The organism is Microcoleus sp. (assembly GCF_041354475.1).
Taxonomy (GTDB): Bacteria; Cyanobacteriota; Cyanobacteriia; order Cyanobacteriales; family Microcoleaceae; genus Microcoleus.
Genome location: NZ_JBGJZU010000012.1, coordinates 57672 through 107625, shown reverse-complemented (window position 1 = coordinate 107625; position 49954 = coordinate 57672). Strand labels below are relative to the sequence as shown.

Sequence of the window (49954 nt, the reverse complement as noted above, 5' to 3'; positions counted from 1 at the left end):
CGGTTGTTAAACGCTGCGGTGGCGAAGATATTTGGCGGGTCACTGCCTGAGAAAATAGCTCGATGCCTGGGATTTATTTACCACACATAATGCCTCTTTCTCTCTTCTAGAAAGGGGCTTTGTTGTTAGACATCTCCTAAAAAGACAGTTAAGAACAGGCACGATGCCTGTTCCAGAGAAATTATGGGAGAGGTATATTACAAAGGTGGGATCAATTTCGCCTTTTTGAATGCGATCGAGCAAAGGCCGCAAATAGCGTTGAACGTGAGTCTGTCCCATTTTCATGGTCAAACCTTTGTTGAAAGCTGCACCTAATGGCACTTTGTCTACGAAGCCGCCGTAAACGCCGGGAATCGAGACTGTGCCACCTTTACGACAAGCCAGGATCAGTTGTCGCAATGCGGTGGGTCGATCGCTCTCCAAGCGCACAGCTTGCTTTGCTTTGTCATAAAAAGCGTCCAGACCCGTGCCGTGGGCTTCCATCCCCACAGCGTCGATGCAGGCGTCAGGCCCGCGCCCCCCGGTCATTTCGGTGACGGCTTCCCCCGCATCAATTTCTTCGTAGTTGATGATTTCGGCTTTGGCCGCAGCAGCCATCTGCAAGCGTTCCGGGAAGCGGTCGATCGCAATTACTCTATCGGCACCCAGCATAAACGCGCTTCTGATTGCAAATTGCCCCACCGGCCCGCAGCCCCAAGAGGTGCAAATCTGAGCCACAAATTGCTGTAGATGTGATTTTGAAGATCGCATCTCGCGGATTAATAATTGTTGGGTCAGGTACATTATCAACTCGCACGTCATTTGCTCCGTGCCAACAAACTGCTTTCATTTTTTGGTTCTCCTCTAGTTAGCTACGAACATTTTTTGGTGTTCTCTTTGAAATTTTCGATTAGCTCAGTATCTAAATTAGGGCATTGATTTTCTCAATCTTAAATGTATAAAACTTTACTTATCTCTATCCAAGGTATGATTAAAAAATATATCTTTTGGCTATTATCAAGACTAAAATTAGTAAAAAATCAAGCTACTAAAATATCGGTTAATTGCTTTAAAGTATGACCATAAATGCTTCATTCACTGGATACCGAGCTTTGATAGTCTTAGCAATTACTTTTTTTGAGAGTCAGGACTTATACTATGCAAGAAGTTAAAATTTACAGTAAAAATCCTCCTCTCTAAATTATATTTGCGCCGTTCAACCTCAAATCTCGAACCATCCAGGAAGTAAATAAACACTTCGTGCTGGCTTCGCCCACGAGTAGGTCAAAATGGCTAGGAGTGATGCCGCCACAAAAATTTCATCAAACTTGAGTATAAAATCTACATATACCTCAGCTTATCTATAGTAGTAAGGTGGGATGTGTACCGCATCTTACGACTACAGACCAGCTCATTAAGTGTACTGAGTAAGTTGCAGCCTCAAACTTCTCAAGTCAGGGCTCGTCGATATAGATTCGAGGCGGGGCGGGTTTTGGATCACAAGTGCTGCTTAAATGCCGAGCTTGCGCTAAAGTTGTGAAAGATTAAAGTTTATCGATCGCCTTTTATGCCTTACACTGCATCTACCCCAACAGACCCCAATCAAGCAAATATTCGTAATGCCGACTACCGCTTACTAGAGTTTAATAAGCTGACACCGATGATGCAGCGGTATGTGGAAGTCAAAGAACAATATCCCCACGCACTTTTATTATTTCGAGTCGGAGATTTTTTTGAGTGCTTTTTCCAAGATGCAGTGACGATTTCGCGGGAATTAGAGCTGGTTTGTACTAGCAAAGAAAGCGGCAAGGAAATTGGACGAGTGCCGATGACAGGAGTGCCACACCATGCACTCGATCGCTACACTTCAATGTTAGTAGAAAAAGGCTATGCTGTAGTAGTTTGTGACCAAGTAGAAGATGCAGCGATCGCAGCTAGAGAAGGCCGTCAAGTCAAGCGCGAAATTACCAGAATTCTGACTCCCGGAACTTTGACTGATGACGGAATGCTTAAACCCAAACAAAATAACTTTTTAGCAGCAATCGTTATAGCTGGAACCCATTGGGGATTGTCTTATACAGATATTTCTACCGGAGAATTTGTCACTACACAAGCAGATAGTTTAGAACAATTAAATCTAGAATTGTTGCGTTTGCAACCGTCGGAAGTGCTAGTACCAACGAATGCTCCCGATTTGGTGACTATGTTGAGACCAGGCGAAAAATCCGATCATTTACCAGAGTGTTTACCAAGTTCGTTTTGTTATTCTTTGCGATCGCAAATTCCCTTTACTTTGGGAGAGGCAAAACAGAGAATCCTGCAAAAGTTCAAAGTGCGATCGCTCGAAGGTATGGGGTGTGGACAGCTTCCCTTAGCAGTACGCGCAGCCGGGGGTTTGCTGCAATATCTCGAAGAAACTCAAAAAGGAAATGCCGTTCCTTTGCAAGTATTACACACTTATACCATCACGGATTTTCTCACACTAGACTATCAAACCCGTCGCAATCTCGAAATTACTCAAACTGTGAGAGATGGGGTTTTTCATGGTTCTTTGCTGTGGGCGATAGACAAAACTAGCACTGCAATGGGAGGTCGGGCTTTACGGCGGTGGGTGCTGCAACCTTTACTGAATATTAAAGGCATTTGCGCGCGACATGACACGATTCAAGAATTAGTAGAAGATAACTACCTGCGCCAAGATTTGCAGCAGTTATTACGCCAAATTTACGACATAGAAAGACTGACTGGGCGCACTGGTTCTGGAACAGCTAGCCCGCGAGATTTAGTCGCTTTAGCTGATTCTTTAAAAAAACTGCCTGAGTTAGCTGCGATTGCAGCCCAAGGTCGATCGCCCTATCTGAAATCACTGCAAAATGCCCCGCCAATTTTAGCAGAATTAGCAACTAAAATTCACGCTCATTTAGTTGACGAACCGCCGATTCATTTAAAAGAAGGAGGGTTGATTCGTTCGGGAATTAATTCCCTACTAGATGAAATGCGGCAAACAGCATCAGCCGATCAGGAGTGGATTGCTCATTTAGAGGCAAATGAAAGAAAACGCACCGGAATTTCTAATTTAAAAGTAGGTTACAATAAAGCTTTCGGGTATTATATCAGCATTACAAAATCGAAAGTAGACCAAGTACCAAATGACTACACGCGCAAGCAAACTCTCACTAATGAAGAACGCTACAGCACAGAAGAATTAAAACAAAGAGAAGTACGAATTCTGACAGCGCGGGAAGATTTAAATCAACTAGAATATGATATTTTTGCTCAAGTACGCGCCGAGGTAGGAGAACACGCCGAAATTATTCGCAATGTTTCCCGCGCCGTGGCCGCAGCCGATGTTTTGTGCGGTTTGGCAGAAGTAGCTGTTTATCAGAATTACTGTCGTCCAAATATGGTTGAAAGTCGGGAAATTAAAATTATTGAAGGTTGTCATCCGGTGGTCGAAAAGTCTTTACCTCCGGGCTTTTTCGTACCTAATTCGGCTTTTTTGGGTCGGGAAGAAGCGCTAAATCGACCGGATTTAATTATTTTAACTGGGCCGAATGCTAGTGGCAAAAGTTGTTATTTGCGGCAGGTGGGTTTGATTCAGTTGATGGCGCAGATGGGGAGTTTTGTGCCGGCGAAAGCTGCTACTTTGGGAATTTGCGATCGCATTTTTACCCGCGTTGGCGCGGTGGATGATTTGGCAACAGGTCAGTCTACGTTTATGGTAGAAATGAATGAAACTGCAAATATTCTCAACCACGCAACACCAAAATCCTTGGTTTTGTTAGATGAAATTGGCAGGGGAACGGCGACGTTTGACGGACTTTCGATTGCTTGGTCTGTGGCAGAATACTTGGCGAATGAGATTCGGGCGCGGACAATCTTTGCTACCCATTATCACGAATTGAATGAGTTAGCTTCTATTTTAAATAATGTAGCAAATTACCAAGTTACGGTCAAGGAATTGCCCGATCAAATAGTATTTTTGCACCAAGTTCAGCCTGGAGGTGCTGATAAGTCTTATGGGATTGAAGCGGGGAGATTAGCTGGTTTACCAACCTCGGTAATTGAGAGAGCAAGACAGGTGATGAAGCAGATTGAGAAACACAGTAAAATTGCGATCGGACTACGGAAGGGTGTGAAGAAAGAGGGGAAACAAGAGTCGGAAGGCGAACAGTTGGATATTTTTGAGGATTGAAATGATTAAATTGCGAGCCGAATCCAGGACTTAGCTATCAATTCTATTTTCAGGTCAGTAATCTGGGCATTACTGACCTGAAAATGACGAAACTGTGATACTATTCTTGAAGATATCAAAAGCTTTAAATAGGAGGATGAGATGCAAGGCAAAAGATTTATCCGAACTCTTCGCTTAAAAAACTTTCTATCCTACGGAAGTGAAGGAGAGGAAATAGAACTTCAACCCCTGAATGTGTTAATTGGCCCCAACGCATCTGGGAAGTCGAACCTAATTGATGCGGTGGGGATTTTACAGTCAACACCCAATGATATAAATACTCCATTTCGGCAAGGAGGCGGTATTGGCGAGTGGCTTTGGAAAGGTGATGAAAAAAATTCCAACAATATTCCAACAGCTACAATCGAGGCAATCGTAGATTATCCTGAAGAAACTACCCCTCTGCTCTATAAAATCTCTTTCACGATGTTAGGTCAAAAACTAGAAATTGTAGATGAAGCTGTAGAAAAGGAAGAAAAATTTGCCCCAAGTTATAAAGATGTATATTTTTTCTACCGCTATCGAAATGGCAATCCAGTCTTAAATACTAGAAAGGTCTCAGAAGAGGGAACAAGTAAAGACACTAATAGCGGAAAACGCCATCTTAGCCGTGACGAGATAAATTTTTCTCAATCAGTTTTGTCCCAAAAACAAGACAAATATTTTTACCCTGAATTAGCCTACTTAAACAATCAGTTTTCCAAGATCCGTATTTATCGGGAATGGAATTTAGGCAGGTATACGCCACCAAGAAGGCCCCAACCATCTGATTTACCAAATGACTTTCTTGAAGAAGATGTAAGTAACCTTGCTCATGTTTTGCACGAGTTAAATTTCCAAGGTTTTACACCTTTGCTGCTAGAGCAGTTGCAAAAGTTTTACGAGGCAGTAGGTGACATCACAACTAGAATTGATGGCGGTACGATACAAACATTTATCAGGGATAAAAGATTCAATAGACCAATTCCTGCTACCCGTTTATCAGATGGTACGCTTCGTTATTTGTGCTTGCTGACTTTGCTGTGCCACCCAAGTCCACCGCCCCTGATTTGTATTGAAGAACCAGAATTAGGGTTGCATCCAGATATCTTATCTACTGTTGCTGAATTGCTAATTGCGGCATCTAAAAGAACTCAAATAATTGTTACTACTCATTCTGATGCTTTAGTTTCTGGTTTGAGTGAAGTTCCAGAATCAGTCTTAGTTTGCGAACAGAATAACACAGGTACTCACTTGCGCCGTCTAGAGCCTGAGCAACTTAAACAGTGGCTGAAAAAGTACACTCTAGGAGATTTGTGGCGGATGGGACACATCGGAGGAAACCGATGGTAAGAGAGATTCGTATTTATATTGAAGGCAGTGGAGATGAAAGTGAAGATGAAAGTACAACAGAAAATATACCTCCAACACGTCCGGGATTTAGGAGTAGAATTCCGGCAGGAAAAGAGACCACAGCGGGGCTGCGAGCGGGTTTTGTTCATCTCTTCAAAGAACTCTACGATTTCGCAGAGAGCAAAGGCATAAAAATCCTGTCAATCATGTCTGGATCTCGCCGCGATGCTTGCGACGATTTCCTAATGAGTGTGGAATCTTATCCAGAGGCTTTTAATGTTTTGCTTGTTGATTCAGAATCTCCTGTTTCTGAAAGTCACACACCTTGGGAGCATTTAAGAAGCAGAAAAGAAGATCAACCTTGGATTTTGGATTCGCTGGGGATTGATGATGCCTGTTGCCACTTAATGGTACAAACTATGGAGGCTTGGTTTATTGCTGATATTGATGCTTTAAACAAGTTTTATAATGGGGGATTTAAAGCAGATTATCTTTACAAAAGGCTGGAAAATCAAAGTTTGGAGAAAGTTTCAAAATACAACTTGAGTAAGTGGCTGACATCAGCCACTAATAAAACATCTAAAGGTAAATATCACAAAACACGACACGCTCCTAAACTGTTAGAAATTTTAGATGTTGACAAAGTACGCAGGGCTTCTCCTAGTTGCGATCGCCTTTTTATAACCCTTACCAAAATCATAGAAATGACATAAATACATTGCGTGTATATAAGCCCTATTTACTTGCCATTTTGTAACTTTTTTACCTCTTTGTGTACGCTCATGCCAATCTCCAAAGCCTCATTCAACAATCTCCCATATTCAGTTGCTCGATCGCTCACATCCATCGCCATCAAGGCAGCCAAATTACTTTCAATATTAGCAAATAATTCGTAACGACGACCAATAAACTCCTGATTTTCCCGGAGAATTCTTTCGGTTTTTAAAGCACAAACTAAACTTTCCCTAGTAACGTTTAATGCTTCAATTGCATCCTCTCGATTCATCAAATTGGCTTGGAGATTGCCAACGGCTATTAAGCGATCGATAATATCGAGAGCCTTAATCACCTCATGATACTTGTCAACTTCATCTAGCAAACCAGCCAAGGTTGCTAGAGGCCTTGCCTTTACCCATCTATACAAATTCCAAGCTACAGCAATGGCTACGGACAAGCCCAAGGTTAGTTGTAAAACCCAAACAAATATCTGAGAATCGCTAAAGGAACCAACTTTATGTTGAGTAGCCAGTAAAGCAACAGGGAGGGAAACCACTAAGGTTACGCAAAATATCAGCAACTCATTTAACAGCATAGAAAATAGCTTTCTGCTGTCTCCGAAAGCGCCATGTCTGTAAAAATTACCGGCAAAACCGTCACCCAAAGCTATGCCGCTCAATTCCTCTAACTCCGTTTCAGGAATTAGTAATTCATCTAAGTCCGATTGTATCACTATTTCAAATCTCCTTAATTTAGCATTAATTAAAACCCTCCTATAGACCTAATTGAATCCCAGAGACTCATATAAAAATTGCTTTCTCGGCTTCGGAATAGTTGAAATACCATTCCCGGCGACCCAAAAAAAGGTCTGAGAGTCCATCCCAACTGACTCCCAACAAAGGCATAAAGTCCCAACCAGAAGCGCAAAATATTTAGCCGGATATCCTTGCCTTCAGCATCTTGTTCGGAGAGGAAGTGCATTCCTTGATAAAAAAAACTAATTCCTAAAAATCCTGTAATTGCCATAATGGCAACATTCAACAACAGGAAAAAATTGTAATTGTTACTACTCAGTAAAAAAAATAGACTTACAGGTGCAAATCCAAACATCAAGATGCTAATCATCGCCATTGCTGTCATTAACAATGCCAAATACTGTTCAAAAGTTTGTTTTGAACCAAACATGACATTGAAAAAGTAGAGTGTAGGAAAACAAATAATCAGTGTCAGCAAGTAAAGTGCTGGTAGCTTAATTGCTGACACTAGACATTGCATCCACGTACTAGATGCACCTAAAATTGCTCCATAAATGGAAAAAAATACTGTACTAGAAATCAACAGCCCGAAAATTTTAGATTTGAGCTTAACACCTTCGCGGATTTCTTCTAGAAACTGTTGCCGTTCCCGCAGCAAATACATTACTACTGAAAAATATTTCACGGGTTCTCCTTGTGACTGATGCTACTCCGAATCGGTTATAACTCAAGTTGATTTAGATGTGCAAGAGCTTGTCAGATTTATCTAGTCTCAAGGGAGAAGGGTGAAGGGAGAGCTAAAATTCTCCCCCTCTGGAAATATCTAGCGACAGGTGCGATATTTGATGTGATAAACCAAACCACGGTGAGCCAGATCGAAGGAGTCAACGGTGGCCGTACCAGCACCACTGGCAGTCATCGCAGCATTGACTCTCATGTTGATGCTGTCACCACAACGAGACCAAACATCTGCTACAGTGGCTAAGCTATCTCGAACGTTATAGTTCGTTTCCCCGTTAAAATTCCGGGAAAAAATTGGGCCTCGGCTGCCTGCAAAAAAGTATTCTGCTCTTAAGTTGGCGCTAGTTTTTGGTGCGATATAACCACGATAATCAGCATCGTAGAGAGAAATTTGGAAACCTTGAGGTACTTTGATGGGAATGCTGAGATTACAGCTTTTGCGTTTTTCTGCGGAGATATTTCCCTGGGCTACAAACTTATCAAATAGAATGGTTAGTTCTTGACCATCGGGGCTGACGCTGACACTGGCGGATCTGTCGGGACAACCACTACCACCATAGCTTGCACCTAAGATTTCCACTTTTTCCTGGGCCAAGGCGGAGCTAATGGAAGCAGACATTAATGTGGTGGCCAGTAAGAGTTTTAAAAATTTCATGGAATTTCTCCTAGATCAATTTTGATCTATTAATTAGGGTGTAAAAAACACTCCGTTTGATTGATGAATCAAAATTTAGGCAAACCCTGTCTCATGAGGAGATTACAAGTTTTTTCTTGTTAGCTCAAAAGCTTAGAACTACTATCTACTGAGCTATATGATATTACCTTGCTCAGTGGTTTTTGGATGAGTACGCTCGCTCAATAAATATTTATTCTTTGCTGATACTTTCTAAGATTCATTTCTTCTAAATAAAGTTCCGGAAGATTCCAGATAACAAGTTTGGTTTTCCTGGAAAATAAGAACCTAGAAAGCAGAGAAATTGCTGAGTGTTTAGTCTATCTTTGGGCGTAGGAAAATTTCTGACAATTTTTGAGAGGAATTAGGGCTTGATTCTACTGCGAATGGCAGATGCAGGCGATCGCCTTGGAAGCACGGAATTCTCTTGTTGTGGAGTCTGGGGTGGGCGGTAATATTTATTTTTCAATTAAAATCACAGGCGATCTCAATAAAAAATGTTGCTAAATATTAATAATCAAAAATCCTCTAGTATTAAGACCAGAGCCATTAATTGACGAGCTTGTTTTTTTTTGCTTCTGCATATTTTATGACAGGTCAAAAAATGATTATCTGCTGTATACACAAATACATTCATTTAACTATCAGTAGATTAACATAAGTCTTGGTTTGATAATATTTGAGAACCTAAATTGTCATAATCAAACATCAGCTAAAACTTATGGCACGCACAGATTGCAGGAAGTTTTAAAATTAGATTCGTAAATTGCATCCTCTAGATGTATTTACTGCATCTATCGATAAAATTATATGTATTTAATAGAAGTAATTCCTGCAATTAGTTAATAGAATAGAGGTATGCTCCTGACCGTTGACGATCGACTACTATTTTTTTGGACGAGGAAAAAATCATGGATACTACCGTAGAAAAAAAAGCCCCACCTCAGCCTGTTGAGCAAGTTAAAATTAAAACCACGAACAGTTTAGAGTTTGAGCTTTGGGCTAAAGCCGTCAAACGCCAGATGATTGCAGCACTCTCTAAAAAGAGCGAAAGCTAAGAGTTCAGGGGCTTTTGTGTGCGAGTTTTGTAAATTGAGTTAAGAAAATAGTTGTTTGTGTTGTTGTCCCAGAAGGGAAGGGGAGAGTGGAAGAGTGGGAGAGGGGGAGAATTGATACTTCTGGCTTCTGGCTTCTGCCTTCTACCTTCTACCTTCTGTCTGCTATTTTTCATTAGCTTAAGAACCCTTCTCAACTGCTGCAAGCAAGCGTAGATTTCCGTCTTGAAGCTGCACAGCTTTCACTGTTCCCAAAGCGACTCTTTGTAGACCGTTATTCATCGCCACCTCAATTTTAATTTTCGGGTCGGCGAGTAAGCCAAGCCTGCCCCATAACCACTTGACTTGAGTAGCAGGAAAAGATTTGAGTTCCATATCTAAAAAGGGCGAACTAACCCAGCGGTTTCCGTCGTAGAAACTGGCGACCTGCACCTGATACCAAACTTGTTTTTCTGTCAATTTTAACTGATTTTTAGGTTCTGGTTCCATCCATTCATTGGGATTAATAGTGCTAAGTAAAGTAGCCGAACCCATAATTTGGCTTTTGTGCTGTTCTAAACTTTCAGCTAGGGAAACTGATTCGTCAAGTTTATTGACTAAATTCCGAATACGGTTCCTAGTTTCGCTGTCGGTATCTGATTGTTGATCGAGCCAATTCATCGCCTCGCGAGTTCCATCTTGAGCGGCGATGATGAGTGCGCCCCAAGCTTTGACATCCCCATCACTAGAATTCACTCTCAAAGCTGCGTCTACGCGATTCAAGAGTTTGCCATTGTCATTTTTGAGGGTTTTGGCAATTTCGTGACTGTTGCTAGGATCGGCTTCAAATACCTGCAAAGCCTCTCTCCAGCGACCGTCTATCAACTCTGCGAGAACTTGTTGACCGGGACTGGCCCAAGAGGCGATCGCCTGAGCCTTAGTAATTTTAGCATGAAATTCGATAGTATCTAGCTGAGCTTGGGCCAGAGTCGGCCAATTAGCACCGGCTTTTCCCTTAGCAATACGCATCACATTTAAAGCTGGAGACCACAGACCACTTTTGGCAAGTCGCAAACCATTTTTGTAGGTTTCGTCATTTAAAGCAAATTCTTCCAAAGAAATCGGGTTTAACTGAACAGGATTCGGGACAAATTTGCGCGGGCCAATTTGATAAAGAGTAAATTGGGGTTCCAAACCAACTGTTTGATCGATCGCCAATTGTGGAGACGAACCCTTAACAATTTGTTGCCAATTGGGCGGTTGTCCGGCGGCACTCACCCATTCCAAGAGCGAGATTAAATGATTTTGGCTGGGGTTGTAGCGAACCACCTGTCCGTAGGGAAGTTTTTTATCGCCCCGTACTAATTGACCGCTGACATTAAACCAAATTCCCGAAGTCGGTGCTTTGCCATTAAATCGGCGCAGTTCGGTTAAAGGTAGAGACTGATTCGAGCCAAGATTATCTGACTTGGAGTCAGCTAAAGAAGCGAGTACAAAAGATTCTGCTGGACCTTCTACATTCACGGAACTGGTTAGTTGAAAATACTCGACTTTATCTGAATCTCGATCGGGAAGTTGCACGCGCTTGTATACGCGAAGTTCGACAATTTGACGACAAGGATTTTTGCAGGATGTTGTGGCGTTAACAGTCCTTTCCACCATCACAGGTAAGAGTAAATCAGAAATCGAAGAATCAGTGGAGTTATTGATAGGAAGTGGCAGAGGTTCTCCGGTGACAAATCCCAATTTACGGATGCTAGCTTGAATTTGATCGAGAGTTTGAATAGAATCTCTGGTGGCGAGGGGAAGCCGAGACCATTCCGGCACAAATTTAGCGATCAACTTGTTACCGTTGGGATCGACAATCAGTTGATAACTCAGCCATGCGCCGCCGCCCATCAAAGCAGCGAAGCCACACAACACGCTGAGGGCTGTGAAATTAGCGATCAGTCTTTTCCAGGGATATCTGGCGACGGATGTTGGGGTAGGAGTTTTTGATTTGGGGGTTTTAGATGGAGATTCTGGAGAATTTTGGGTGCGTCGGGCTTGGCGGCGGCGTCTGGTGGGGGGAACTTTGGCATTTTCTGGGGGTTTGGCTCGATTTTTGGAGGGGTTAATTTTGTGTTCCATCGTGAAATTTTAGGATTTAGATTTTAGAATTTATGTTTAAAATTGCCATAGACATGGCCCATAATTATTGTGGAACAGGTCTTACAGTCTTTTAAGAACAGGCTTTTGGCGAGATGTCTAATAGTCGATCGTATTGCCGACCTATGGTATCCCAGGTGTATTGGGTTTCGATGTGCGATCGGGCATTTTGAGACAATTCGTGTCTTAGGTGTGGATTTTCAAACAAAGTGCTAATCGCTTCAACATACTCCTGAACTTCATTAGCGCGCAAGGCCAAGATCGGTTGTGACTCACCGCCGATGGCTAAACCTTCCAAACCTCGATCGCTTGCAACAATGGGTGTTCCAGCAGCCATCGCCTCCAAAGTTTTATTTTTTATCCCCAAACCAATTCGCATCGGGACTACACAAACAGTAGCCTGATGCAAATATTCTGCCACCTTTTGGACTCTGCCTAGAACTTGAATTCCTGGTAGTTTCCCCAAAGCCAAGACGGAGGGTACTGGGGAAGTTCCGACTAAGGTGAGGGTAGTATCGGGATAGCGTTGCTGTAGGATTGGTAAGATCTCCAAGCTCAAAAATCTGGCTGCGTCTATGTTGGGCAAATTGTTCATCGCCCCTGCAAAGATTAAGGTGTGTCCTCCCGGATCGATCGCCCGATGGGGAAATTCGACTAAATCAACTCCGTTGGGAATTACCTCAATGGTTGGCATTGAGAAATAGTCTATTCTTTTTTCCATGTTTCTAGGCGACAACAATTGGAGAAGTAGTTGCTTGTCTGTGGATGTGGTCGCCACAATGCGAGAGAATTTGGCACAGTAGCGTTTTTCATAGCGGGCTAGGAGGGGTAAATTGAGTCGATCGCGCAGGGGGTTTTCTGATGTGCCTGTTTCTAAAATTTGCTTACAAGTTCCCCAAACTGAACTGTGAATATTTACGACTGTCAGGAGTTTTTGTCGCCACTGTGGACGGACGTAAATCTCGTTAACGCTGTGTTCGCAAGTAATAGCATCGCACTTCCCTGCTGTGACTAACTCATCTACCCAATTCTGCATTGCTGGCGAGTAGCTTGAGAGTACATTGGGAGGTATCCCGGATTGCAAAAATCCAGCAAATCTGCCTAGTTTTCCGACGATTGCATAGAATCCCCCCTCAGTCCCCCCCCAACTTCGGGGGGGTAGTCTTAGCCCCCCCTTGGTAAGGGGGGGTTGGGGGGGTATTTGGGAGTTGGGAAAAACGGCTAATTCTGCAACTTGCTGGCGCAATTCGTGAATTTGTGCATCGGTGACATCGGGCGATCGCAGTGTTCCGAGAATTACATGATGCCGCCGACTCAAATATTTTAATAAATGAAATGTCCTTACCTGAGTTCCTCCGCGGCTTGGGGGATAGGGAAAAGTGGAGGAAAGCATTAAAATCTGCATGGGATGTTCTACAAACAGGACTTAGGCAAAAATCCGTTTTCTGAGCCTAACTATGTCATTTTAGGTGGATGACGATGGCTAGGAACCTTGTATTTAGGTTGATAGTGCATCCACTACTCATAAATAAAGTTACCGCCAAGCGATAAGATTGATTAATAAAACCTGTTTAACAATTTTCGCACCTATGGACGAATTATCTGTTAAGGCGCTGCTGGAAGACTTGAAAAACTCCGACGAAAGGGTACGCGATCGCGCGACTACAGAACTCTGGCGCTGTTGGTTTCACCAGAAGGGAGAGTACGGGATGCAAATTCTCAGGCGATCGCAAGTTTCCCTGGATGCGGGTGATGTTCGCCACGCTTTAGATTTGTTAACCAAACTGATTTCTCAAGAACCTGATTTTGCGGAAGCTTGGAATCGGCGCGCCGTACTTCACTATACCCAAGGAAATTATAAAAAGTCGCTCCAGGACTGCTCCATGGTCCTCAAACTCAACCCAATTCATTTTGGAGCTTTGCACGGGCGGGGTTTGTGCTACGCTGCTTTGGGAGAATACATAAATGCAATTCAAGCTTTTCGTCGCGCTTTAGAAATTCAACCTTTTGCGTTGGTCAATCAAAAGTTAATTTTGGAATGTACGGCTCGTTTGAGTTAAAATACCTTAACCTAAAATGTGATAGCAACCTTCTCGGCGGTTAGGATATTCTGAATCAATGAAACTATGACAGTGGCTGCGTTTTCCTTCTTCCTTCTTCCTTCTTCCTTCTTCCTTCTTCCTTCTGCTATATAAGTTTGTGCCCAAAATTAGCGTTTGTATTCCTACTTACAATCGAGTGCATTTGCTGGCTGGTGCGATCGCCAGCGTGCTAGCTCAAACTTATACAGATTTTGAATTAATTGTCTGCGATGACGGTTCTACTGACAGCACAGCGCTGTTAATGTCGGAATTTGTAGATGAAGGGATTAGCTACATTCGTCACCCGCATCATATCGGTAAAAGCAATAATATGCGATCGGGCTTTGCGGCGCATCGGGGTGAATATTTTATTAAATTTGACGATGACGATCGCCTGAGTCCACAATTTTTGGAACGGACATCTGCTATTTTAGATAAAGACCCCAGCATTGATTTTGTGAGTACGGATCACTGGGTGATTGACATTAATAATCACATTGATGAAATCCAGACTAAACTGAATTCGCAAAGATGGGGCCGCAGTTCGTTGTTGGCGGGAATTATTGAAGATTTGTTGACCACGGTTTTTGTGAAACAAAGTTTGCAAATAGGGGCAACTTTATTTCGCCGGACTGCGTTGGAAGAGGTAGGGTTTCTGCGGCCAAATTGGCAAAATTGTGAAGATAACGATTTGTTTGTCAGACTTGCTATCGCTGGAAAAAGATGCTATTATTTGCCGGAACTTTTGATGGAATATCGATTCCATGCCGCACAGCAAGGGAGCGATCGGGCTATTCCCTATTTGACTGATAAATTGCGCTATTTGACTGGTTATGAGTTTGATGCGGAAAAGTTGGAATCTGTCAGGCTCAGAAGGATTGCAGAAACTCAATTAGCGCTGGGTTTGCGGCTGATTGAGGTGGGTGAAACTCAGAAAGGGCGGGGGATGGTGCGGGCCGGAAAGTCGGTTTCAGCGGCGAAAATGTGGGCTGGTTTGGGGCTGTCGCTGTTGCCTATGAAGTTGCGGGGAAGGGCTTTTGAGATTGTGCGAAATTTGGTGAATAGTGCTGAATTCTGAATTTTAATATTAAGTTCGGTTCAATTGAGATATTACACCATTCTCATGAACAGGCAAGATGCCTGTTCCACAAGCTCTCATAACTCTGAAGTTTACTTAATGAAAACATTCGGTGTCTAATTATGTTATGATGTTGATAGACTAAAGCTAAGGTCTGTAGTTTGAATAGGATAAATCGCCATGCAGATACCAGAAAATCCCAGCAATGATGACATCAGAGAATCATTGATTCAGCTCAGGGCAGGATTAATTGAACTAGGTCAGAAAGTCGATCGCCTGGAATACAAGTTTGACGCATATCAGAAAGGGACTGATGGTATGGTGAGGATGGCTACGACTATTATTATTGCTACTGCTTCCGTCGTTGTTTTGTCTAGCCTTAGTCCCGCAGTAACAGCCATAGTGACAGCATTGTCAGCAGGAAACGGATAGTAATAATTAGGCATCAAATCCCTTGCATTATGTTGAGATTACACAGAGGCGATCGCCAGCTATTTCACAATACCCCTGACTCTAATTGGTCTAAATATATAAATTCAGGAGCTTTAACTCCCGCTTCCTCTCTAATTTTTACCAGTTTAGGCGACTCAAAAAATGCCCTAGCATCTGCGATTGATGTCCAGGCGGAGAAATGAACAATTTTGTTGGGTTCATTTTCATATTTCAAGACTTGATACGATCGCTCTCCAGCTTCTTTTCGGATAATTGCAGCACGATCGAATACCTCTTTCCAGGCTTCATAATTTTCTACTTCGTGAATAATTAATACATACTGCATAGCAATCACATCCCGATCGACTAGCTAGACTTTACCACGATGGGGACTACTTAAGCACTTAAAGAAGTCGGGAATCTAATACCGCGTTTTACGTTTAAAGTAGTAAACAGTGCTTTATCTAAATTTCCCCTAATATCGTGTCTATAGTTGCTGAAATTCCGACTGTGTGGTTGCAAATTTCCCTCGTAGGGATTTGGTTGGGCTTGATTTTACTGGTGGCTGAAGGGTTAAATCGCTTTACTTCCGTCGATCCAGAAGTTTCCCGGAAGGTGGTGCACATCGGTACGGGGAATGTGATTTTGTTGGCTTGGTGGCTGGAAATACCTGGTTGGGTGGGAATAACGGCGGGAATTTTAGCCGCTGCGATCGCCCTAATTTCCTACCAAGTGCCGATTTTACCTAGTCTCAACAGTATAAATCGGCAAAGTTGGGGTACTTTTTTTTATGCTGTTACTATCAGCATTCTGGTGGCTTGGTTTTGGCCACTGCAACATCAGGAATATGCTGCTTTGGGCATTTTGGTGATGACTTGGGGGGACGGATTGGCGGCTGTCATCGGGCAGAAATACGGCCAGCATATTTATCGAGTTTGGGGAATTAAGAAAAGTTGGGAAGGTTCTGCAACTATGTATGTGGTGAGTTTTGTTGTCAGTAGTTTAATTTTGCTGGCGGTGCAAGGAAATGTTTGGCAAACTTGGGCGGTATCTGCGGTTGTGGCTGTAGTTGCTGCTAGTTTGGAGTCGGTTTCTAAGTGGGGAGTGGACAATTTGACAGTGCCGCTAGGGAGTGCGGCGATCGCCTTTTTCTTAAATCAGTTTTGGGTAATTGGTAATTTGTAATTAATCATTAGTTACAACCCCGAATTATTTAAAAATTCGGGGTTCTGGATGTAGTGATTAAAAATTACCGTTGTTGTTCGAGTTGTGTGAGGCGATCGCCTATCTGCCGTTACACAGAGGGTTTTTGCCGATCGCGAGGGAAACTCCCTAAATGATCGTTGATTATTCCCGTTTAGAGCTTTTGGAAGACTTACCCTCAAAAGGTTGAACTCCACTATTGGGATAGTTGTCATCGCTGGGGCTAAAAAGTCGCAAAGCTGCTTCTGAAACGTAACGCATTGCGTTTGTCAAAGACTTAGAAAGATTCATAAAATTCGCCTCTCTCGTCTGGGTTCTGATACTTTATACATTACTCTGATTTTTTGCCTGGGGATTGCTTTAGCAATATTTATTTGAATTACTTATTAGTCCGCAACTATCGCAGCAAGCTGAAGGAAGAAGAACCCCCCCCAGCCCCCCCCAAGGGGGGAAGGAAGAAGTCGCCTCCTTGGGCGGAAGGAAGAAGTCGCCATCCCAGTTTTTTGGTCAAAAACCCGGTTGCGGGGCTCTCATTGACAAACTGCTGGATAATTTTTATTAATCTTACCATAACACTCATCGGTCAATCCACAGGCAATTAGGCATCACAGAGTTATAAAAAGGAAATTTTCAGACATAAATTTAAAATCTTAATCAAAAATTTATATAAAATATGGTGTGAGTCACTATAATTAACCAAAGGAGTTTGCCGGGGTTCTACCATGAAAACTGCCACAGAAAGCTTGCAGCATCAAAGTTTTGACCAAATCCAAGAAGACCAAGAACTGTGTCTTTCCTCTGAAGATTACAGCTTATTGACCGACCTCTACCAGCTAACGATGACGGCTTGTTACGTCGGGGAAGGGATCGACGGGCGAGTCGCGAGTTTTGAATTATTCGCGCGGCGCTTACCAGAAGGTTTTGGCTATGCGATCGCCATGGGCTTGGCTCAAGTTCTCGATTATCTAGAGAAATTTCAGTTTTCAGCCTCGCAAATAGCGGCTTTGCAGTCCACTGGGATTTTTGCTGATGCCCCCGATCGATTCTGGACTCTACTCGCCACAGCCCGCTTTACTGGCGATGTCTGGGCGGTGCCGGAGGGGACGGCGGTATTTGCCAATGAGCCACTGCTACGAATCGAGGCTCCTCTGTGGCAGGCTCAGTTGGTGGAAACTTATTTGCTCAATGTCATAAATTATCAAACTTTGATTGCGACGCGATCGGCCAGATTGCGCGATGTGGCTGGCCCTGATGCTAAGTTGCTGGAATTTGGGACACGCAGGGCTTTTGGCCCTCAAGCTGCTGTGTGGGCGGCTAGGGCGGCCCTGGCTGCGGGGATTGATGGGACTTCTAATGTTTTGGCTGCTTTGAGGTTGGGGCGCAAACCAGTCGGTACAATGGCTCATGCTTTGGTGATGGCTGTCAGTGCTCTCGAAGGTAGTGAAGAGCAGGCGTTTACGGCGTTTCACCGCTATTTTCCCGGTGCGCCGTTGTTAATCGATACCTATGATACTGTGGCGGCGGCGCGCTTGTTGGCCGATCGCGTCAACAGCGGTGAAATAGTGTTGGAAGGTGTGCGGCTGGATTCTGGGGATTTGGTGAAATTGTCGCGGGAAGTGCGATCGATCCTGCCGGGAGTTCCAATTATTGCCAGCGGCGATCTGGACGAGGCGGAAATTGCTAAATTAAAAAATGCCGGCGCTTGCATTGACGGGTACGGTTTGGGAACGAAGTTGGTGAGCGGTTCCCCTGTCAATGGTGTTTATAAATTGGTGGAAATTGACGGAATTCCAGTGATGAAGGAGGCAAGTGGCAAAGTGACATATCCGGGACGGAAGCAAATTTTTAGACAGATTAAAGATGGGCAAATTCTCGGAGATTGTTTGGGATTGTCTGAGGAAAAACCTCAGAATTATGATGCTTCCATAACATTAATGAAGTTGGTTGTCAAGGAAGGAAAACGATTGTATGGTCAAGAAAGTTTAGAGGCGATCGCGAAACGCACTGCGGCTTCTGTCGCCAGTCTGCCCCCTGCAACTCGCCAACTAAATAACCCGATTTCGCCACCTGTAGAAATTTCTACCGATTTGCAAAATCTCACCAATAAAACACGACAAATAACAAATAACAAATAACCAATTCCCCATTCCCCATTCCCAATCCCCAATTCCCAATTCCCAATTCCCAATTCCCCATTCCCCAATCCCCAATTCCCCAATGAAAAGAATTGCCTTGTTTGGAACCAGCGCCGATCCGCCTACTGCCGGACACAAAACTATCCTTAATTGGCTGGCTCAGCATTTTGACTGGGTAGCAGTTTGGGCATCGGACAATCCTTTTAAATCTCACCAAACTTCTCTGGAACATCGATCGGCAATGCTGCTGTTAATGATTCAAGAAATTAATTCGCCCCAGCAAAATCTTTGTTTATATCCAGAACTCAGCAGTCCAAGGACGCTAGAAACTGTAGCACGGGCAAAATCAATGTGGGGAAGTGCCGAGTTTACCCTAGTAATAGGTTCAGATTTAGTGGAACAATTGCCTCGCTGGTATCAAGTTGAAGATTTGTTAAAACAAGTGCAATTGCTAGTAGTACCACGACCTAATTATCCACCACAAGAGTTAGATTTGTGGCAGTTGAGACGAAGGGGTGCGGATGTGGCGATCGCCTGTTTGAATGCTCCCGATGTTTCTTCAACATCCTATCGGGAAACAGGAGACACAGAAGCCCTAACTCCTACCATCGAAGATTATATTAATAGGGAGCATTTATACGCATGGCACGAGGCACAAAGAAGAGCGAAGGTTGCTCATTAGCTGACTTTAAAGTCGGAGTAGATAATGTTATTTTCTCCGTTGATACCGTACAAAATCGCTTGTTGGTGCTGTTAGTAATGCGCCATGACGAACCTTTTATCGATTTTTGGAGTCTTCCAGGTACTCTGGTGCGCCATGGGGAATCTCTGGAGAATGCAGCTTATCGGATTTTGTCGGAAAAAATTCGGGTGAAAAACTTGTATTTGGAGCAATTGTATACTTTTGGACAACCGGGGCGCGACCCCAGGGAATTCACCAGAGGCGATCGTTATCTTTCTGTCAGTTACTTTGCTTTAGTTCGCTTGGAAGAAGCTGAATTAATTGCTGGGAGTGTGGTTGCTGGTGCCGGCAACCGTGTCAGTGGCATTGCTTGGTATCCTGTGGAACAAGTTCCTAAGTTGGCCTTCGATCACAATCAAATTCTCGAATACGGATACCGGCGCTTGCGGAATAAACTGGAATATAGTCCCGTGGCTTTTGAAGTCTTGCCCGAACTTTTCACTTTAAGCGATTTGTATCAACTTTATACTACTATTTTGGGGGACAATTTTTCAGATTATTCTAATTTTCGCGCCCGATTATTGAAACTAGGTTTTTTGTGCGATACCGGTGTAAAAGTTTCGCGGGGGGCCGGTCGTCCTGCGAGTTTGTATCGCTTCGATCCGGCAGCTTTTGCCCCTTTAAAGGATAAACCTCTGGTATTTATTTAATTGTTTACAGGATGACATTAGATGATAAATTTAGTAAGATGACAGTATAAAAAATTCAGGAGTACAGGCGATGAAAGCCCCAGATGAGTGCGCGAATATTCTGGAAGTTCGCGAAGAAATCGATCGAATCGATCGGAAAGTCATCGATGCTTTGAGCAAGAGATTTGAATACGTCATTGCGGCGGCTAGGTTCAAAACCAGTGAAGCCAGTGTTAAAGCGCCCGATCGCTTTTATGCTATGTTACAACAGCGGCGTGAATGGGCCCAGGAAGCGGGTTTGAATGCTGATGTGGTGGAAAAGCTCTATCGGGATTTGGTCAATCATTTCATTGAAGAAGAGATGAAGCATTACAAGTCTGATTCGTGAGTAATCCTTCTTCCTTCTTGCTTCTTCCTTCTAGATTAGGTAATTTGGTAATATGAAAATTGCGATCGCACAACTAAATCCTACTATTGGTGATATTTTTGGCAATGCCAACTTGATTCTGGAATCTGCAAAAAAGGCTGCGGGTGAAGGAGCAAATCTATTGCTAACACCGGAACTTTCTCTGATAGGTTATCCACCACGAGATTTGTTGATGAACCCTAGTTTTATTGCCGCGGCTGGGGATAAGTTGCAGCAATTAGCCCAGGAGTTACCAGGGGAGTTGGCAGTGATAGTCGGCACTGCTATCCCGAATCCTAACGCTGTGAAAGCAGGCGGAAAATCCTTGTTTAATTGTGCTGTTTTGTTGGCAAATGGTAGCATCCAAAAAGTTTTTAATAAACGTTTGTTGCCTACCTATGATGTATTTGATGAAGATCGGTATTTTGAACCGGGAACCCAAAGCGATTTTTTTAAGTTAGGTAACATTAAAATTGGGATTACCGTCTGCGAGGATGTGTGGAACAATGAGGAGTTTTGGGGGAAACGCAGTTACGCGGGTGAACCTTTTTTGGATTTGGTCAAAGCTGGTGTGGATTTAGTGTTGAATTTGTCGGCATCGCCTTATGCTGCGGGAAAGCGGGGAGTGCGATCGTCTATGTTGCAACATAGCGTAATTCGCTCAGGTATACCCATTGTTTATGCTAATCAGGTGGGGGGAAATGATGATATTATTTTTGATGGTAGCAGTTTTTGTATCAACAGAAACGGTGAATTAATTCAGGTACTAGCTTCTTTTAAAACTGATTTTGGGGTGATTGAATATGACGAAGCTAAACGGGATTTAGTGGACATTACCTCGCAAAATCCTACAGAAGTTAAGCGTGCCACTTTAAATTTTTCTCCGCAGGTTGGGGATGCAGAAATTTGGGCTGCTTTGGTTTTAGGGGTACGAGATTATGTTCGTAAGTGTGGTTTTTCTAAGGTTGTATTGGGCTTGAGTGGCGGGATTGATTCGGCTTTGGTGGCTGCGATTGCTAGTTATGCGATCGGACCCCAAAATGTGTTGGCCGTTCTCATGCCTTCTCCCTATAGTTCCGATCATTCTGTGAATGATGCTTTGGAATTAGCTAAAAATTTGGGCATTGGGATGGAAATGTTGCCCATCGCTGATTTGATGAAAGCTTACGATCGCACTTTAGCTAATTTGTTTGCCGATACCCCTTTTGGCATTGCTGAGGAAAATATTCAATCCCGAATTCGCGGCAATCTGTTGATGGCAATTTCTAATAAGTTTGGCCATTTGCTGCTTTCTACTGGTAATAAATCGGAAATGGCGGTGGGTTACTGTACTCTCTATGGCGATATGAATGGCGGATTGGCCGTGATTTCTGATGTGCCCAAAACTCGCGTTTATTCCCTTTGTCACTGGCTGAATGCTGGGGGAATTGGGAAGGGGAAAGATGAGGCGGAGCCTCTAGATCTGCGTTACCAGGCTGAGCCTGGGAACGAGTCTGTAGGGGCGGTGCCCCCGTGCCCGCCCTCTCCGTCCCCGTCCCCGCCCCTTGGCCGGGAGATAATTCCTGGTAATATTATTAGTAAACCGCCTAGTGCTGAACTGAAACCGGGACAAATTGACCAAGATTCTTTGCCTGCTTATGATATTTTGGATGACATCTTGGAGCGATGGATCGAAAATCATGAATCTGTGAAACAAATTGTGGCGGCGGGACACGATGAAGCGGTGGTTGCGCGTATACTAAAATTAGTGCGACAGGCGGAATTTAAACGGCGACAAGCGCCTCCGGGTTTGAAAATTAGCGATCGCGCTTTTGGTACTGGTTGGCGAATGCCCATCGCCAAAGCTTCCTTTTATTAAATAGAAAATGGCTAATATCGAAGGTACTTTCGGCTTTGATTTTCTTCTGGGAAGTCCCAACAGCGATCTGATTAGAGGATTGGCGGGTAATGACACAATTCAAGGTTTAGGGGGAAATGACCTGCTTTTTGGCGATCGGGAAAATGATTGGCTCGCCGGAAATGAAGGCGCTGATACCATCGCGGGAGGGCAGGGAACCGATACCATCTATGGAGGACAAGGAGATGATGTCATTAATGGCGATCGGGGCCAAGATTTGCTAATCGGTGGTGAAGGCAAAGATATCTTGACAGGTGGTGCGGGGGATGATTTATTTGTGATGGAAATAACCGCTGCTCCATCGAGTCTAGATAGAGCCGATTTAATTACCGATTTTGGCAACGGAAATGATAAAATTGTCTTGACAGATGGCATGAAGTTTAGCGACTTAGATATCTCTGTTTCCGATAACCAAACTGTGATGAAAGATCAAAAGACTGGCAAATATTTAGGAGCTTTTGCGGAAATAGTTAATTTATCACAATCCAACTTTATATCGCTGTTTGGGGGGATTGATGTGGGTCAGATTTTGCCAATTTCTGTTAATACTAACATCGGCGATCGCGCGATCGGATTGGAAGTGGCCCAAACTCCCCAAGAACAACAAATTGGTCTGATGTTTCGCACAGAATTGCCGGAAGACAGGGGAATGTTGTTCCCCATTGAACCGGCGCGAAATGTACGTTTTTGGATGAAAAATGTATTTATTGAACTGGATATGATTTTTTTGCGGGGAGGGGTAGTGCAGGCGATAATTCCGAATGTGCCTCCCTGTTTAACTGAAAACTGCCCCAACTACGGCCCGGATGTTCCTGTTGATGCAGTGATGGAACTCCGAGGAGGAAGGGCAGCCCAATTAGGGTTGAAAGTGGGCGATCGTCTTCCCAATCTACCCTAAATAAACATCGACAATCACCTGATGGTGCAATCAGAATTGATATGATTAGTCGATCGCATCAACCGCTCTTTCAGCAGCTCGCTGAGTTCTATCAATATCTCGGTTCACTTTAGAGCTAACCTTGTCCGAGACATCATCAGCGTTAGACTTTACAGTCTCCACAGCATCTTTGACATTTTCCTTGCCTTGTTTGAGGTTGTATTGAAGGGCATCCTTACCCTCTGCTACTCTGTCTTTTGCCCCTTCAGTGGCCTCTTTAACCACTTCTTTTGCTCCCTTCACACCATCGCGAGTATTTTCTTTAAGGTTAGCCATGTTTTTTTTGGTGTTTTTCCCAAACTCATCTAAATTCTCCTGAGCACTGCGAACATCGTCATTCAATTTGTTGCCAATGTCCTTGAGTTTATCAGGGCCTTCATCTGCCACCCGTCGGACATTTTCACCCACATTGCTGCTAGCTTTAGTATCGATGCGGCGCTGTGCTTCATCCTTCAGCATCTTGGCTTGTGCTTCTACTTTTGTCATGTTGGCATTTCTGGGATCGACATCGCTATATTGGTTCTGCCCACCTTTATATTCAGAAGTTACAGCCTCGGAAGGAACTTCTTCTCTAAGTTTGTCGGCAGTCTTTCCTGCAATCACATCCGTGCCACTACAAGCAGTGCTAACGAACACTAAAAGGCCCGCCATAAACACTGTTAACAACTGTCCCAATCGAATTTTTTTGATAAACGCAGTTAGTCTGTTCATAAAAAATGCTCCTTGCATACTATGGTTGATGTATTGAAATGTCTGTGGTTTGGTAAATGGCTAGCATTACAAAATCAGGAATTTCAATACTCTTTCAGCATACGAATAAAAATAGGACTTGTTTATCTATCTCAAGTTACATTTCTCAAGTGTTTAGTGGGCGAAGGAAGAAGGAAGAAGGAAGAAGAACCCCCCCCTGCCCCCCCCAAGGGGGGAAGGAATAAGGAAGCAGAAGCCCCCCAAGGGGGGAAGGAATAAGGAAGAAGGAAGAAGAACCCCCCTGCCCCTGCCTCCCCCAAGGGGGGAAGGAAGAAGGAAGAAGGAAGAATATTTATAACCAATAACCAATAACCAATAACATTTACCAAGGACTACCAATCATTGTGAAAGCCGCCCAATAATAGGGATGAGCCAGATTGCGATCGCCCATATTTGCCAATTCCGCAGGCAGCGACGTACCAGCCCTCGTTCCCTGAGCCAACGACACAGCAGACAATCCCCGCAATACCCCCTGCTCAATACGGACATCACCCCTCAGCATCGCAATCTGTGCTTGTCTGAGGGCTTCTGCTTTAATTGGAGCTGTTTTCAATTGCTGATAAAACTCACTCATCAAAGCCAAAGTACCTTCATCTGAAACATACCACAAACTTGCCAAAGCTGACTTAACTCCCGCTTGAAATGCCAAACCCGCAAAACCCAATTCCGTTTGTTCATCTCCCAAGGCGGTGCGACAAGCAGAAAGCACCAATAACTCGACTGGCGGATTATTCCATCCTAACTGCCGCAGTTGATTTAATTGCAACTTCGAGTCCCAAAGTTGAATAAAAGAATCGCTGGCTGCACCTGGTTGAAATTCGCCGTGAGTCGCTAAATGAATAATTTGATAAGGCTTTTGATTGCGTTGGGATTGCAAATTTTTTAGGGTAAATTGCTCGTTTAAAAAAGATTTGCCAGGCCACAAATCTGCAATATTCGCTAATTCCACAGGGACTGCTGGCAGGGGAGATAGCTTAGTAAATTGAGCGGCTCCCATAGCCAAAACCGAGGCATTTTTCAGCGATTGATAGCGAGTATCCGTGAGGGAAAGTGTGGGAATCTGACTGAGGGAATATTTTTCGACTAAGAACTGTTTTCCGTCGTAAAGAGCAGCCAAAGGAAGACTTCGCAAACCTGTATCCAGCGAAAACAGCAGCGTATTGATGCCTTGAGTTTGCAAATCAGTTTCTAAAGGTGCAATTAGCCAATCGTAAATTTTCCGAGCCGACTTTTTGTAGCTGGTGGTGTTTCGCTTCTGAGGATTGGATATTTCTTGTCTGAATTCTTTGGCTAATGTTAGCATGGTTTGGCGATCGGCTTCAGGGACAGTTTTTCGCAGTGCCGAACCATCGGGCATGAATAGGAGCAATTCTAAGCGATCGGCAAATAAGTTAACATAAATAATTGCCGATTGCTTTCCGGTTTGAGAGGCAATTTTCCCCAAGCTTTCCCGCAGATTTTCGGCCCCCATTGATTGATTATTCAGACTATCGCCAAAATAAGCGACATATCGATCGGCACGATTTTGCTCGATAGACAATAAGTAATTGATGTTAGAAATAGCAGCAAGATTCCCCGGAGGATTTGCCCCTCTGATGGGAATTTCCATTTTGCCACCCGGAATATTACCCTTCACTCCGGGAGGTGGCATAGTGTTATTTCCTGGTTTTGGTAGCGGCGGACTACCCCCAATTCCGGGACTAGCAAATAACTGTATATTATTAGGTGGTGGCGGTGGTGGACTGTTAAGATTAATCGGTCTATTAATATTAGAATTACGACTAATATCATTAAACAAAGCAACTTGGGGAGGTGCTCCCTGTGGCGGCAAGTTGTCCACTTTCAGGATGGTACTAGCACCACCCAAACTTGGAGGTAGGGAATTTCCAGAAACATTAATATTGGGATTGACCAAAATGCGATCGCCCCCCACAGGCATTATACTCACCTTAGTATCATTGGGCAACCCATTTAAATTCCCAATATTCGGCAATATTATAGGTATTTTAAGTGCCTCTAGGTTATTTTGTGGCAAACCCATTGCCGGAATATTTCTGATATTAGCATCCGTCAACTCTACAGTGCCGTCGCTATTGACATTAACCCCTGTAGCATGAGTTTTTTCACTTCTACCTGTCAGCAATTCAGGCAGACTTGCCACCGACTTTACGTTGTTATCATCTTTTGCCCGATTAGTATCGGGATTCAACCCATCTATACTTACTTCTAAACTCAGTAAATGTCCCGTTTGAGCGATCCGAACCACACTCTCATTCGGTACTGAAACAATGTTAATTTTACCTCCTGATGCCGACAATTCACCTGTATTAATGACATTGCCACCCAGCAAAGTTAAACTTTCCCCCGGATTCACCGTCAAATTTCCACGATTAACAATATTTGCAGGTTCGATTGCTGAAAAAATAAAATTGCTGGGAGTTCCTACCAAATTAGCATAATTATTAGAGCCGATCGCCCTAAACGCATTTTCCCCAAAACCAATGCTATTAGCTGTAGTAGCAGTAAAGGATGCAGGCACGTTGAGCTGAGCATTAGCACCAAAAACAATCCCCGCAGGATTCATCAAAAATAAATTGGAATTCCCCCCCGTTACTTGAATCAAACCATTAATGACTGAAGCATCTCCCCCGACTATTCGCGCTAAAATATTTTGAATAGCTGGATTAGATAAAAAATTAGCAGTTTGAGTTTCCGTCAATCCAAATTGCTGAAAACTGTGGAAAAGATTAGCCCCATCTCCAGACAATTTACCACCGCCGATATCGATGCGATTTCCTTTGGTGTTGACGGTAGTACCCGTGCCGTCATTGGCGGGAGTAATAGATTGTCCAAAAGCGCTATTTTTCCCGAATAAAAAACAAATTGATAAAATTAAAAACAGCTTTTTTACTTGAGATTTTGCGGTTTGGTGCAGTAAATTCATTATCCAGAACCTTCTACGACTAAACAAACATTTCCCGGCATCCACTCCCTGACTAATTTAGAGATAGTCTCAGCAAGCTCGAAGTCTTGTCGTGTCAACCCTCCTGCATCGTGAGTTGTAAGACTAATTGTAACGCGGTTATAGCTAATTAAAATATCTGGATGGTGGGCGGCTTTTTCTGCGGGTGAAATCAGGCAATTGACAAAACTAACAGCCTGGACAAAATTTTTAAATTCGTGAGTATATTTAATAGTTTGACCCTCTCTCTTCCAGTTGGGCAAAGCTTGCAAGCGCTGAGAAATTTCTGATTCAGTCAAGGGTTTTACCTTGCTATTTTCTGCGGTTTGTGCTAAGTATTGACCAATCCTAGACTCGCCCACAACTGTGGCCATTGTTGGTGATATTCCGATTGTTGCCAGGGCGAAACTAATGCAGAAGACAGAAGTCCTCACTACAAACCTATTCATATTTTTATTGCCTAACTTCTTCAAAAAACCAGCTACCTACCTCTGTATGATCTGTCTGGCGGCTGCGTCGCAAGCCTTCTTCCATTAAAGCAAATTTTAGCCCCGGTAAAACTTCTGATTCTGTTAGGCGCGCGCTTCCCCGGTTAGCAATTATTTTAAAAGCAATAATTTGGGCTTTTTGTACGTCTACAACCCAATATTCAGAAACTCCTAATTCTTCATAAAGCATTCTTTTGGTTCCCAAGTCGTCCAGCAGAGAGCTATCCGCAATTTCGATCGCCAAATCTGGTGCAACTGCGCTATCCAAATTCACGACTGAACTCCCGCGAGGTGTAGATTGTACCCGTTCTCCGATGTAGTAAGAAGCGTCTGGTTGAGCTTCTCTGACATCGGTTTTGCGGTAGCTACAGTTAACCAGTAGTCTCATTTTTATACCTTTAGCCATCCCAAATAGATTGATTAAGATGACGATGATTCCATTGTCATCAGCATGATCCGGCCCTACTGCTGCCATTTCAATTTTCAACTGTCCATTGTAGTAATAACATTTTACTTGTTTGTACTGCGGCTGCTTTAGGATTTCTATATATTCATCCCAAGTCGCTGTAACCCAGCTATCAGTTATAAATTTTGCTTGTAGTTGATTCATCATTACCTCAGCGAAAAAAATCTTTGAGTTGTGACTCAAGACTTGTAATATCAAATCCGTTGACATCGGAATTATTATTTCTCTCTTATCTTTCTCTGTGTCCTCTGTGTTCTAGTAAGGTTTAATCATTCCAATATAACAAGCGCCATCGAGGTACAGCAAGAGTGACATTGGTTCCCAGGCTCTTCCTGGGAACCAGTTACCCTCAGAACAATTAACCTTTACTCTTCTGTCGCTTCCTCAGATTCCGAATCTTCGATCGACCCTTCACCCGCAGGCGGCACTAAAGCCACAGCGACGATCGAATCATCGTCATCCAAGCGCTGCACCCGCACTCCCGTTGCGGTTCGAGATTGTGTGGAAATTGCACTCACCGCCTGACGGATGATAATTCCTCGGTTAGTAATAATCATCAACTCATCGGTTTCGTTAACAATTCGCAGTGCCGCTACCCGATCCTTAGCCTTTTTGGACTTAAATTTAGTAGCAGTCAATCCTTTCCCAGCACGTCTTTGGAGGCGGAATTGAGAAACAGGAACCCGCTTCCCATAACCATTGGTAGTAATTACCAACACTGATGGAACTATGCTGTTATCTGTGGGAATTTCTTCGAGGATTTCGCCTTCTGTTTCCTCAGTTTGCTGTTCTAACTCTTCCTCTTCCACTTCCGCCACATTCGCCTCTTCAAATTCCGATTCTTCAGTGTCTAATTGAGCAATATTTGCCCCCTCAAATTCTGATTCTTCGGTTTCTAATTCCGCAATTTCGGCAACAATTGAACTTGGCAAAATGTCCATGCTGATCAACTCATCGCCCGATCGCAATTTCATTGATTTCACACCCCTAGTAGCGCGTCCAGTAGGTCGCAACTGTTCGTGATTGGTGCGGAAATGAATTGCCATGCCTTGCCGCGTGCCGATGATAATGCTGTCACCAACTTTTGCTCTCCGTACCCACCGCAGTTGGTCGCCTTCTTCTAGAGAAATAGCGATTAAACCGTTTGTTCGGATATTGGCAAAAGCGGAAAGCGCAGTTTTTTTGATGTAGCCACTGCGAGTTAGCATTACCAAGTATTCCTCGGTGCTGAATTCTGTTACAGACACCATAGAAGTGATTTTTTCTTCCATGGGAATCGGCAGTAGTTGTAGCACGGGCATTCCGCGCGCTGTCCGAGAACTGACGGGGATTTGATAAGCTTTGACAGAGTAAACTACGCCTCTGTCACTGAAGAACAAAACGCTGTCGTGATCGCAACAGGAAAGGAAATGTTCTACTCCGTCATCTTCTTTCATTTTCGTGCCTGCTTTGCCGCGAGTAGCGCGACTTTGGGCCTCGAAAGTGCTGACGGGCATCCGTTTGATGTAGCCTTGTTCGGTGATCAGAATGATTGCTTGTTCGTTAGCAATGAGATCTCTTTCATCGATTTCTCCTTCGGCGTGTTCGATGACTGTGCGCCGTGGAGTGGCTATTTTGGTTTTGATTTCGACTGCTTCGACTTCGGCGATTTCTAGAATCCGTTCCCGTCTTGCTAGAATATCTTCCAAGTCAGAAATTTTCGCCCGCAGTTCTTCATGTTCTTGTTGAATTTTTTGCGCTTCTAAGGCTGTCAAACGTCGCAGTTGCATTTGCAAAATTGCGTCTGATTGCTGCTCGGAAAGACCGTAGTTATCAATCAATTCTTGTTTCGCTGCTGCGGAGTCAGGAGCGCGACGAATTAGCTGAATAATGCCATCTAAGTTGTCGAGAGCAATTAACAAGCCTTGCAGTAGATGGTCGCGTTCTTCTGCTTTGCGGAGTTCGTATTGAGTCCGACGAGTAATGGTCTCAATGCGGAAGTCTAGGAAGACATTCAGGAATTGGGAGAGCGAAAGTAGTTGGGGTTCCCCATTTACTAGCGCTAACATATTGGCTCCAAAATTGGATTGGAGTGGTGTTTGTTTGTAGAGGTTGTTGAGGACGACGCGGGGATAGGCATCGCGTTTGAGTTCGATGACAACGCGCATTCCGTCTCTGTCGCTTTCGTCGCGAATGTCGGAAATTCCCTCTAATCTTTTGTCGTTTACCAGTTCGGCAATTTTTTCAATTAGGGCCGCCTTGTTTGTTTGGTAAGGCAGTTCGGTGATAATAATTGCTTCTTTGTCTGGGCGGCCGACGTGTTCGATGGTTTCAATGCTGGCGACTCCCCGCATGGTGATGGAACCGCGGCCGGTGGTGTAGGCTTCCCGAATGGTGGCTTTCCCTAAAATTTGACCTCCGGTGGGAAAGTCCGGGCCGGGGATGTATTGCATCAATTCCAGGTCGGTAATTTCTGGATTGTGAATCAGGGCTACTAAACCGTCAATGATTTCGCCTAAATTGTGTGGCGGAATGTTGGTAGCCATTCCCACAGCGATTCCCGATGAACCGTTGAGCAAAATTTGGGGAATCCTGGCTGGGAGTACCAGGGGTTCTTGCTGGGAACCGTCGAAGTTGTCCCCGAAATCCACTGTTTCGCAGTCAATATCGCGCAGCATGGCGTCGTGAGTCAGCGCGGTGAGGCGACACTCGGTGTAACGCATGGCTGCGGCGGGGTCGTTGTCTACCGATCCGAAATTGCCGTGACCGTTGATTAGGCGTTCCCGCATGGAGAAATCTTGAGCCATCCGCACCAAGGCGTCATAAACTGCGGTGTCTCCGTGGGGGTGATACTTACCCAGCACCTCCCCCACGACACGGGCGCATTTGCGGAAGGGTCGATCGGGTGTCAAGCCCAATTCGTTCATGGCGTAGAGAATGCGTCGGTGAACGGGCTTGAGACCGTCCCTAGCATCTGGTAGTGCCCGACCGACAATTACGCTCATGGCGTATTCCAAGTACGATCGGGACATCTCATTACCCAGATCCGTCGGGATTATCCGCGACTCAGAGGTGCTCATAGGTTAAAAAACTCCGTTAAAAATTTTAATTTGACCGCTAGAAATCCAAAAAATGCGATAAAATCGGTTTGGATTCAGTAGAGTTGCCAAATAGTGCAAATTACTATTGAAATTATATCACAATTAGCCTTAGAGAATATGGGAAAATAGCCAGAAAAATTAAGAGGATTGTTGTTTAATAAAACTGGCTGCTTTGTGAACACGAAAAAATAGTCTAAAATCTGAAATCTCAAATCTAAAACCTAAAATCTGCTGATGCTACCCGTCATCTATTCCGACGATTTTTTACTGCACAAGACTGGAATGCTTCACCCAGAGCGACCAGAACGTTTAACGGCGATCGTCAATGCTCTGAAAGCTGCTCCCTGGGCGGCTCAAATTGAATGGCAACTGCCCACGCCAGTCTCCGACCACGAGCAGAAATTGTTATCGGAGATCAGAAAAGTTCACGCCCTAGGATACATCAGGGAAGTGGAACATCTGGCTCATCGTGGAGGTGGCTACCTCGATGGAGATACGCCGATTTCTGCGGAAAGTTACGATGTGGCGATGCTGGCTGTGAGTGCTTGGCTGGATGGGGTCGATCGAGTGTGGGCTGGGGGCGAACCGACTTTTGTCCTGGCCAGGCCACCTGGACACCATGCTGAGAGAGACCGGGCGATGGGATTTTGCTTGTTTTCCAATGCTGCGATCGCCGCGAATTACGCCCTCAAACAGGAGGGAATTAACCGCGTCGCCATCCTCGACTGGGACGTACACCACGGTAACGGCACTCAATCTTTGGTGGAAAACTGCCGACAAATTGCCTACTGTTCCCTCCATCAATCTCCATGCTATCCGGGAACCGGAGAAGCCGATGAGCGCGGGGGCTACGACAACGTACTGAATATTCCCCTGTATCCCGGTGGCGGCATGGGGGAATACCTTGCGGCTTTTGAATCTCAAGTTATACCGTTTTTGTCAAAATTTGAGCCGGATTTGTTGATTGTCAGCGCTGGCTACGACGCGACTGCGGCCGATCCCTTGGCAAGTATGAACCTGACACCCTCAGACTATGCGACTTTCACGGGATATTGTCTGCAACTGACCAGACGTATCCTCTTTGGTTTGGAAGGAGGTTACGCCCTGAAGGATTTGGCTGAGTCGGTAGTTGCTACCATGGAGCGATGTCTTCATTAGCCGGAAAATCCGATGTCTGGAACATGAGGTTGAGCAAGCCTTAGAGACTGACGATAGGGCGAATTTGTCAGGGGCAAGAACTGCTAAGGAAGAAAGTTGAGAGGTGCGATCGCTCCCATTCTCCTCTTCCCTGTTCCCTGTTGTGGGCAAACAGTGACCACCATCACCTAATTGCAAGATTCAAGTCACTTGGTGCCCATGTATCGGTCACAGATTATTAGCGCAAAAATCACACTTTGTCAATGTTTAGGATCACCTAAATCTCCAGTCAAACAGACCATAATAGAATTAAACTGAGTATGGGGAATCTTTCCATGCTTAAATCAATTCAAAGGGTTAATACCATGACAGTATCTCAAATGACACTCGAAGAGTTGTTTGGTCAAGTGATGTTCTCCAGCGTCGTTACTCGCCACGAGCGGAGACAACTGAGATCCGTACTTTTAGAAAGAACGCTCAACGATGATGAGTATGCCATCATCAACAGACTTCTCTACAATGTGCGCCGCGGCTGGGTGAAAATTATCGATTAAGTCGCTACGGTCATACTGTTCTAGCAGAATTAGACCTAAGAGTCTGCGTAGACTGAAATTTTTGGGATATCTATTTTTTATGGAAAAGTTAATTTTTTGACTTCTCTTTTTGAGATAGGTGGTTATGGAGGAGAATCGCCATCGATGACATCAGCCTTAAGATAGAGATTCTTTTGAAATAACAGGTAGTGGGTGCATATTTACTTCTACTAGAATTGAAAAATTAATAGGACGAAGATTCATTAAAAAAATAAGCTTAAATTAAAAAAATAAAATTTTACCAAGTTGTCAAGAGAAGGCTATTGTGCTAATATAACCAGGAGCGAAAACAGCCTTGGTAAAAATTAAACTAAAATTTTTCAATGGTTCCAGAGCCAAACATTCGGGCAATTTGAGCGCGGAAGTGTCAAAATATTAAAAAGAAGTTAATCTAATCCCCAAAATATATGGCTCCCGCCGTTTTAATTGAAAATCTTCAGAAACGCTACGGCAATGTAGAAGCCGTTAAAGATGTTTCCTTCAAGGTAGAACAGGGGGAAATATTTGGTTTGCTAGGCCCCAACGGTGCTGGCAAAACCACCACCCTGCGCGTACTTTGTACTTTGACAGCGCCAGATAGCGGACGTATTGAGGTGTCTGGTATTTCTGCTGTCAGTCAGCCGAGAATTGCTAGACAGAGACTGGGCTATGTGGCTCAAGAAGTGGCTCTGGATAAGGTGTTGACGGGCAGGGAACTCCTGCAATTGCAAGCAGCGCTTTATCATTTGCCCCGCCATACCATTAAAGGGCGGATTGATAAAATGGTCAAACTCCTCGGTTTGGAGGAGTGGGAAAATAAAAAGACGGGTACTTATTCCGGCGGGATTCGCAAGCGTTTGGATTTGGCTGCTGGATTGCTACACCAGCCGGATGTTTTGGTGTTGGACGAACCGACTGTGGGGCTCGATATTGAAAGTCGGGTGGTGGTGTGGGATTTCCTGCGTCGCTTGCGGGATGAGGGTACGACGGTTTTGATTACGAGTCACTATCTGGAAGAAGTGGATGCTTTGGCCGATCGCGTGGCGATTATTGACAAAGGGACGGTGATTGCTGAGGGGACACCTCTGGAGTTGAAAAATCGGGTTGGGGGCGATCGGGTGACTTTGCGAATTCGGGAGTTTTCGCCCATCGAAGAAGCCGAAACAGCCAAAACTGTGATGGCATCTTTGCCTTTTGTGCAAGAAGTAATTGTCAACCAGGCTCAAGGAAATTCTCTGAATTTAGTAGTAACACCCCACAGCGAGGCGCTGGTGACAATTCAGCAAGCTTTGAAAGATCTGGGATTGCCTATTTTTGGGATTGCTCAATCTCGGCCGAGTTTGGATGATGTGTATTTGGCGGCGACTGGTAAGACGCTGTTGGATGCGGAGTTGGCTGCTGCTAGTAATCGGGATTTGAAGGCTGAGCAAAAACAGGCGATGCGATCGTAAATTAAATATCTCTAAAAAATCCTGCCGGTTCAAGACAGGCTTTTTTAGAGATACCTAATGCTCAACAATCACCGACGTTCCCACTTCTACCTTCTCAAATAAAGCCTGGGCGTCTTTATCAAACATTCTCACACAACCATGAGAAGCCGCCCGCCCGATCGACTCTGGATTAGGAGTACCATGAAAACCAATCACATTCTTACCATCAGTCCAAAACCCAATCCACCTACTCCCCAAAGGATTGTCCGCCCCCGCAGGAACAAGTTCCCCAGTCCAAGGATGCTCCCAAACAGGATCTTTGATCATTTGCAAAACTTTAAAATTGCCCGTAGGAGTTTCCCAGCCACCTTTTCCCACAGCCACGGGGAAGCTGGCTTGCACCTTATTTTCTCGGTAAACATAGACGCGGCGTTCTCGCAATCTTAGCACCAAGCGCACTTCCTCAATGGGAGTTACCGGAGGTTTTGGTTCCTGGGGAATATAGCGAGATGCTTCTGGCAATGCCGGTAATTCTGGTATTGCGATATTGGGCAATTTCACCTGGGATGTTGGTGACTCCGAGGCGATCGCACTATGATTAAAATTAGCCCTAGCTTCTGCAACAGAAAGCGCGACCACACTCAAACTCAACAGAATTAACTTACTCAACAAAGATTTGCTGTTCACCATGTTGTTTTTCGCTAAACTCCTCATCAGCAGTGTCCACGAACTTTAGATCTCAAATTATGCCCAACCAGCTCGATTATAATCTTTTTTGAAATTCTCAAAAATTTACTACTGGGGGGATTAAACTGGATTAGGTCTAAAGGTGGGGACTTTCGCACAGCGAAAGCAACCCCAACCCCCAATAGCAATTAATGTGAGGTTTCAATGCGTCTTCAGAACATCAAATTATTGACCAGTGCCACCCTGTCGGTGGTAGTTTCTGCATTATCAGTGCATCCAGCGATGGCTAACCCTGCAACTCTCATCGCGCAAACCCAGAGCACCAGAACAGCCAACACAGAAAGCATCACAGGTATTGTCAAAAGTATTGTCGGCGACATCATCACCATTCGCCCGGAAAATGAGCGATACAGGACTCTGAGGATTCAAAAATGCGTCCTGAAAATTACCGGCCTCGTACCAGGAATGAAAGTCAAAGCCATGTTCCGAGGCTCTCAGGTAGAAAATATCATGGTCCTCTCCAAGTATAAAGTGATAGCTTCACCAGTTGCTACCACCACCACTCCCCGCGTAGAAGCGCCACCGGCTCCAGAACCAGCCCCCATTCAACCAGCTCGTCCCGCTCCCCGCGTCCAACCCCCAACTCCTCCCCGTCCAGTACCCCCGCCAGCTCCCCGTCCAGCCCCACGTCCCGTGAGAGGACTTTGGTAGACTTACCTTTGTAGACAGAATTAAGCCACCGCCCTAAACGGTGGCTTCGCTTTTTCCTAGGAATTGCCATCTGGCTTCTAGGGAAGCCGAAGTGTGATATCAATTCCGGTTGTATGGGAATGATGTAACCGCGAAGGCGCTAAGGACGCGAAGGAAGAGAAGAGAGAGTTTAATGCAGGACGATGAAGCTCAAGCCCATGTCTAAAGGCAGGGGTTTGCCTGGGGTTCTTCAGTGATAATAGGATTTTCGAGCATTAGTGTGATATCAATTCCGGTTGTATCGGAATGATTTAACCGCGAAGGCGCGAAGGACGCGAAGGAAGAGAAGAGAGAGTTTAATACAGCACGATGAAGAGAGGATTTTATCTGAAAACCATCACCAGCTCAAGCCCATGTCTAAAGGCAGGGGTTTGCGTCTCGTTCTTCAGTGATAATAGGATTTTCGAGCATTGATTGAGAAATTGCTGCTATGTATAATCTGCGTTTCTTACTGTTAATTTTACTGCTCCCGGTGGTGGCGTGTTCACCAGCTACAGATGCTCAAGCTCCTAGGATTTTGGCCACCAGCCCCCTGTCCCAAATTCCCTCCCAAGCAAACACCAATTCTGCAACGAGTCAGAGCATACCCACCAAGGCGCTATCACCACAACCAATCCGCATCAGCCCTGGGAACTTACCTCAGCCTTTTGCTACCGACAGCGCCTCCAAACCCCCTCAAGTCATACCCCCACCCCCATCGCCAGTGCTGCGAGTCCCTGCGGGCTTTGTCGTCAACGTTTTTGCAGAAAACCTGGATGCTCCCCGATGGCTAGCCTTGACACCCACAGGCGATGTTTTAGTCACCGAAACGCGACAGAATCGGATTACCCTGCTCCGGGATACCAATGGCGACGGAGTTGCGGAAGTTAAGCAGACTTTTGCTAAGGCAGAAAATGGGCTAAACATTCCCTTTGGGATGGCCTTTGGTCAAGGCTATTTCTTCCTAGGAAATACGGCAGAAGTTCGCAGATTTCCTTACACAACCGGACAACAAAAACTCACGGGAACAGGTCAAAAAATAGCCGATTTACCTGGTGGTGGCTACAACCAACATTGGACGCGGAATGTTGTGATGTCGCCGGATGGTAAGAAACTTTATGTATCAGTTGGTTCCCAGTCTAATGCCGATACTGAACCACTACCAAGGGCATCTGTACAGGTGATGAATTTGGATGGAAAAAATCAGCAAACTTTTGCTTCTGGCTTACGCAATCCCGTAGGATTAGATTTTCACCCTTCCAGCGGGCAACTTTACGCCACAGTCAACGAACGTGACGGTTTGGGAGATGATTTGGTGCCAGATTACTTGACCAGAATTCGTCAAGACCAGTTCTACGGCTGGCCCTTTGCTTATTTTAAGCCGAATCTGCTAGACCCGCGCCACGTCAAAAATGGCAGCAGCGAGCGGCCAGATTTAGTGGCGAAAACACTGACACCAGATGTACTGTTTCAAGCACATTCAGCAGCTTTAGGACTGCAATTTTATGACGGCAAAACCTTTCCCAAAAAGTACCGGAATGGAGCATTTGTCGCATTTCGTGGCAGTTGGAACCGCAACGCTGGAACGGGTTACAAAATCGTGTTTGTACCTTTCAATGCGAATTTCCGCCCCGAAGGTTATTATGAAGATTTTCTGACTGGTTTTCTCACCGAGCCATCGGTACCGAAAACCTGGGGACGCCCCGTTGGTTTGCTAGTATTGCCTGATGGGAGTTTGCTGTTTACTGAGGAGGCAAATAACCGGATTTATCGCATTCAGTATCGCGGGTAATATAAAATCCTCTCTTCCGGGGAATTATGAAACTCTCTCTTCTCTTCCTTCGCGTCCTTAGCGCCTTCGCGGTTAAATCATATCAAATCCCGTAGCATCTGAATTATTCAGACCTCTATTCTCTCCCTCTGTGTCCTCTGTGTTCTCTGTGGTTAAATCATTCCAATACAACCGTCAACAATATAACGAGATAATCTGCGGTCAAAAAATCCCCTACAAAATCGAACTCAACACAATTTCATTAGCAACAATCCATTCATAAATATCTTGCAAAGCAGCTTCCGGACTAATCCTAGGTTGCCATCCAGTGCGTTCCATCACCCTAGAAGAATCAGTAATAAAAATCGGAATATCCCCCGCTCTTTCCTCCAAAACAGGATGAATGGGAATGGATTTCCCCGTAATTTTTTGGCACAAATCTGTTGTTTCAATTAAAGAAAGACTGTGGCGGCAACCACCTCCGACATTAAACACTTCACCGTCAAATTCAGCAAAATTTTCTAACTGATAATTAACTAACCGCAACAAGTCTTCAACGTGTAGTAAATCCCTAACTTGTTTGCCACTGCCGCCGAAACCGATATAATTAAGTGACTTTTGAAAATAGTGGGCAGCTACCCACAAACCGCACACTCCCTGATCTACTTTGCCCATTTGCCAAGCACCGGTAATTAACCCGCAGCGGTTAATAATTGCTGGTACATTGTAAGCTGCTCTGTATTCTTCAATCAGCAATTCTGAGGCTAATTTAGTTGCTCCGTAAAGGGAGCGATTTCCTTTGAGAGGGAAGTCTTCAGAAATGCCTAATTCGGATATTCCAGGTATGGTTTGATTTGGGGCGATCGCAAATCTTGACTCCGACTCCAATAATTTGATAGACTTGACAGTGGCGATCGGGTAAACTCGACTCGTAGACAAAAACAATAAACTCGCACCCGTTTGTCTCGCCAACTCCAAAACATTCACAGTACCCAGTAAATTCGTCTGCAAAACATACTGAGGTGAACTAAAACCCGCCAGCACCGAAGGTTCCGCAGCACAATCGATAATGCAGTCTACATTCAGCGCCACCGGATCTAAATCTGCCGCTGTGCGAATATCCCCGTAAACAAACTGAATCCCGCAACTTTTAAGCCGGGGCAGATTCAATTCTGAGCCTCGGCGGCGCAGGTTATCTAAACAAATTATCTGCCATTCCGGGTGCAGTTTCTTGAGGCCAATCGCCAAGCAACTGCCGATGAAACCAGCACCTCCAACAATCAAAACTCTTTCAAACATTCGCTTTACAAAATTTCCTTCGTAGTCAAGACTTTAGTCCCATTGGTGTCAACTTAACGTCAAACGTAGTATAGCAGTCTGCTGTCTGACGATGAGGCCTCGATCCCCCTTTAGTAAGGGAGTAGGGTGTGAGTAGGGGGTGGGACAAGAGTCTACTCAAAGTCCCCCTTATTAAGGGGGATTTACTCAAAGTCCCCCTTATTAAGGGGGATTTAGGGGGATCTAGACTTGGCCTAAAAGCGACATTTATTATGGGTTTCAGTCTTAAGTTGACACTAATGCTTTAGTCCTTATTCTTTCAACCATGCGCTTTACAAAATTTCGTTTGTAGTCAGGACTTTAGTCCTTAATTCACTACGGTGATAGTCACCACGAGAAAGATGTTTTTCTAGCCAGACATAGAGTACAATAAATAAATACCGACTGCCCATCTCTTTGATTTTCAGCTTGGAAATACCGGCAGTCCGATTGTACCATCTTAGAGGAATTACATCATAGGAAAAACCCCTGACAATTGCTTTGAGGGGAAGTTCTACAGTTAAATTGAAGTGATGGCTCAAAATCGGCTGTACTCCCTCAATCACTTCTTTGCGGTAAATCTTAAAAGCATTGGTGACATCGTTGTAGCGTAAGCCGAAAATAGTTTTGACAAACCAATTTGCTAAGCGGTTAATGGCTAGTTTGTGAATTGGATAGTCTACCACAAAGCCGCCTTTGATGAATCGGGAACCAAAAACGCAGTCATATCCTGCTTGTAATTGGCGATATCCTGCTACCAAATCCCTGGGATCGTCGGAAGCATCCGCCATCACAATGGCGACAGCATCGCCCTCAAATTCCGCCAATCCCCGGCGCACAGCAAATCCGAAACCGTTGGGTGGTTGATTGTTGATGTATCTAACTGTGGGAAAAGTCTCTGATAATTCTTGGCAAATATTCAGGGTGCGATCGACACTATTGTCATTCACAATCAGAATTTCGTGCTCAATGGCTTCTAAATCGAGCGTATGGGCGATCGCCCGCACAGTAGCTTCTAAACAGCCCTCCTCGTTGTGAGCTGGTATAATCACTGAAATTTTCACTCCTCATCCTCCACTGTTACCCTAGCGCCACCGCGCAACTTGACAAATTGGTTGTCCACAGGATTATACACCCAAGCTTTAATTTCCGTTTGGGCGATCGGCAAATTATCACCCGACAACTCAACCGCCCATCTAGCATTCCTGTAAACCTGAGACTTCAAAGTCTGAGCAATGTCGGGACTGTTTAAGTTGACATAAGCATTAGCAAAAAAAGACTGTTTATCCCCGACCGATAACAGGATAATATTAGGCTGTGGCAAATCTTCTGGTAACACAGCCCATCCCGTAGCTTTCATAGCAGTATTTTTGTTGATTGTCAAGGATTTATCGCCAATTTGCTGTTGGTCAAAATAGCCGTAAACTTTCTCAGGATTAGCAACAAATTCTACATTTTTAGCAGACTTTCGCCAACCTATTTTATCAAGAACTAACGCCCCTTCTCTGACCAACCAAGTTTTTTTGCTCAGCACCCTCAAACAACTTTCCGGTGAATCTTGGAAAAATTTAGACGGTTCGAGATAATTAATCAACTCCAAACAATCTTTACCACCTTGTTTGTAAGCAAGTGCAGCTTGAGATTGGGCTACAGCCTGTCCCGAATTAACAATAATTATCCCAATTAACAACCCAGCTAAAATCCGGTAAACAAGTGTATATCGGCGATTTAAACTAGCAATACTACCTCGCACAAACAATTGCCCAAGCTGAACCAAAGCAACTAGCAACAAAATCGAATTCGTCGTATATCGCGACGATTCCAGCGCCTGAACTGCCCCAAATTGCGCCCTACCCACCGTAATAAACAGAGCCGAAATAACCGAAAACAAACCTAGGGACAACCAAGGTACTGCGTCACGATGCTCCCTCATATTTTTGGCAAAATGGCATCCCAAAAATAAGAAGCTTGCCAGTATTATCAATCCCACAAATGCGGAAATACCAGACAAACGAACAATTGGCGAACCCAACAAACTCAAAAAATAATCAATTACCACAAGGGGCTGATGCAGTAACGCAAAAATATTTGTTTTCCGACTAGGATGATAATCAATTGAGTAAATACCACAAGTTGCCACAAACAGCAACATCCAGACAATAAGTCTTTTTCTTTTCTGTGCCACATTTCCTTCTAAAGCCACCACAGCCGGAATTGCAGCCAACCAAGAAAGCAAACCTTGAGCCATAGAAAAACTAGCAACAAAGCAGAATAAAGCAGCAAGGGATATTTGAATACTAGCCGATATTTTTTTGGGTAAAATCAGACAATAAACCGCAGCGACGAAACAAAAATTGACTAAAAACCAAGCGAGTTGAAATCCCCACAGCCAGTTTTCATGCTGAACCAGGGAACATAGCAAAATACAAGTTAAGATATTAGCTAAATGCCACAAATTATCGCCGCTATTCTGAAGCTGCATGGCGGATAACTTGTAAATAGCCATAAAAGTGAGGATAGCCAAACCAATACTGAGACACAGCGGATAATTAATATTCCATCGGGACAAAAAAGCCAGCATAGCCATCATGATTTTGGGGAACACTATCCGGTGATTGCTGTGCAAAGCCCAAACATCGTTAAAAGTTACATTTCCCCCAGCTATTTTTCCAAAAAAACTAGCCAACCTCCACTCGTCATCAATGGGAACGTTAACGCTAAAATTCGCAACAAATCCGATTAATAAAAGGACGGGAGTGAGATATAAAGTAAATAACCAGAGGATTTTTTTCATCAACGTGCGATGGATTCCATACACCATTCTATATCATTTGCGGTTGCAGAATCAGGTGGAAGATTAACAGTCAACATCACCTGACGGTGCAACCGAAATTGATATTCTACCGTCAGGGCTATGCCAAAACCAGATTTTCAAGAGAATGAGCAATATAGCAATCCTAAATCATTTGTGAATTTCTTACTCCCTCCCCTTCATAAGGCTATGCTTTATAAACATCTTTCTTAACAATAAAGTTGACAAAAAAAAGTAACTACTTGTGTAGGAGCTATTGGGGCGATCGCCCTTGATCTGTCGATCGTCCTCTAAGTCAAGTGGGTGCGGTCCTGCAACGAGTGCTTCGCTAACGTAGTTGTCTGCACACTACATATAGTGTGTCTGCGTAAGTCCTGCTAAGATTAAATGAACCGCGAAGGCGCAAAGGACGCGAAGGAAGAACCCCCCCTGCCCCCCCCAAGGGGGGAAAGAAGAAGATGCTGTTCTTCCTTTGTGTCCTTCGCGTCTTCGCGGTTTGATCGTTCCGATACAACCGGAATTAATATAGACCTCGACCATATTTATTGTGGAACAGGCATCTTGCCTGTTCAAGACTGGCTTTTGGGGAGATGTCTAATATTTTAAACATAAAAAAATCCCCCATTTGGGGGATTTTAATTCAACACTACTACATAGCCTTAGTTTCCGGCATTAAACATTTATCAGAATCGCAGCCCGCAGGCCCGGAATCCATCATTTCACCCAAGTCATAGCGACTGAGTGCCACCTCAAACACATCTATTTGACGACGAACTAAAACGTCTTTCAACATCGTCTCGTAAGTTTCCTTTTTAATCGGTTCAAAGGGTAAACGTGGGAAAGTCTCTAGGGCATCAAAGCGAGACAAAAGTGCGGCGGAAATGTAGCCTTCGTCATCGCGAATGGCTTCGTAAATCCGTGTTCCCAAACTTTCAACTTCATTTTCCCGCAACTCAATCGTCGCGCTGGTGTTGTGTCGCACGTAGAACTTTTGCACCTGCATATAAAAGTCCATTTGTGCCGCCGCTGAGAATTTGTTAATCTCAATTTCATCAGCACCGGGCAAATCCGCCCAACTGACAGCAACGGGTATTTCTACCAGCCATTCTGTACAGCGTTCATCGAAGGGATTGTTCAGCAAATTGCCGTTTTCATCTTTGTCAGATTGGGACGGAATTACGTTGTATCCGTAGTCGATGCAGGCGAGGGCTACAGGGTCGTTTTTGCCGAAAGTGATTCGGCGAATGAAACGCTGGGATTTCGGGGGATGCCAGCCGGGGGAAGCACCTGTCAGTAGAGATTTTGTACCCGATGGTTGAACGGTTGTGCAGCGATTTGGACGTTTCAATGAATGGCGATCGCAATAATCCCATACTACCCGATTCACAATCTCCCGCCAACCAGTCAAATACTCTTCTTCCCGCTGTTTAAACGCCATTCCCTGGTCAGTTTGCGGGCGGCCTTCCACCCACCAGCGCAGCCACTCAACGCCAAAACCATGCACGAAGAAGTCGAATAATCCCGTGAAAGATACGCCGACAATCGGGTCTAATTCGCGGCTGTATTGATAGCGCGGTTCGCTAAATTTGTGATTGAGAAGTACGGCGACAGATAAACCTGCGGCGGTGAAAGCTTCTTCTTGTTCTTTGAAGTTGTAAGGGTCAATTTGATTGAGGTGAACCTCAGAAAGATTACAGTTTCCAGTTAGGGTATTGCCGAAAACTCCCTTATGAAACTCTGGTTCATTGAAACAGTAAGTATCATGCAATCCTGGTAATTCTTCGACACTTCTGACAACTTGCCATTTACCTTTGCCTTTAGCCTTCGTCCCTTTGCTCACATCTAACCGCTGACAAGGAATTTCACCACAGTCAGTAATTTGCAAGTAATACAAATCCCGACTTCGGACGCCGTAATTAGTAACTGCTCCTTGATGAGCACAAAGATTTAGCGATGAGCGAATACCACATTTTGTCAAAAGTAGCTGAACTCTAAAAGCGCGATCGCGGTCAGAAATATAAATTCTGATACCATTACTATGGGTATTCGATCCGTCCGTATCGGCTAATCCAGCAATAAAATGTAAAATTGCTTGCCGATTCCAGCTAGCAATTACATTTAGTGCTTCTGGGTTAACTTTCAAACTTTTCAGAAATTCTCCAGAAAAGCTCAAGTTAGTTACATCTGTAAAAACAGGTAAATAGTCATAGTTTCTTTCATGCGACTTATTTCCTGCTACTGACAATGCCATTTTGCCTTCGTAAAGTCGAACTTTTGCATTGTCATTTTTGTCTGTAGTTCCATCTCCTACAGCCACACCCAAAGTGTAAGCATAACTTGCATCGATATTCATGCCATCTTCATACTGAATTGTAAAAGGTTCAGTATGAATGCTATATCGACTTGTATCCATCAAGTCTTTGGTTTGGACTTCTTGGTAAACTTTACCAAAGCGATCCTTGACAAAGAAACGATGATATTCTGTGGCATCTAGATAAGTACCATCAGCAAACTTTACACGATAAAGTTTGCGTCGTCCAACCTTGGTATCACTCGCTGTCTGAAATGGTGTGACTGAGCTCCATCTTTGACCATTCCAAATTTCGATTTCACTTCCAACAACATCCTTTATTTGATGCAGTCCGTCTTTAGTAATTAGCAGAGTTTCCCCACTGACACAGTGAAAATTAGAGCCGATGATTTCCAGTTTTGTTATCCTAAAGGCTTTTTATCCTCTAGTTCTACAGATTCCATTTTATCTATAGCTCGGCGTACTTTTTCATTTACTTTAGTTATAAATGCCCCGCACTCTTGCCAGGATTATGTTCTTCAATTAAGAAGGTTCACCTGGTACGCTCTACGGTGGTAAAGGATTTTTAATTCCCTTACTTACCTCGGAATTAACATCTCAGTCTTCTCCGATTTTGCGAGGTTTTTAACGTGAGGCAAAATTACTTACCACACGGGTTTAAGCCCAAACGGACTGACCGATGCTCTAATTCTTCCGCAGTCATCTCAGGATAGCGTTCCTGGAACCACTGTTTAGCTTTTCCTTCGTCGTAAGCTTTCAAGAACTCAAGTTTAAGACTTGATGTTGAAAGTAAATCAACGTTAGCTCTAGCTACAGCTTCACCAGCCCATTGAATTGCACCTTCACCAGAATAATACTGTTTGCGAACAGCATCAATACATTCTTCTAATGTCGGTTTGGAATGGAAAACACGGGTATGATTTGCCATTCTCAAAGCATCGCGTTCTGGATCTATTCTCCAGTTGCCTTTATCGTCTTGTTGCCACAAGTTGTTTTTAGCATTTGCTCCCAGTTCGTCATCAAAAGTAAACTGACGAATTCCGGCTGATCTCCGAATATTACCAGCCACAATTGTGACCGCAGCTTCATCAATCAACACGCAGCATTCAACTGAATTCAACTGCCGTCCTAGAGCTTTATTCAAAATTGCCGAGCAACGTTGATAAAGGTCAGGCAATTTGACTGGATTTGCGACTCCACCAAAACCTTTTAAAGGTTCTCCCACGGGGCGGACATCACTCAAATCGATGTAAACTTGAACTTCTCCTGCAAATCTTTCATCTGTGGATAATTCCAGCAAAGCTTGATAGGATTTCACCCAACCTTGACGGGAATCTCCGACATAAATAGTCGCGGTTTTTTCGGCTATTTTTACTTCGGTTTCTTGACGGCGCAATTCAGCGGGTGTAGAGCCGATTTCACCTTGCATTGTCACAGTTAAGCGGTTGCTAATCAGTGGCAATTGGTTGATGTATTTGGGTTCCAAGACTGCACCGGTGCCGCAGCCCATCATCGCCAAATCCATCAACAAGCCAAAAGCCCGCCAGTCGATAATATTTGTTGAGGAGCAATTATATGCGCCGGAAAAATTCTCTGGTTGCTCAATCCATTTGCTACCGCCCACCCACAGCCAGCGCCCAGAAGCGAGGGTTTTGAGCTCGTTTTGCATCCGGTGTAGGAGTTGTGTTTCTTCGGGGGTGAGGTTTCCGAGCTTTTGAAGGCCCTTGACGGTTCGATCGCACACATCAGCCCAAGTCTCCCTTCCCGTGTCGGTACGACGGCTGTACGTCCTGAAAAATACTGGATTGGCTGCGGGTGCTGTTTCGGGGAAATCGGACAGGTGACGTTTCTCGCGGGCACTCGATCGCTCTAATTCTCGAACCATAGGTTGTGTACTGACGTGTCGGAATATATCAACAGACTATGAATATACAACAGGATTCAGATTTAGGGTTAAAGGTTGACAAATTTCACATTTTGCACTAAATATGGTGGACACCTCTATACAGGCAGAGTGTCAGAATAGCCTCAAAACTTCACCAAAAAACCCGATTTTTGCCAGAAACCGGGTTATACACAAATGTTTTAAATTGTCAATCATTTGTGAGTAAAAACTCAATATTTGGCTGTAGGGGGTCTTGAACAATGCCTACACCCTGAAATCCCCAACGTTCGAGCAGTTTTTTGATTTGTGGACTGGAAATTGACTCGACCCCGAAGCGATCGGCAAAATCGGCCGCGTGGGTGTTAAGGTAGCTCAAAGCGTCATAGTCTTCGCGGAAAATCAGCAGAAAACTTGCCACTTTATCTGGGTTGGGACAAGCGCTGAGGTATTTGCCATCAGCACGGGAACGCAGCAGGTAAAAAATTTGAGATAGCATTTTATCTTTATTTGTGAAAGTAATAGATTAGCTTAAATTGGGCATGGGGTATAGTGTCTTTTGTATAGCAAGCGCCTTGGTGGTTGCTATACTTAAAACACAAAAACTATCCAAGATACTAAACGCAACGAGTCAGTAAAGCTATGTCTGCTAAAGATGCCTTCCATGAAGTTGTTAAAATCGCTCTCCAGAAAGATGGATGGCAGATTACTCACGATCCATATAATTTACAAGCAGGAACTTTAGAACTTTACATTGACTTGGGTGCCGAAAAGGTGGTTGCAGCCGAAAAAGATGGACAGAAAATCGCAGTTGAAATCAAAAGCTTTACTGGGCCATCCAAAATATCCCAATTTTATACAGCTTTGGGGCAATTCATTAGTTATCGAGCAGCTTTACAAAAACAAGAAATTGATCGTATTTTATACTTAGCAGTACCAGGAAATGTCTACGATAGCTTTTTTACAATGGGGTTTATTCAGTCTTTAGTTCAACAAAATCAAATTCATTTAATCGTTTATGATATAGAACAGGAGGCGATTGCACAATGGCAAATGTAGACCTTTATCGGCAACACATCCAAAATCTGCTCTCGCAACACGCTAGTCTGGTGTGGGATGAGCGAATTCAGGCTCAAACTATCTTTGATATCGATCGCGATCATTATCAATTAATCTATGTAGGCTGGCGTAATCAGCGACGAGTTTATGGCCCGGTGTTGCACCTGGATATTATGGATAATAAAATCTGGATTCAGCAGGATGGCACTGAGGTGGGTATTGCTAACGAACTGGTTGAGTTGGGAGTTCCCAAAGAAGATATTGTACTTGGGTTTGACCCGCCGATTATGCGGAAATTTAGTGAATTTGCGATCGGATAAATTTTAGGTTTTTTTCTATTTAATTATCGCCCGAATGCTTTTCCCTTGTGGTTTGCGCCGCAACGCAAAATGCGATCGTTAATCAACCCAATTTTCTAAGGTTAATCCTGGGATACGCGACAATTCTCTCACATTATTCGTCACGAGTGTCAGCCCCAAACTGATTGCTTGGGATGCTATCAGCAAATCCATTGGGCCTACGACAATACCTTGACGTTCTAATCCTGCTCTAATTTGTCCATAAGTTTGGGTGCTTCTTTCATCAAAAGGAACTACGAGTAAAGTTATTAAAAACTGAATGAGTGCAGCCCGATTTTGCTCTTGACGCTGACTTTTGTAAACTCCATACTCAAGTTCGGCAATAGTAACAGATGAAATGCCAATATCAAAAATTTCAAGTGTTTGGAATTTCTCGAATACTTTTTGTGGTTTGCGCTTGATGATGTATATGCAGATATTAGTATCTAGTAAAAATCTCATTCAAAAGCCTCTCTCGTCTCCAAAGGAAGCTGCTCCCTGACTAGCATAAAGTCGTCAGAAAACATACTTAAGCTATCAAAAAAAGTTTTCCAAGGATTTTCTTTGGAGATTAGGACAAGAACATCTCCTATTTTTTTGACATACACTTCATTTCCTGCAAAATGAAATTCTTTAGGTAATATGACTGTCTGATAGTCATCAGCGATCGAGAGTTTGGCAGTATTCATTGTTTTGTCTCCAGAGTGATTTAAATTATACTTTAAATTGACTCTCCGCTCCAACTATATTGTAGCAGAGGAGAGTAGGTTTAGATTCGTTTCAGGTTTTTTCTATTTGATTGTCGCATGAATGCGATGATGTAGATGCAGATCAAGGGTAAACCCACAGTCCGGCAAGGGTTGAAACCGAGCCTCACAAAGCGAAAGTCCTCTTTAGAGGACTAATTAATTCTTTAGTCCTCTTCAGAGGACTTTCGCTATTAGACAGGGAATTCATTCCCTGTCGGACTTGATGGAGTGACAGCCTTTGCAAGGATCAATTTTCCACAGCCCCTAAAGCTTTGAGTGTGGCTTTTTCAACTTCAGTTAAACCCGTAACACCCGTGATATTCATCTCCTCATAAGGTCGGTCACTTTTCAGTATTTTGAGGCACTCACCCGTCTCAACATCCCAAAGTCTAATTGTGCCATCCCGACTGCAAGCAGCAATAATTTTTCCAGTTGAACTGAAGGCAACTGAGTTAATTCTACTGCTATGATCTTGCAAAATTTTGAGACATTCACCAGTACGAATATCCCATAATCTTACCGTTCCATCTACACTTCCACTAGCAACTATTTCACCAGAATAACTAAAGGCAACTGAACGTATCCAATCAGTATGCCCCTGTAAGATTTGAAGGCATTCACCAGTATGGATATCCCATAATCTTACTGTTCGATCGACACTTCCAGTGGCAAGTATTTCACCGTTCTGGCTAAAGGCGATCGCGCGTGACCAACCCGTATGCCCCTGTAAGATGTGGAGGCATTCACCAGTATGGATATCCCACAGCCTCACCGTTCCGTCAAAACCTGCACTGGCAAATATCTCGCCCAAAGGACTGAAGGCACTCGAAGATACTGAACTGTTATCCCCTTGCAAGGTTTTGAGGCATTCGCCAGTACCGATATCCCACAGCCTCACCGTTCGATCGTGACCTGCACTAGCAAGTATTTTACCCGAAGGACTAAAGGCGATCGATCGTGTTTCATTGCCAAATTCTGGCAAAGTATGAAGGCATTCACCACTGCGAATATCCCACAGTTTCAGTGTTTGGTCGTAACTAGCGCTGGCAAGTATTTGACCCGAAGGATTGAAGGCAACTAAGTTTACCCGATCGAGATGCCCGTGCAAAATTTGGAGGCACTCACCGCTGCTGACATCCCACAGCTTGACTGTTTGTTCGTCATCGGCGCTGGCAAACATTTCACCGTTGGGACTGAAGGCGATCGACCTTACTTGAGTGCTATGCCCTTGCAGCGTATTCAAGCATTCACCGCTGTTGATATCCCACAGCATCAGCGTTTTATCGTAACTGCCGCTAACAAGTATTTCACCCCCAGGATGGAAGGCGATTGACCCTACTCGATCGTTATGCCCTTGCAAAGTATTTAAGCATTCACCGCTGTTGATATCCCACAGTTTCGCTGTGCGATCGTGACTGCCACTTGCGAGTATTTCGCCCGAAGGACTGAAGCCGACAATAATTAGACCAAGTATATTTTTGAGGCGCTGCATTAGGATCTAAACAAGACTGTTCCGGCGCAACTAATTCGGTAAAATCTGCCGCCAAAACTCCCAATTCCGCTGCAAATTTATAAGCGACAAAAAACTCTAACAACGAACGGTGCGCCGGAGTGTAATCGCCATCGGCATTGCGAATCAGCATGGTTTGACCCATCATATCATAATGCCAGTGGTCTAAGTCTTTTTCCTCTTGGACGATGGAACCGAATAAGCTGCGAATGCGATCGGGAAAACCGCGATAATTCAGACTCATTTGGTCGGTAGACAGCATTTCCCACGATAACTCACACAAGAAATAAAGCTTATCTGCTAAAGAAGTAAAAGTCCGTTCTGCTTTGATATCTCTCTCTATCTTCCGCCGCACCGCATACAGATAGATTCGCGACATATCCACTGGTTTTCCAGCTTCAATATCGGGCAATGCTTCCAAAATTAACTCAGTCATCACCGGGCGACGCGCTAAATCCAATAACTGCGGGTTTCCCATCACTTTTTCGACTGTCGCCGCTTCTGTTTGAACTGACAGCGCTTGCCGAATTTGCTCGTCGTTAAACTTCTCTAATTCTAATACTTCAAATTGGGGAGTTTCACCTGTTAGAATGGTTGTTGATGCTTGCAGTTCTGCATTGAACAATGCCCGTCCTTCCTTGCCTTCTGGAAAGTGTTCGGTACGGCAAGTGAGGATGACTTTTGCGCCGGGAACGACGGCTTTTGCTAGTTCCCAGAAGTTGTTGATGGTTTCTTGCCGATCGCACTTAGC

47 protein-coding genes and 1 pseudogene (1 of these 48 running past the window's edge) are annotated in these 49954 nt (G+C 44.3%); 22 read left to right on the top strand and 26 right to left on the bottom strand.

The features are described from left to right. Positions 1 to 39: 39 nt before the first annotated feature. Together ACBR23_RS07210 and ACBR23_RS07205 are read right to left on the bottom strand one after the other, a co-directional pair. A complete protein-coding gene (locus tag ACBR23_RS07210; protein WP_371116834.1) occupies positions 40 to 651 on the bottom strand; it encodes a zinc-binding dehydrogenase in 612 nt (203 codons plus the stop codon). Then, entirely contained in the window at positions 635 to 829 is a 195-nt protein-coding gene (locus ACBR23_RS07205) for a hypothetical protein (protein WP_371116833.1), read from the bottom strand. Before ACBR23_RS07205 ends, ACBR23_RS07210 begins: the two co-directional genes overlap by 17 nt. 717 nt (positions 830 to 1546) lie before the next feature. Here ACBR23_RS07205 and mutS point away from each other — a divergent pair. The 3 genes from mutS to ACBR23_RS07190 all read left to right on the top strand — a co-directional run bounded on the left by mutS (position 1547) and on the right by ACBR23_RS07190 (position 6258). Further along, positions 1547 to 4174, top strand: a complete 2628-nt coding sequence (gene mutS / locus ACBR23_RS07200; RefSeq protein WP_371116832.1) for a DNA mismatch repair protein MutS — start codon at positions 1547 to 1549, stop codon at positions 4172 to 4174. 141 nt (positions 4175 to 4315) lie between these two features. Then, entirely contained in the window at positions 4316 to 5545 is a 1230-nt protein-coding gene (locus ACBR23_RS07195) for an AAA family ATPase (protein ID WP_341736954.1), read from the top strand. After that, positions 5539 to 6258 (top strand): DUF4276 family protein, encoded by a 720-nt coding sequence (locus ACBR23_RS07190; protein ID WP_371116831.1) that lies wholly within the window; start codon positions 5539 to 5541, stop codon positions 6256 to 6258. The genes ACBR23_RS07195 and ACBR23_RS07190 overlap by 7 nt, the downstream gene beginning before the upstream one ends. A gap of 26 nt (positions 6259 to 6284) precedes the next feature. Here the strand turns inward: ACBR23_RS07190 and ACBR23_RS07185 are convergent, their stop codons facing one another. From ACBR23_RS07185 to ACBR23_RS07175, 3 genes are all read right to left on the bottom strand, one after another. After that, positions 6285 to 6995, bottom strand: coding sequence for a hypothetical protein (locus ACBR23_RS07185; protein ID WP_371116830.1), 711 nt, complete (start codon positions 6993 to 6995; stop codon positions 6285 to 6287). A gap of 29 nt (positions 6996 to 7024) precedes the next feature. Further along, complete coding sequence (locus ACBR23_RS07180) at positions 7025 to 7702, bottom strand: actin-binding WH2 domain-containing protein (protein WP_341736951.1); 678 nt, start codon at positions 7700 to 7702, stop codon at positions 7025 to 7027. A gap of 138 nt (positions 7703 to 7840) precedes the next feature. After that, positions 7841 to 8413: a DUF4360 domain-containing protein gene (locus ACBR23_RS07175; protein WP_341736950.1), complete on the bottom strand. Its 573-nt coding sequence runs from the start codon at positions 8411 to 8413 to the stop codon at positions 7841 to 7843. A 929-nt stretch (positions 8414 to 9342) separates the two neighbouring features. Between ACBR23_RS07175 and ACBR23_RS07170 the strand changes: the two genes are divergently transcribed. After that, positions 9343 to 9489, top strand: coding sequence for a hypothetical protein (locus tag ACBR23_RS07170; RefSeq protein ID WP_341734867.1), 147 nt, complete (start codon positions 9343 to 9345; stop codon positions 9487 to 9489). Positions 9490 to 9666: 177 nt separating this feature from the next. Here ACBR23_RS07170 and ACBR23_RS07165 read toward each other — a convergent pair whose 3' ends face one another. Together ACBR23_RS07165 and ACBR23_RS07160 are read right to left on the bottom strand one after the other, a co-directional pair. Further along, positions 9667 to 11595, bottom strand: coding sequence for a hypothetical protein (locus ACBR23_RS07165; protein WP_371119238.1), 1929 nt, complete (start codon positions 11593 to 11595; stop codon positions 9667 to 9669). Between the two features lie 91 nt (positions 11596 to 11686). Beyond that, entirely contained in the window at positions 11687 to 13018 is a 1332-nt protein-coding gene (locus ACBR23_RS07160; protein ID WP_371119237.1) for a glycosyltransferase family 4 protein, read from the bottom strand. Between the two features lie 184 nt (positions 13019 to 13202). Between ACBR23_RS07160 and ACBR23_RS07155 the strand changes: the two genes are divergently transcribed. The 3 genes from ACBR23_RS07155 to ACBR23_RS07145 all read left to right on the top strand — a co-directional run bounded on the left by ACBR23_RS07155 (position 13203) and on the right by ACBR23_RS07145 (position 15204). Continuing rightward, complete coding sequence (locus ACBR23_RS07155; RefSeq protein ID WP_341736947.1) at positions 13203 to 13673, top strand: tetratricopeptide repeat protein; 471 nt, start codon at positions 13203 to 13205, stop codon at positions 13671 to 13673. 139 nt (positions 13674 to 13812) lie between these two features. Continuing rightward, complete coding sequence (locus ACBR23_RS07150) at positions 13813 to 14772, top strand: glycosyltransferase family 2 protein (protein ID WP_371119236.1); 960 nt, start codon at positions 13813 to 13815, stop codon at positions 14770 to 14772. A gap of 180 nt (positions 14773 to 14952) precedes the next feature. After that, entirely contained in the window at positions 14953 to 15204 is a 252-nt protein-coding gene (locus tag ACBR23_RS07145; RefSeq protein WP_371116826.1) for a hypothetical protein, read from the top strand. 64 nt (positions 15205 to 15268) lie between these two features. Here ACBR23_RS07145 and ACBR23_RS07140 read toward each other — a convergent pair whose 3' ends face one another. Further along, the gene (locus ACBR23_RS07140) at positions 15269 to 15550 is read right to left on the bottom strand and encodes a putative quinol monooxygenase (protein WP_371116825.1); all 282 of its coding nucleotides are present in this window, start codon (positions 15548 to 15550) and stop codon (positions 15269 to 15271) included. Between the two features lie 137 nt (positions 15551 to 15687). Here ACBR23_RS07140 and ACBR23_RS07135 point away from each other — a divergent pair, with 137 nt between their 5' ends. Then, complete coding sequence (locus ACBR23_RS07135) at positions 15688 to 16389, top strand: diacylglycerol/polyprenol kinase family protein (RefSeq protein WP_371116824.1); 702 nt, start codon at positions 15688 to 15690, stop codon at positions 16387 to 16389. A 162-nt stretch (positions 16390 to 16551) separates the two neighbouring features. Here ACBR23_RS07135 and ACBR23_RS07130 read toward each other — a convergent pair whose 3' ends face one another. Further along, positions 16552 to 16698, bottom strand: coding sequence for an isochorismate synthase (locus ACBR23_RS07130; protein ID WP_340522099.1), 147 nt, complete (start codon positions 16696 to 16698; stop codon positions 16552 to 16554). Between the two features lie 83 nt (positions 16699 to 16781). On the opposite strand from ACBR23_RS07130, the gene ACBR23_RS07125 reads away from it, so the two are divergent. The 7 genes from ACBR23_RS07125 to ACBR23_RS07095 all read left to right on the top strand — a co-directional run bounded on the left by ACBR23_RS07125 (position 16782) and on the right by ACBR23_RS07095 (position 23114). Further along, the gene (locus ACBR23_RS07125; protein ID WP_371119235.1) at positions 16782 to 17009 is read left to right on the top strand and encodes a hypothetical protein; all 228 of its coding nucleotides are present in this window, start codon (positions 16782 to 16784) and stop codon (positions 17007 to 17009) included. A 120-nt stretch (positions 17010 to 17129) separates the two neighbouring features. Continuing rightward, positions 17130 to 18542, top strand: coding sequence for a nicotinate phosphoribosyltransferase (locus tag ACBR23_RS07120; RefSeq protein ID WP_371116822.1), 1413 nt, complete (start codon positions 17130 to 17132; stop codon positions 18540 to 18542). An 82-nt stretch (positions 18543 to 18624) separates the two neighbouring features. Then, positions 18625 to 19224, top strand: coding sequence for a nicotinate-nucleotide adenylyltransferase (locus tag ACBR23_RS07115; RefSeq protein ID WP_371116821.1), 600 nt, complete (start codon positions 18625 to 18627; stop codon positions 19222 to 19224). Continuing rightward, complete coding sequence (locus ACBR23_RS07110) at positions 19185 to 19934, top strand: NUDIX domain-containing protein (RefSeq protein WP_371116820.1); 750 nt, start codon at positions 19185 to 19187, stop codon at positions 19932 to 19934. Before ACBR23_RS07115 ends, ACBR23_RS07110 begins: the two co-directional genes overlap by 40 nt. A 70-nt stretch (positions 19935 to 20004) precedes the next feature. Continuing rightward, positions 20005 to 20301 carry an isochorismate lyase gene (locus tag ACBR23_RS07105; RefSeq protein WP_371116819.1) on the top strand — a complete coding sequence of 99 codons (297 nt, stop codon included), beginning with the start codon at positions 20005 to 20007 and terminating at the stop codon, positions 20299 to 20301. Positions 20302 to 20353: 52 nt separating this feature from the next. Then, positions 20354 to 22177, top strand: coding sequence for an NAD+ synthase (locus ACBR23_RS07100; RefSeq protein WP_371119234.1), 1824 nt, complete (start codon positions 20354 to 20356; stop codon positions 22175 to 22177). Positions 22178 to 22184: 7 nt separating this feature from the next. After that, a complete protein-coding gene (locus ACBR23_RS07095; protein ID WP_371119233.1) occupies positions 22185 to 23114 on the top strand; it encodes a DUF192 domain-containing protein in 930 nt (309 codons plus the stop codon). Positions 23115 to 23159: 45 nt separating this feature from the next. Here the strand turns inward: ACBR23_RS07095 and ACBR23_RS07090 are convergent, their stop codons facing one another. The 5 genes from ACBR23_RS07090 to gyrA form a co-directional block, all read right to left on the bottom strand. Further along, positions 23160 to 23864, bottom strand: coding sequence for a DUF6658 family protein (locus ACBR23_RS07090; protein WP_371119232.1), 705 nt, complete (start codon positions 23862 to 23864; stop codon positions 23160 to 23162). Positions 23865 to 24225: 361 nt separating this feature from the next. After that, positions 24226 to 26847: a CHAT domain-containing protein gene (locus ACBR23_RS07085; protein ID WP_371119231.1), complete on the bottom strand. Its 2622-nt coding sequence runs from the start codon at positions 26845 to 26847 to the stop codon at positions 24226 to 24228. Further along, positions 26847 to 27164 carry a 4a-hydroxytetrahydrobiopterin dehydratase gene (locus ACBR23_RS07080; RefSeq protein ID WP_371116835.1) on the bottom strand — a complete coding sequence of 106 codons (318 nt, stop codon included), beginning with the start codon at positions 27162 to 27164 and terminating at the stop codon, positions 26847 to 26849. The genes ACBR23_RS07085 and ACBR23_RS07080 overlap by 1 nt, the downstream gene beginning before the upstream one ends. 154 nt (positions 27165 to 27318) lie before the next feature. Beyond that, positions 27319 to 27966, bottom strand: coding sequence for a Uma2 family endonuclease (locus ACBR23_RS07075; protein WP_371119230.1), 648 nt, complete (start codon positions 27964 to 27966; stop codon positions 27319 to 27321). A gap of 218 nt (positions 27967 to 28184) precedes the next feature. Beyond that, on the bottom strand, positions 28185 to 30878 hold the full coding sequence (gyrA, locus tag ACBR23_RS07070) for a DNA gyrase subunit A (protein ID WP_371119229.1): 2694 nt from the start codon (positions 30876 to 30878) through the stop codon (positions 28185 to 28187). 255 nt (positions 30879 to 31133) lie between these two features. Here gyrA and ACBR23_RS07065 point away from each other — a divergent pair, with 255 nt between their 5' ends. From ACBR23_RS07065 to ACBR23_RS07055, 3 genes are all read left to right on the top strand, one after another. Next, the gene (locus tag ACBR23_RS07065) at positions 31134 to 32057 is read left to right on the top strand and encodes a histone deacetylase (protein WP_371119228.1); all 924 of its coding nucleotides are present in this window, start codon (positions 31134 to 31136) and stop codon (positions 32055 to 32057) included. 344 nt (positions 32058 to 32401) lie between these two features. Then, the gene (locus ACBR23_RS07060; protein WP_340518989.1) at positions 32402 to 32590 is read left to right on the top strand and encodes a hypothetical protein; all 189 of its coding nucleotides are present in this window, start codon (positions 32402 to 32404) and stop codon (positions 32588 to 32590) included. 446 nt (positions 32591 to 33036) lie between these two features. Beyond that, a complete protein-coding gene (locus ACBR23_RS07055; RefSeq protein WP_371116810.1) occupies positions 33037 to 34059 on the top strand; it encodes an ATP-binding cassette domain-containing protein in 1023 nt (340 codons plus the stop codon). A gap of 54 nt (positions 34060 to 34113) precedes the next feature. On the opposite strand, the gene ACBR23_RS07050 is transcribed toward ACBR23_RS07055, so the two are convergent. Next, positions 34114 to 34728: a L,D-transpeptidase gene (locus tag ACBR23_RS07050; RefSeq protein ID WP_341736926.1), complete on the bottom strand. Its 615-nt coding sequence runs from the start codon at positions 34726 to 34728 to the stop codon at positions 34114 to 34116. A 201-nt stretch (positions 34729 to 34929) separates the two neighbouring features. Between ACBR23_RS07050 and ACBR23_RS07045 the strand changes: the two genes are divergently transcribed. After that, a complete protein-coding gene (locus tag ACBR23_RS07045) occupies positions 34930 to 35436 on the top strand; it encodes an autotransporter (RefSeq protein ID WP_371116809.1) in 507 nt (168 codons plus the stop codon). A 469-nt stretch (positions 35437 to 35905) separates the two neighbouring features. Then, on the top strand, positions 35906 to 37246 hold the full coding sequence (locus ACBR23_RS07040) for a sorbosone dehydrogenase family protein (protein WP_371116808.1): 1341 nt from the start codon (positions 35906 to 35908) through the stop codon (positions 37244 to 37246). A gap of 213 nt (positions 37247 to 37459) precedes the next feature. Here ACBR23_RS07040 and ACBR23_RS07035 read toward each other — a convergent pair whose 3' ends face one another. The 7 genes and pseudogenes from ACBR23_RS07035 to ACBR23_RS07005 all read right to left on the bottom strand — a co-directional run bounded on the left by ACBR23_RS07035 (position 37460) and on the right by ACBR23_RS07005 (position 46046). Next, the gene (locus tag ACBR23_RS07035) at positions 37460 to 38524 is read right to left on the bottom strand and encodes an NAD-dependent epimerase/dehydratase family protein (RefSeq protein WP_371116807.1); all 1065 of its coding nucleotides are present in this window, start codon (positions 38522 to 38524) and stop codon (positions 37460 to 37462) included. Between the two features lie 311 nt (positions 38525 to 38835). Further along, complete coding sequence (locus ACBR23_RS07030) at positions 38836 to 39606, bottom strand: glycosyltransferase family 2 protein (RefSeq protein WP_340518983.1); 771 nt, start codon at positions 39604 to 39606, stop codon at positions 38836 to 38838. After that, positions 39603 to 41363 (bottom strand): hypothetical protein, encoded by a 1761-nt coding sequence (locus ACBR23_RS07025; RefSeq protein WP_371116806.1) that lies wholly within the window; start codon positions 41361 to 41363, stop codon positions 39603 to 39605. The genes ACBR23_RS07030 and ACBR23_RS07025 overlap by 4 nt, the downstream gene beginning before the upstream one ends. Positions 41364 to 42003: 640 nt before the next feature. Beyond that, the gene (gene nrdJ, locus ACBR23_RS07020; protein ID WP_371119227.1) at positions 42004 to 43767 is read right to left on the bottom strand and encodes a ribonucleoside-triphosphate reductase, adenosylcobalamin-dependent; all 1764 of its coding nucleotides are present in this window, start codon (positions 43765 to 43767) and stop codon (positions 42004 to 42006) included. Between the two features lie 108 nt (positions 43768 to 43875). Further along, a pseudogene (locus ACBR23_RS07015) lies at positions 43876 to 43986 on the bottom strand (hypothetical protein); the annotation flags it as partial. Positions 43987 to 44305: 319 nt separating this feature from the next. Beyond that, positions 44306 to 45550 carry a ribonucleoside-triphosphate reductase, adenosylcobalamin-dependent gene (nrdJ, locus tag ACBR23_RS07010; protein WP_371115804.1) on the bottom strand — a complete coding sequence of 415 codons (1245 nt, stop codon included), beginning with the start codon at positions 45548 to 45550 and terminating at the stop codon, positions 44306 to 44308. Positions 45551 to 45758: 208 nt separating this feature from the next. Beyond that, a complete protein-coding gene (locus ACBR23_RS07005) occupies positions 45759 to 46046 on the bottom strand; it encodes a hypothetical protein (protein WP_341736910.1) in 288 nt (95 codons plus the stop codon). A 143-nt stretch (positions 46047 to 46189) separates the two neighbouring features. On the opposite strand from ACBR23_RS07005, the gene ACBR23_RS07000 reads away from it, so the two are divergent. Then, positions 46190 to 46606: a XisH family protein gene (locus ACBR23_RS07000; RefSeq protein WP_371115805.1), complete on the top strand. Its 417-nt coding sequence runs from the start codon at positions 46190 to 46192 to the stop codon at positions 46604 to 46606. Next, positions 46594 to 46926: a XisI protein gene (locus tag ACBR23_RS06995; protein WP_341736909.1), complete on the top strand. Its 333-nt coding sequence runs from the start codon at positions 46594 to 46596 to the stop codon at positions 46924 to 46926. Before ACBR23_RS07000 ends, ACBR23_RS06995 begins: the two co-directional genes overlap by 13 nt. Positions 46927 to 47004: 78 nt before the next feature. Here the strand turns inward: ACBR23_RS06995 and ACBR23_RS06990 are convergent, their stop codons facing one another. The 4 genes from ACBR23_RS06990 to ACBR23_RS06975 all read right to left on the bottom strand — a co-directional run. Then, positions 47005 to 47406: a type II toxin-antitoxin system VapC family toxin gene (locus ACBR23_RS06990; RefSeq protein WP_371115806.1), complete on the bottom strand. Its 402-nt coding sequence runs from the start codon at positions 47404 to 47406 to the stop codon at positions 47005 to 47007. After that, the gene (locus ACBR23_RS06985) at positions 47403 to 47633 is read right to left on the bottom strand and encodes an antitoxin (protein ID WP_371115807.1); all 231 of its coding nucleotides are present in this window, start codon (positions 47631 to 47633) and stop codon (positions 47403 to 47405) included. Before ACBR23_RS06985 ends, ACBR23_RS06990 begins: the two co-directional genes overlap by 4 nt. Before the next feature lie 307 nt (positions 47634 to 47940). Next, positions 47941 to 49185: a WD40 repeat domain-containing protein gene (locus ACBR23_RS06980; RefSeq protein ID WP_371115808.1), complete on the bottom strand. Its 1245-nt coding sequence runs from the start codon at positions 49183 to 49185 to the stop codon at positions 47941 to 47943. Beyond that, positions 49067 to 49954, bottom strand: the 3' end of a protein-coding gene (locus ACBR23_RS06975) for an NACHT domain-containing NTPase (protein ID WP_371115809.1). It continues 1416 nt past the right edge of the window; 888 of the gene's 2304 nt are visible here — the last part of the coding sequence; its start codon lies off the right edge, out of view; it ends in the stop codon at positions 49067 to 49069. Before ACBR23_RS06975 ends, ACBR23_RS06980 begins: the two co-directional genes overlap by 119 nt.

What these genes read in the sequence shown, in the direction of transcription:
- ACBR23_RS07210 (WP_371116834.1), bottom strand. Translation starts at nt 651, where the DNA reads ATGCTGGGTGCCGATAGAGTAATTGCGATCGACCGCTTCCCGGAACGC.
- ACBR23_RS07205 (WP_371116833.1), bottom strand. Translation starts at nt 829, where the DNA reads ATGAAAGCAGTTTGTTGGCACGGAGCAAATGACGTGCGAGTTGATAAT.
- mutS (WP_371116832.1), top strand. Translation starts at nt 1,547, where the DNA reads ATGCCTTACACTGCATCTACCCCAACAGACCCCAATCAAGCAAATATT.
- ACBR23_RS07195 (WP_341736954.1), top strand. Translation starts at nt 4,316, where the DNA reads ATGCAAGGCAAAAGATTTATCCGAACTCTTCGCTTAAAAAACTTTCTA.
- ACBR23_RS07190 (WP_371116831.1), top strand. Translation starts at nt 5,539, where the DNA reads ATGGTAAGAGAGATTCGTATTTATATTGAAGGCAGTGGAGATGAAAGT.
- ACBR23_RS07175 (WP_341736950.1), bottom strand. Translation starts at nt 8,413, where the DNA reads ATGAAATTTTTAAAACTCTTACTGGCCACCACATTAATGTCTGCTTCC.
- ACBR23_RS07170 (WP_341734867.1), top strand. Translation starts at nt 9,343, where the DNA reads ATGGATACTACCGTAGAAAAAAAAGCCCCACCTCAGCCTGTTGAGCAA.
- ACBR23_RS07165 (WP_371119238.1), bottom strand. Translation starts at nt 11,595, where the DNA reads ATGGAACACAAAATTAACCCCTCCAAAAATCGAGCCAAACCCCCAGAA.
- ACBR23_RS07160 (WP_371119237.1), bottom strand. Translation starts at nt 13,018, where the DNA reads ATGCAGATTTTAATGCTTTCCTCCACTTTTCCCTATCCCCCAAGCCGC.
- ACBR23_RS07155 (WP_341736947.1), top strand. Translation starts at nt 13,203, where the DNA reads ATGGACGAATTATCTGTTAAGGCGCTGCTGGAAGACTTGAAAAACTCC.
- ACBR23_RS07145 (WP_371116826.1), top strand. Translation starts at nt 14,953, where the DNA reads ATGCAGATACCAGAAAATCCCAGCAATGATGACATCAGAGAATCATTG.
- ACBR23_RS07140 (WP_371116825.1), bottom strand. Translation starts at nt 15,550, where the DNA reads ATGCAGTATGTATTAATTATTCACGAAGTAGAAAATTATGAAGCCTGG.
- ACBR23_RS07130 (WP_340522099.1), bottom strand. Translation starts at nt 16,698, where the DNA reads ATGAATCTTTCTAAGTCTTTGACAAACGCAATGCGTTACGTTTCAGAA.
- ACBR23_RS07120 (WP_371116822.1), top strand. Translation starts at nt 17,130, where the DNA reads ATGAAAACTGCCACAGAAAGCTTGCAGCATCAAAGTTTTGACCAAATC.
- ACBR23_RS07115 (WP_371116821.1), top strand. Translation starts at nt 18,625, where the DNA reads ATGAAAAGAATTGCCTTGTTTGGAACCAGCGCCGATCCGCCTACTGCC.
- ACBR23_RS07110 (WP_371116820.1), top strand. Translation starts at nt 19,185, where the DNA reads ATGGCACGAGGCACAAAGAAGAGCGAAGGTTGCTCATTAGCTGACTTT.
- ACBR23_RS07105 (WP_371116819.1), top strand. Translation starts at nt 20,005, where the DNA reads ATGAAAGCCCCAGATGAGTGCGCGAATATTCTGGAAGTTCGCGAAGAA.
- ACBR23_RS07100 (WP_371119234.1), top strand. Translation starts at nt 20,354, where the DNA reads ATGAAAATTGCGATCGCACAACTAAATCCTACTATTGGTGATATTTTT.
- ACBR23_RS07095 (WP_371119233.1), top strand. Translation starts at nt 22,185, where the DNA reads ATGGCTAATATCGAAGGTACTTTCGGCTTTGATTTTCTTCTGGGAAGT.
- ACBR23_RS07090 (WP_371119232.1), bottom strand. Translation starts at nt 23,864, where the DNA reads ATGAACAGACTAACTGCGTTTATCAAAAAAATTCGATTGGGACAGTTG.
- ACBR23_RS07085 (WP_371119231.1), bottom strand. Translation starts at nt 26,847, where the DNA reads ATGAATTTACTGCACCAAACCGCAAAATCTCAAGTAAAAAAGCTGTTT.
- ACBR23_RS07075 (WP_371119230.1), bottom strand. Translation starts at nt 27,966, where the DNA reads ATGATGAATCAACTACAAGCAAAATTTATAACTGATAGCTGGGTTACA.
- gyrA (WP_371119229.1), bottom strand. Translation starts at nt 30,878, where the DNA reads ATGAGCACCTCTGAGTCGCGGATAATCCCGACGGATCTGGGTAATGAG.
- ACBR23_RS07065 (WP_371119228.1), top strand. Translation starts at nt 31,134, where the DNA reads ATGCTACCCGTCATCTATTCCGACGATTTTTTACTGCACAAGACTGGA.
- ACBR23_RS07060 (WP_340518989.1), top strand. Translation starts at nt 32,402, where the DNA reads ATGACAGTATCTCAAATGACACTCGAAGAGTTGTTTGGTCAAGTGATG.
- ACBR23_RS07055 (WP_371116810.1), top strand. Translation starts at nt 33,037, where the DNA reads ATGGCTCCCGCCGTTTTAATTGAAAATCTTCAGAAACGCTACGGCAAT.
- ACBR23_RS07050 (WP_341736926.1), bottom strand. Translation starts at nt 34,728, where the DNA reads ATGGTGAACAGCAAATCTTTGTTGAGTAAGTTAATTCTGTTGAGTTTG.
- ACBR23_RS07045 (WP_371116809.1), top strand. Translation starts at nt 34,930, where the DNA reads ATGCGTCTTCAGAACATCAAATTATTGACCAGTGCCACCCTGTCGGTG.
- ACBR23_RS07040 (WP_371116808.1), top strand. Translation starts at nt 35,906, where the DNA reads ATGTATAATCTGCGTTTCTTACTGTTAATTTTACTGCTCCCGGTGGTG.
- ACBR23_RS07035 (WP_371116807.1), bottom strand. Translation starts at nt 38,524, where the DNA reads ATGTTTGAAAGAGTTTTGATTGTTGGAGGTGCTGGTTTCATCGGCAGT.
- ACBR23_RS07025 (WP_371116806.1), bottom strand. Translation starts at nt 41,363, where the DNA reads ATGGTGTATGGAATCCATCGCACGTTGATGAAAAAAATCCTCTGGTTA.
- nrdJ (WP_371119227.1), bottom strand. Translation starts at nt 43,767, where the DNA reads ATGGATACAAGTCGATATAGCATTCATACTGAACCTTTTACAATTCAG.
- nrdJ (WP_371115804.1), bottom strand. Translation starts at nt 45,550, where the DNA reads ATGGTTCGAGAATTAGAGCGATCGAGTGCCCGCGAGAAACGTCACCTG.
- ACBR23_RS07005 (WP_341736910.1), bottom strand. Translation starts at nt 46,046, where the DNA reads ATGCTATCTCAAATTTTTTACCTGCTGCGTTCCCGTGCTGATGGCAAA.
- ACBR23_RS07000 (WP_371115805.1), top strand. Translation starts at nt 46,190, where the DNA reads ATGTCTGCTAAAGATGCCTTCCATGAAGTTGTTAAAATCGCTCTCCAG.
- ACBR23_RS06995 (WP_341736909.1), top strand. Translation starts at nt 46,594, where the DNA reads ATGGCAAATGTAGACCTTTATCGGCAACACATCCAAAATCTGCTCTCG.
- ACBR23_RS06990 (WP_371115806.1), bottom strand. Translation starts at nt 47,406, where the DNA reads ATGAGATTTTTACTAGATACTAATATCTGCATATACATCATCAAGCGC.
- ACBR23_RS06985 (WP_371115807.1), bottom strand. Translation starts at nt 47,633, where the DNA reads ATGAATACTGCCAAACTCTCGATCGCTGATGACTATCAGACAGTCATA.
- ACBR23_RS06980 (WP_371115808.1), bottom strand. Translation starts at nt 49,185, where the DNA reads ATGCAGCGCCTCAAAAATATACTTGGTCTAATTATTGTCGGCTTCAGT.